The sequence below is a fragment of the Geodermatophilus telluris genome, from assembly GCF_900102745.1.
Classification (GTDB): Bacteria; Actinomycetota; Actinomycetes; order Mycobacteriales; family Geodermatophilaceae; genus Geodermatophilus; species Geodermatophilus telluris.
In genome coordinates, this window is record NZ_FMZF01000002.1 from 1013960 (window position 1) to 1070437 (window position 56478).

Below are 56478 nucleotides of genomic sequence, written 5' to 3' on the forward strand. Positions count from 1 at the left end.
GCGTCGCCGGTGAGACGGACGACCACCTGGTCGGGAGCAGGGACGACGGCGACGGAGAGGTGCACGGGGCCTCCGGAGGAGGTGCGGCGTCGCGGGTTCGGGCGCCGCCCACGACGCTAACCCCGATACCGCCGGCTCACAACGGGGAGTGGTCGGCCGGTCGCGCAACGCTCCGGTTCCTGGTGGGTGGACCCGGCCGCCCCGGACGCTGCGGCAGGCGTCACCATGGGCGCGTGGACGCCGAGGACTTCGCCCAGATCCGGGACGCCGTTCGCCAGCTGGTGCGGGAGGTGGTCGTCCCGCGCGAGGAGGAGATCGACCTCGACGACCGCATCCCCGAGGAGCTGCGCGGCGCGGCCGCCGACATGGGGCTGTTCGGCTACGCGCTGCCCGAGGAGTACGGCGGCCTGGGCGTCGACATGCGCGAGGACGTCGAGCTGGCCTTCGAGTTCGGCTACACGACGCCGGCGTTCCGCTCCCTGTTCGGCACCAACAACGGGATCGCCGGGCAGGTGATCGCCCGCTTCGGCAGCGAGGAGCAGAGGAAGGCCTACCTGCCGCGGCTGGCGGCCGGTGAGCTGATCGGATCCTTCGCGCTCACCGAGGCCGAGGCCGGCTCGGACCCGGCGGGGCTGCGCACCAGCGCGCGCCGCGACGGCGACGGGTGGGTGGTCAACGGCGCCAAGCGCTACATCACCAACGCGCCGCTGGCCGACCTGTTCGTCGTCTTCGCCCGCACTGACCCCGCCGAGAAGGGCGGGCGCGGGATCTCCAGCTTCGTCGTCGACGCGAAGGCGCCCGGCGTCTCGCTCGGCGCCAAGGACAAGAAGATGGGGCAGTCGGGCGCATGGACGTCGGAGGTGTTCTTCGACGACGTGCACGTGCCGGCCGACGCGCTGGTCGGCGAGGAGGGGCGCGGCTACGCGAAGGCGCTCACGGTGCTCTCCCGCGGGCGGCTGCACATCGCCGCGCTGTGCGTGGGGATGGCGCAGCGGGTGCTCGACGAGTCGGTGGCCTACGCCGCGACCGCCAAGCAGGGCGGCGCCCCGATCGGCCGGTTCCAGCTGGTGCAGGCCCTCATCGCCGACATGCACGCCGAGCTGCTGGCGGGGAGGGCCATGGTGCGCGAGGTGGCGGCCCGCTACGACTCCGGTGAGGACACCTCGATCGGCCCGTCGTCGGCCAAGCTGTGGTGCAGCGAGATGGTCGGCCGGGCCACCGACCGCGCCGTGCAGGTGCACGGCGGGCTGGGCTACCTGCGCACGACACCGGTCGAGCGCTTCTACCGCGACGCGCGGCTGTACCGGCTCTACGAGGGGACCAGCGAGGTGCAGCGGGTGATCGTCGGCGGCGGGCTGCTGCGCGCGGCCGGCATGCCGCGTGGTTAGCGAAGGACCCTCCTGCCCCCCGCCCCTCGCCGGCGCTCGCGGTGGGGCCCTGCAGGAGGGCCGTTCCATCCTGTCGCCAGAGGAGCGAGCAGCCCGCCGGGTGCCGGTCGGAGAGCTGGGCGAGGCACTGCGCGACCTGGTCGACGCCGCCGTCCGCACCGAGGTGGACGACGACGAGCTGCGCGCGGTCGCTGCCGCGGCTCGGGAGCTGACCGCCCGGCTGCGCGCGCACGGCCGGGAGATCACCGAGGTCGCCCGCGTGGACGACCCCGACACCGGCGAGCGCTGGTACAGCCCGGTCTACGGCCCCGGCAGCCCGGTCGCGCCGCCGCTGGTCGCCTCCGACAGCCCCGACGGCAGGGCCACCGGGCGGGTCACCGTGGGCAAGCCGCACGAGGGTCCGCCGGGTCTGGTGCACGGGGGCGTGGTGGCCACGCTGCTCGACCACGTGCTGGCCCGGGCCGTCCGGGCCGCCGGCCGCGGTGGGCTGACCTCGACGCTGACCGTGCGCTACCGCCGTCCCGTACGGCTCGGTGTGCCGCTGGTGCTGTCGGCCGAGATCGGGGAGTCCTCCGGCCGGCGCACCACGGCCACCGCCCGGCTCGTGGCCGAGGACGACCCCGACACCGTGCTGGCGGAGGCCGAGGGCCTGTTCGTGTCGCTGCGTCCGGAGCGGGCGGCCAGCGTCTTCGCGCACATGGACCGGCCGGCCGGCGCCTGGACGGCGTCCTCGGACGCCTGAGCCCGGTTCGCTGCGGCCGGGACGCCCCGGTCCTCCGGGCCCGAGCCGGGTTGCCTGGTCCTCGGGCTCGAGCCGGGCCGCCGTCCGGTGACCGGCACACGTCCTGCCGGACCGTCCGCTGGTCCGCGGGCGCTCCGGCAGGCGTGCTGATGGGTCAGGCGGCGGGTCGCAGCAGCGGTGGTGGGACGCCGATCTCGGTGCCGTCGGGTCGCCAGGTTCGCCACCGGCCGTCGGGTTGTCGCTCGACGCGGAAGCCGTGGTGGACCTTCGTGTGGTGCCGTTCGCAGAGAAGTGCGCTGTTGGCGAGGTTGGTCTCGCCGCCGTCGAGCCAGTGCACCAGGTGGTGCACCTCCGCCCACCACGTCGGGGCGTGGCAGCCGGCGAAGACGCAGCCGCCGTCGCGGAGTTCCACCGCGCGGCGCAGGTGGCGGTCGGCCAGGCGCTGCTCGCGGCCGAGGTCGACCGGTGCGCCGTCGGGGCCGAAGACGACGCGGGTGACGGTGCTGTCGCAGGCCAGCCAGCGGGCTCTCGCGGCGGAGATGACCGCGCCGAACCCCATCCGCGCGGCCTCGGGACCGGTGGCGGTGCCGGCGAGGTCGTCGAGGTCGATGACGACGGCCAGGTGCGGCTTGACGGTGCGCAGCACCGGCAGCGAGCCAAGGGCGAGGGTGGTGTCGCACAGCTGGACCAGCGCATCGCCGAGCCGCTGCGCGCGGGTGCGCTCGTGCCCGGCGGGGCGGTCGGCCTGCACGAAGGACTCCAGCGCGGCTTGCAGCTTCTCCCCACCCACCGCGTCGAGCTCGAAGCGGCCGCTGAGCGTGCCGTCGGCGTGCTTGGCCAGCGTGAGCCGCCGCCCCTCGGTCGGATCGGGCTCGGGGCCGTCGGGGTCGAGCCGGCTCAGGTAGTGCCGCACCGCGTGCACGAAGTCGGTGTGCGCATGCTCGACGGCCAGGCCGGTGAGCACGGCGTCGACCTCGCCGAGCTCCACGCCCTGCTCGGCGGCGGCCTGCAGGCGCTCCGGCGTCAGCGCAGTGGCGGCGACCGCGACCTGCTCGGCCGACACGAGCCCGGCGTCGTGCGCCTCGGCCAGCGCTGGCAGGTGCGCCAGCACCCGCCCGTTGCCCACGATGCGGGCGGCCGCCGCGGGCGAGAGTCGGCAGTGCCCGGCCAGCCAGGACCGCATGCTCTTCAGCCCGTCGCGCTCTGCTGCCTGGGCGAGCTCTGCGGCTTGGACCCGGCGGGCCAGGGCGGCGTCGATCCGGTTGCGCTCGGCGACCAGCGCGGCGACGTCCTCCAGCACGTCACCGGTCGACCAGCCACCCGAACACATGTACGAAGCCTAGCTGAGCGAGCGACCTGTCGCATCCCGTCTCCGCAGGTCAGGCGCCTGTCCACAGGTATCGCAAGCGCCTTGACAGGGGTGGCGAGGCCGTCTCACCAGTCGCCGCTCCGGTGGGCAGGGCGGCCGTCGGCACCTCAGTCGGGGCGGCGGTTCGGCACGTTGGCCGGGTCGCCGGCCGGGTCGTGCTCCCGGCCGCCGGTGGGCGAGAGCAGCGGGCCGGGGCCGCCGTCGCCCCGTCCGAGTGCAGCGACGAACTGGCGCAGCACGTCGTCCCCGCGGTGCGCGGGCTGCCAGTCGAGCTGGGTGCGGGCACGGGTCGTGTCGAGCACCGGCGACCGCAGGCCGAGGTCGAACCAGCCGGGCTCGGTGGGGACCACGTGCGCGTGGAAGGCGGCCGACAGCCCGGTGCGCACCGCCACCGCGGGCACCGGGATCCGGCGGGTGCCGAGGGCGCGGGCGATGCCGTCGGCGTCGAGCGCCGGGTCGGCGGCGAGGTTGAACGGGCCGGGCGCGCGGCGGTCGAGCATCCGGGTGATGGCGTCGGCGACGTCGTCGGCGTGCACGAAGCCCACCTGCAGCGAGGGCAGCGGCAGGGGCAGCAGCGAGGCCACCTGGCCGGGCACCAGTCGGGCGGCGCCGAACAGCAGCGGTCCCAGGAAGTACCGGCCGATCTCGCTGGCCGCCTCGGGCTGCAGCACCAGCGTCGGCCGGACGACGGTCAGCGTGACGTCCTGCCTGCGGCCCACGACCTCGCGCACCACGCGCTCGGCCTCGGACTTCTGCCGGCTGTACTGCGACGACGGGATGCCGGTGGTCGGCCAGTCCTCCGTCACCGGCCGGCTGCCGCCCCCCGCCGCGTAGGCGCCCAGCGACGACATGTGCACGACGTGCTGCACACCCGCGGCGACCGCCGCCCGCACGACCCGGCGGGTGCCGTCGACGTTGGCCTTGCGCAGCTCGTCGGGCTTGCGCCCCGGCTGCAGCGCCCAGGCCAGGTGGACGACGGCGTCGACGTCCTCGAGCAGGTTGGTCAGCGCCTGCTCGCTGGCGGTCTCCCCGAGGTCGGCGTGGTACCAGGTCACCGCGTCGTAGGGGGCGGTGTCCGGCGGCTGCCGGCGGGCCAGCCCGCGGACCTCGGCGACACCGCTGCCCGGGGCGGTCAGCCGCCGCAGCAGCGCGGTCCCGACGTTGCCGCTGGCGCCGGTGACGGCGACCGTGAGGCCCTTGAGGTGGTCGCGGGGGAGATCAGCCATGTCAGGCGGCTACCCGCAGCGCCCGGCGGCAACCGGCGAGCCCGGTCACGGGGCCGGGACGGCGCCGGGCTCGGGCTGGGCCGGTGCGGCCGACCGGTCGCCGGAGCGCAGGCCGAGGGAGACCACCGCGACCAGCAGGAGCGCGCCGGCCACCGCGAGGAAGCCCGCGCCGGTGCCCGCCGCCTCGGCCAGCCGGGCCAGGCCGAGGGTGCCGCCCAGTGCGCCCACCTGCAGTGCCAGCGAGGACGCCGACAGCGCCGTGGCGCGCTGTCCGGCACCCACCCGCCCGTGCAGCACCGCCTTCCACAGCGGCCAGCAGGCGGCGTTGGCGGTGTAGAAGACGGCGAACAGGGCGCCGAGGACCAGCGGCCCGCCGAGCGGGACGGCGGCCACCGCCAGCGCGCCGACCAGCGCGAGCACCGCGCCGCCGACCGCCGCCGAGCCGCGCGCCGCCCGACGCGCGGCCGGCGCCAGGAGGGCACCGACCCCGGCCGCCGCGAAGGACGCCGCCATCACGACGCCGAAGACCGCCGACCCCTCCGTGAGGCTGCCGGTGAGCCCGGCGGCGTGCAGCGGGCCGAGCAGCTCGAGCGTGCTCAGCACCGTCCCGACCAGGGCCGAGACGGCCAGCACGCGCCGCAGCAGCCGGTCGCGCGTCACCAGCCGGGCGGTGTCGCGGACGACGGCCGGCGCCGCGCGCACCCCGGCGCGCAGCGCCGCCGTCCCCGATCCCGGGCGGTCGCCGAGGGGGGCGACGAGCAGTGCCACGGCGACGACCGAGACCACCGACAGGGCCGCGGCGAGCAGGATCGGCAGCACCAGCACCGCGTCGCCGGACCCCGCCGCCAGCAGCGGCAGCAGGCCGCCCAGCACCGCGCCCAGGCACAGGCCCGCGCCGTCGGCCGCGCCCGCCCGGGACAGCCCGGGGGCCACGTCGGCGTCCGGGTCGGCGGCCCGGACGGCGTCGACGTACCAGGCCTCCAGCGGACCGGAGCTCAGCGCGCGCCCGACCGCCCGCAGCGCCTCGGCGAGCGCGAAGGCGGCCACGTCGTCGGCCACGGTGACGGCCAGCAGGCCGGCCGTGGACAGCAGCCCGGACAGGACCAGGACCGGCCGGGTGCCCAGCGCGTCGGCCAGGCCGCCGGTGGGCAGCTCGAGCAGGAGCACCACCGTGGAGTAGACGGCGAACACGACGCCGATGTCGGCGGGGGACAGCCCGCGCGAGGAGGCCAGCAGCACCGTGACCGGGGCGCTCAGGCCCACCGGCAGCCAGTGCAGCGCGGTCAGTCCGACGAACCGGCGGGTGACGGAGCGGACGCCGGTCACGCCGGGGGCCCCGGCAGCCGGAACAGGTCCACCAGGACCTGCACCAGCGGCTGGCCGGGCTCCTCGCGCTCGGCGCGCCACCGCGCCACCACGGCGTTGAGCTCCTCGACGAGCTCGCCGGCCGCGACGGGGGAGAGGTGCAGGGCCCAGTCGTTGAGCGAGGTCGCGTCCCGCCAGGCCTCGTCGAGCCCTTCGCGCTGCTCCGCGTGGGCCGCCAGCACCCGCCGCTGGATCGCCAGGGCCTGGTGGGTCATCTCCTCGACCACCTCCCGGCCGCCGGGCTGGGCGACGAGCTCCTCGGTGGACCAGCGGGTGCTGCGGTGCCGCGCCCGCCACCACCGCTCGCGCCCGGTGCCCTCGCCCGGGACCTCCTCGACCAGGCCGAAGCCGGCGAGCTGGCGCAGGTGGTAGCTGGTGCTGCCGCTGCTCTCGCCCAGCTGCTGGCCGAGCCGGGAGGCGGTCGAGGGCCCCCCGGCGCGGAGCAGGCCGAGCAGCGCCGCGCGCAGCGGGTGGGCGAGCGCGCGGAGCACCCGCGGGTCGTTGACGTCGACCGCCTCGACGGGCGGCGTCTCCTCGGGCACGCCGCTGAGACTAGGACTGCAAAGAAGTGTTTGCAAAGACCTCTTTGCACTAGGCGGGGTCGAGCGCCTCCCCGCGCCGCTCGGGCAGCGCCCACGCCCCGGCCGCCGCGACGACGAACGCCGCGGCGAAGACCCCGAACACGAGCCCGCTGCCGCCGGCGGCCAGCAGCGGCGGCACGCACAGCGGCGCGGCGATCGAGGCGATCCGGCCGAAGCCGGCCGCCGCGCCGGCCCCGGTCGCCCGCAGCGCGGTCGGGTAGACCTCCGGCGTCACCGCGTACACCGCGCCCCACGCGCCGAGGTTGCAGAAGGAGAGGACCATCCCGGTGACCAGGACGGCGGTGTCGCCGGCGGCCAGCGCGAACAGCGCCGCGCCGAGCGCCGAGCCGGCCAGGAACACCACCAGCGTCGGGCGCCGTCCCCACCGCTCCACCAGCACGGCCGCCACGGCGTACCCCGGCAGCTGGGCCAGCGTGATCAGCAGCGTGTAGCCGAAGGACCTGACCAGGTCGAAGCCCGCGGCCACCAGCAGCGTGGGCAACCAGATGAAGGCGCCGTAGTAGGCGAAGTTGATGCCGAACCACACCGTCCACAGCGCCGCCGTCCGCCCGCGGGTGCCCGGCGTCCACAGCCCGCCCCGGGGTGCGGCGGCGGCCTGCCGGTGGGGCGCCGTCGGCTGCGGGGCCACCCCGGCGGCCGACTCGAAGCGGCGCACCGCCGCCTCCGCCTCGCCGTCGCGCCCGCGCAGCTCCAGGAAGCGCACGGACTCCGGCAGGCCGCGGCGCACCACCACCGCGTAGAGCGCCGGGACGGCACCCAGGGCGAGCGCCCACCGCCAGCCGGCGTCGCCCCGCGGGACGACGAGGTAGCCGATCAGCGCCGCGAGCAGCCAGCCGACCGCCCAGAACGCCTCCAGCGCCACCACGACCCGGCCGCGCAGCCGGGCCGGGGCGTACTCGCTGACCAGCGTCGAGGCCACCGGCAGCTCGGCACCCAGACCCAGGCCGATGAGCAGGCGGAAGGCCAGCAGCGAGGCCACCGACCACGACAGCGCGGCGGCGCCGGTGGCCACCCCGAAGACCAGCAGGGTCAGCGCGAACACCTGCCGCCGGCCGACGCGGTCGGCCAGCAGCCCGCCGAGCGTGGCACCCAGCGCCATCCCGACGAAGCCGATCGAGCCGATCCAGGACAGCTCGGTCGGCGTGAGCGACCACTGGACGGCGAGCGCGGCCATCACGAAGGAGATGAGCCCGACGTCCATCGCGTCCAGCGCCCAGCCCACACCGGAGCCGGCCACGAGGCGGCCGTGCTCGCGGGTGAACGGCAGCCGGTCGAGGCGTTGGGCCCGGGTCAGCGTCGGGGTCGCCGCACCGGTGCTCACGGTGGCCGGCGGTACCCGGCCGGGGCCCGCGTCAGCCGTCGGAGTCCTCGCCGTCGGTGGCGTCCTCGACCTCCTGCTCGGCGTCGTCGACGCCCTCCTCCACGTTCTGCTCCACGTCGTCGTCGACGACGTCGGAGCCGCAGGCGGCGGTGAACGGCGCGGCGGCCAGGACGAGGCCGACGGCGGCGAGGCGCCAGCGGCGGCGGGGGGTGGCGGAGGTGCTCACGACGGCTCCCGGTGCTCGGAGGGCGGGCGGGCACAGTGCCCCGGGCGGCCGCCGTCCATGCACGGCGGCGCGGAGCCGCCGGGCACGGGGGCGCGTCCTGCGGTCAGTCCGCGGGACGGCGGGGCGCGGGCAGCGTGTCGGTGAGCTCGTACACGCTGCTGATCGCGACCTCGGGCCGCGCCTGGATGCCCAGCCGTTCCAGCCCGGGCAGCACGTGGGCCTGCTGGTAGGCGGTGAACGCCTCCTCGGAGTCCCAGACGTCGGTGGTCCGCAGGTGGCCGTCGGTGAACGAGGCCACGTGCACCCGCATCCCGGCGGGGACGTCGCGGTCCCACCCGACGGCCTGGCGCAGGTCGTCGTACTGGCCGGCGGTGATCCCGCCCCACTGCTGGACGACCAGCGCGTAGGTGAGCGCCGCCGCGGTGGGCAGGGGCAGCGGGTCGGGTGAGGCGGGGCCGGCGAGCACCGGCGTGGCCAGCAGCGCCTCGGCCGCCAGCGCGCGGGCGGGAGCCGGCACGGCGGCGGGCACGGCGGGCACGGCGGGCAAGGTGGCGGGCTCCGGTCGACGCCGGCGCCACCACCGGAGGGCGGTGCCGTCGCGCCGGGCCGCGGCGCGGGCGGTGCGGGCGAACGCGCGGTCCCGGCGGCCGACGGCGGCGTCGTGCAGGAGGGACTCGTGGCGGTTGCGCATGGACTCGGCGACGAGCGCTGACTCGGTCATGGGTTCTCCTGGAGCCGTCCGTGGCTCGAGAGGGGCGGTGCCAGGGGCGCGTCCTGCGTCCCGCCGGGGCCTCCGGGTGTGTCGTGTGGTGCGCAACACATCGTGTCGACGGCGGCGACCCCGTCCCAGGGTCGTCGGACCCTGACCGTCGGTCGCGCGCCCGGCGCTACGGTCGCGGGCGTGACCGGGGCGCTGGCGGTGGTCGAGGCGTGGCTGGACGCCGTCGACCGGGCCGACGTCGAGGCGGCGACCGCGCTGAGCGCGCCCGACCTCGAGGTGGCCGGTCCCCGGGGCAGCGTGCGCGGCCGCGAGGTGCTCGGGCCGTGGACGGCGCGGGCCGGCCTCACCACCCGCCCGCTGCGCTGGTTCTGCGGTGCCGGCGGTGCCGGCGGTCCCGTCGCCGTCGTCGTCGAGCAGGACGCCACGTGGACCGACCCGGACACCGGCGCGGAACGCGGGCGCGCCGTCGTCGCCTCGCGGTTCACCGTCGACGGCGGCGTCGTCACCACCGTCGAGCGGCACGACGCGGGCCTGCCCGCCGCCCTGGCCGCCGCCGGGCTCGGCCCGGCCGACGAGGTCGCCGTCCGGCGCTGACCTCAGCCGCGGGCGAGCCGCGCGGCCACGACCTCCTCGGGCAGCACGGCCTGCCCCGTGGTCCCGCGACCGAGCAGCCGGCCGGCGGTGTCGACGGCGGTGAGCGTGCAGATCAGCCGCCCGCCGTCCAGCGCGGTGCAGCGGGCGGTCACCCGGACGCGGTCGCCGACCCAGGCAGGCGCGAGGTGCTCGACGGAGACCGACGTCCCGATGCCGGCCTCGCCGGGCTCGAGGTGGGCGAGCAGCAGCTTGCGGCCGGCCTCCTCGAAGTGCTTGGCCATCGTGTAGGTGGCGTACACCGGGTGCACGCGGCCGAGCTCGTCGAAGTCGACGGTCATCGCCTCGGTGACCACGACGTCGAGGACGGCGGTCTCCCCGTCGGCGATCGGGGTCACGCGTCGAAGTCGACGGTCACCGCGTCCGACAGCGGCAGGGTCTGGCAGGTGAGCACGTAGCCCGCCTCGACCTCACCGGCCTCGAGCGCGTAGTTGCGGCGCATCTCGACCTCGCCGTCGGTGACCCGCGCGCGGCAGGTGCCGCAGACGCCGCCCTTGCAGGCGAAGGGCAGGTCGGAGCGCACCCGCTGGGCCGAGTCGAGCACCGGCTCGTCGCGGGGGAGGGCCAGGGTGGTCGACCGCCCGTCGAGGACGACGGTCACCTGGCTGCTGGGCCCCTCGACGGTCTGGTCGTCGCCGCGGACCGGCTGCGGGGGGACGTCGTCGACGTAGAACAGCTCCTGGTGCACCCGCTCGGCGGGGACACCCAGCTCGGCGAGCAGCGCGCGGGCGTCGCCGACCATCCCGTGCGGGCCGCACAGCCACCAGTGGTCGACGTGCTCGGCGTCGACGAAGGCGCCGACCAGCGTGCGCAGCCGGTCGCCGTCGAGCCGGCCGGTGGTCAGCTCGGCGTCGCGCGGCTCGCGGGAGAGCACGTGCACCAGCTGCAGCCGGGTGCCGTGCCGGTCCTTCAGGTCGGCGAGCTCGTCGGCGAACATCACGGTGTTGGTGCGCCGGTTGCCGTAGAAGACGGTGACGGTCGACTCCCCGTCGCCCAGCACGGTGCCGGCCAGCGACAGCGCGGGGGTGATCCCGGAGCCCGCGACGACGAAGACGTGGTCGGCCGGCTGCGACAGGTCGGCGGTGAAGGTGCCCGACGGCGGCAGCACCTCGATCGCATCGCCCGGCCGCACCTCGTGCACCAGGTAGGAGGAGAAGAAGCCGCCGGGGACCTCGCGGACGCCGACGCGCGGCGGGGCGCCCACCGGCGCGCAGATGGAGTAGGAGCGCCGCTCGTCGCGGTCGCCGTCGACCCGCCGGAGGGTGAGCGCCTGCCCGGGCCGGAACGCGTAGTCCTCGGCCAGTTCGGGCGGGACGTCGAAGGTCACCGCGACCGCGTCGTCGGTGAGCCGCTCGACGTCGGCGACCCGGAGCGGGTGGAACCGCGGGCGGCGGCGGGCGGGAGCGCTCATCAGATCTCCTTGACGTGCTCGAACGGCTCGCGGCAGCTGCGGCAGCGGCGCAGGGCCTTGCACGCCGTGGCGCCGAACTCGCTGACCTCCTCGGTGTCGGCCGAGCCGCACAGCGGGCAGGACGCGGTCCGCCGGCTGGGGCCCAGCTGCAGCGGGACCGGCCCGGCGGGGCGGACCGGCGCCCGCCCGGGCGGGGCGATGCCGGCGGCGGCGAGCTTGCGGCGGCCCGCCTCGCTGATCCAGTCGGTGGACCAGGCGGGGGAGAGCACGGTGCGCACCTCGACGTCGTCGAAGCCCGCCGAGTGCAGCGCGTGCAGCAGGTCGGCGCGCATGACGCCCATGGCCGGGCAGCCGCTGTAGGTGGGGGTGATGTCGACGACGACCGTGCCGTCGTGCACGCGGACGTCCCGCAGGACGCCGAGGTCGGCGAGGGTGAGCGCGGGCAGCTCGGGGTCGGTGACGGTCTCGGCGACCGCGCGGGGGTCGGTGAGCACGCCGGTCACCAGGTCGCCGCCGGGTGCCGGCGGGCCAGGCCCTGCAGCGTCTCCAGCAGCGCGGCCAGCTCCGGCCCGTGCTCGCCGGCCCGGCCCCGCGGCGGGGTGTCGGCCGGCCAGGCGGGCACCCGCAGGGTGGCCCGCTCCAGCACGGTGGTGAGCACGTCGTGCACCTCCTCGCGGACGTCGGCCGGGTCGACGGCGACGCCGGCGGCGACCAGCCGCCGCTCGACGTCGGTGGCGGTGAGGACGTCGGCCAGCAGCGGCCACACCGCGTCGGCGCCGGCCTGCGCCCGCCGGTGCGACTCCTCGGTGCCGTCCCCCAGCCGCAGCACCCACCGCGCGGCGTGGTCGCGGTGGTAGGCCAGCTCGTTGACGCCCTTGGCGGCGATGGCGGCGAGCACCGGGTCGCGCGACTCCCGCAGCCGGGCGAACACCGCGAGCCGGACGGTCGAGGCCACCAGCAGGCGGACCACCGTCTGCCCGAAGTCGCCGTTCTGCGCCGCGACCAGGCCGGTGCTGCGGAACTCGTCGGCGTCGCGGAAGTAGGCCAGCGCGTCCTCGTCGGGGATGCTCGCGGTGGCCGTCTCGCGGGAGCGGCCGAGGACGCCGACCGAGCCGGCGCGGGCGAGCAGCAGCCGCGCCTGGCCGAGCAGGTCCAGCGCGGTGTTGCCGATCGCGACCTCCTCCTCCAGCTCCGGCGCGGCGGTGATCCACTGGGTCAGCCGCTGGGCGAGGACGAGGGCGTCGTCGCCGAGCATCAGGCAGTAGGCGCCCAGGTCGGCGGGGTCGACGCCGTCGGGCACCGTGGTGTCGACGCCGGCCAGCGGCTCGTCGAAGCCGGTGCCGAACGCCCAGTGCCCCTCGCCCCCGTGCGCGTGGTCCAGCGCGTCGTAGACGGTCTCCTCGTGCGGCATGCCTCTCCCTCGTGACGTGCTGGAACGGCCCCCCTGCCCCCCCACCGCCCGAGGAACGAGGGTGGTGGGGGGGCAGGGGGGTCCTTCACATGTGGGGGACGTCCTCGGGGATCTCGTAGAACGTCGGGTGGCGGTAGACCTTGTCGCCGCTCGGGGCGAACATCGGGTCCTTCTCGTCGGGGCTCGAGGCGGTGATGTCGGCCGCCTTGACCACCCAGATGCTCACGCCCTCGTTGCGCCGGGTGTAGACGTCGCGGGCGGCGTGCACCGCCATCTCGTCGTCGGGCGCGTGCAGCGAGCCGACGTGCACGTGGTTGAGCCCGCGCTTGCCGCGGACGAACACCTCGTACAGCGGCCAGTCCCGCCGGGTGGCGGCCGGCTTCGGCGCCACCGGCACCTCCGGCCCGGTCGGGATCGCGCCGTGCCCGCCCTCGGCGGTGACGTCGGTGCTCACGCGGCGCCCTCCGTCACGGCCCCGGCGTGCTTGCGGGCGTAGGCGGTGGCCGCCTCGGTCACCCAGGCGTTGTCGTCGCGCGCGGCCCGGCGCCGGCGGATGCGCTCGGCGTTGGCCGGGCCGTTGCCGGAGACGACCTGCTTGAACTCGGCCCAGTCGATCGGGCCGAAGCGCCAGTGCCCGGTCTCCTCGTCCCAGTGCAGGTCGGGGTCGGGCAGCGTGACGCCGAGGAACTGCGCCTGCGGGACGGACATGTCCACGTAGCGCTGCCGCAGCTCGTCGTTGCTGTGCCGCTTGATGCCCCACGCCATCGACTGCGCCGAGTTGGGGCTGTCGTCGTCGGGCGGGCCGAACATCATCAGCGAGGGCCACCACCAGCGGTCGACGGCGTCCTGCACCATCGCCCGCTGCTCCTCGGTGCCGCCCATCATCGTCATCAGCAGCTCGTAGCCCTGCCGCTGGTGGAACGACTCCTCCTTGCAGATGCGGATCATCGCCCGGGCGTAGGGCCCGTAGGAGGAGCGGCACAGCGGCACCTGGTTGCAGATCGCCGCGCCGTCGACCAGCCAGCCGATGACGCCGACGTCGGCGTAGGTGAGCGTGGGGTAGTTGAAGATCGAGCTGTACTTCTGCTTCTGCTCGATGAGCTTGTCGGTGAGGTCGGCGCGGTCGGCACCGAGGGTCTCGGCCGCCGAGTACAGGTACATGCCGTGGCCGGCCTCGTCCTGCACCTTGGCCAGCAGGATCGCCTTGCGGCGCAGGCTCGGGGCGGCGAGCAGCCAGTCGCCCTCGGGCTGCATCCCGATGATCTCCGAGTGCGCGTGCTGGGCGATCTGGCGGACCAGCGTCTTCCGGTAGCCGTCGGGCATCCAGTCGCGCGGCTCGATCCGCCGGTCGGCGGCGATGGTGGCGTCGAACCGCTGCTGCAGTGCGGCCTCGTCGGTCGGCCGGTCGAGCGTCGGCGCGGACATCGGGGCTCCCCTCGGCTATTTACTGACCAGGCGGTCGGTAATAGTGTGCCCCAGTGTGGAGCGCGGCACAAGCAGCGCAGCCGACCTGGAGGCACCGATGACGACGGCGACCGGCGAGACCACCCGGCGACTGGGGACGGCGCCCGACCCCGGCACCCTCGACGCGGCCGAGCGGATGGGGGTCGACGAGCTGCGGGCGCTGCAGCTGGAGCGGCTGCAGTGGTCGCTGCGGCACGCCTACGACCACGTGCCGCACTACCGGCGGGCCTTCGACGAGGCCGGCGTGCACCCCGACGACTGCCGGGAGCTGGCCGACCTGGCGCGGTTCCCCACCACCAGCAAGGCCGACCTGCGCGACAACTACCCGTTCGGCATGTTCGCCGTCCCGCAGGAGCAGGTGCGGCGCATCCACGCCTCCTCCGGCACCACCGGCCGGCCCACCGTCGTCGGCTACACCGAGCGCGACATCGACACCTGGGCCACCGTCATGGCCCGCTCCATCCGGGCGGCGGGCGGCCGGCCCGGCGACCGGCTGCACAACGCCTACGGCTACGGCCTGTTCACCGGCGGGCTGGGCGCGCACTACGGCGCGGAGAAGCTGGGCTGCACCGTCGTCCCGGTCTCGGGCGGCATGACGCCGCGCCAGGTGCAGCTGATCACCGACTTCACGCCGCGGGTGATCATGGTGACGCCGTCCTACATGCTCACCGTGCTCGACGAGTTCGAGAAGCAGGGGCTCGACCCGCGGGCCTCCAGCCTGGAGATCGGCGTCTTCGGCGCCGAGCCCTGGACCGAGCAGATGCGCCGCGAGATGGAGGAGCGCGCCGGCATCCAGGCCGTCGACATCTACGGGCTCTCCGAGGTGATGGGTCCCGGCGTCGCGCAGGAGTGCGTGGAGACCAAGGACGGCCTGCACGTGTGGGAGGACCACTTCTACCCGGAGGTCATCGACCCGATCACCGGCGAGGTGCTGCCCGAGGGGGAGGTCGGCGAGCTGGTGTTCACCTCGCTGACCAAGGAGGCCATGCCGGTCGTCCGCTACCGCACCCGCGACCTCACCCGGCTGCTGCCCGGGACGGCGCGGCCGGGGATGCGGCGGATGGAGAAGGTCACCGGTCGCACCGACGACATGATCATCCTGCGCGGGGTGAACCTGTTCCCGACCCAGATCGAGGAGGTCGTGCTGCGCACCCCGGGCCTGGCGCCGCACTTCGCGCTCGAGCTGACCACCCGCGGCCGGATGGACCACCTCGTCGTCCGCGTCGAGGCCCGTCCCGACTGCCCGGCCGGCCGGCGCACCGAGGCCGCCGCCGAGGTCACCAAGGGCGTCAAGGACACCGTGGGCACCAGCATCGAGGTGCTCGTCGTCGACCCGGAGACGCTGCCCCGCTCGATGGGCAAGCTGCAGCGCCTCACCGACCGGCGGGAGCGCGCGTGACGCAGGCGCGGGTCCGCCGCGGGCGCCCGGGGCACTCGCTCGACAGCCTGCTCGACGTCGCCGTCGAGGTGTTCAACGAGCGCGGCTTCGACGCCACGAGCATGGAGGAGCTCGCCGCGCGGCTCGGCGTCACCAAGTCGGCGATCTACCACCACGTGCCGAGCAAGGTGGAGCTGCTGCGGCTGGCGCTGGACCGGGCGCTGGACGCCCTGTTCGCCGTCACCGAGGAGCCGCAGGCCGTCACCGGGCGGGCGATCGACCGGCTCGAGCACGTCGTCCGCGGCTCGGTGCGGGTGCTCGCCGCCGAGCTGCCCGTCGTCACCCTGCTGCTGCGGGTGCGCGGCAACTCCCCGGTGGAGGAGGCGGCCCTCGCCCGGCGGCGCGGGTTCGACCGCATCGTCACCGACCTGGTGCGCGCCGCGGAGGAGGAGGGCGACGTGCGGCCCGACGTCGACCCCGCCGTGACCAGCCGGCTGCTGTTCGGCACCGTCAACTCGCTGACCGAGTGGTACCGCCCCGGCGGCAGCCTCTCGGCCGACGCGCTGGCCGACGCGCTGGTCGCCACCACGTTCGAGGGGCTGCGCGCCCGCGCCTGACCCGGTCTCAGGCAGCGGTCCAGCGGACGGGCAGCCGCTTGACGCCCCGCTGGAAGTTCGAGCGCAGCAGCGTCGGCGGCCCGTCGGGCTCGACGGTTGCCGTGCGGCGCAGCAGCGCGGCGAACAGCGCGCGCAGCTGCACCCGGGCCAGCTGGGCGCCGAGGCAGAAGTGCGGCCCGTGCCCGAAGGACAGGTGCGGGTTGGGCGCGCGGCGGACGTCGAACCGGTCGGGGTCGTCGAACACCGCCTCGTCCCGGTTGGCCGAGGTGAACGAGACGACCACCTTGTCGCCGGCCCGCACGCGGACGCCGGCGAGGTCGGTGTCGCGGGTGGCGGTGCGGCGGAACACCATGACCGGCGTCCACCAGCGCAGCAGCTCCTCCACCGCGCCGGGCAGCAGGGCCGGGTCGGCGCGCAGCGCGGCCAGCTGGTCGGGGTGCTGCAGCAGCGCGATCAGCCCGCCGGGCAGGCCGTTGCGCAGCGTCTCGTTGCCGGCGACGGCGAACAGCCAGAACAGGTTCTCGAACTCCTCGGGGCTCACCTGCCCGCCGTCCTCGTCGACCTGGGCCAGCAGGATCGACACGACGTCGCCCGTCGGGGCCCGCCGCTTCTCCTCGGCCAGCAGCCGGGCGTAGGCGTAGAGGTCGGGCATGCCGGCGCGGGTGCGCGGGTCGGGCATCCGGCCGTCGGGGCCCGGGGCCGGCCGCAGCGCCAGGGCCTCGCGCGCCATCGCCGTCCCCCCGGTGCCGTCGAAGGCCGCCGAGGTGGCGTAGTCGGGGTCCTGCCAGCCGATGACCCGGTTGGACCAGTCGAACAGCAGCCAGCGGTCCTCGGCCGGCACGCCCAGGACGTCGGCCAGGGTGAGCAGCGGCAGGTCGGCGGCGAGGTCCTTGGCGAAGTCGCAGCGGCCCTCGGCGGCACCGTCCACCACCCGCTCGACCAGCCGGTCGGCCGTCGCCTCGACGGACGCGGTCAGCGCGGCCACCGCGCGCGGGGTGAACGACCGCGACAGCAGCCGGCGCAGCCGGGAGTGGTCGGGCGGGTCGGTGTTGAGCATCATCCGGCGCACCCAGTCCAGGTCGGCGGCGTCGCGCACCTGGGTGGCGCCCAGCCAGGAGGAGAAGGTCGCCGGGTCGCGCAGCACCCGCTCGACGTCGGCGTGCCGCAGCACCAGCCAGAACCCGGGCCCGCCGGGCTGGCCGTGCAGCGCGGGCTCCTCGACCCAGGTCACCGGTGCCTCCGCCCGCAGCCGGGCCAGCAGGGCGAACGGCGGCCCGTCCTCGTAGGTCGCCGGGTCGACCAGCGCCAGGGTGTCGGCGGGCGTCAGCCGGGGGCCGGCCGCCGCGGGGTCGGTGCGCACCCGCGGAGTCTGCGGCCGGCCCGGCGGCCCCGACAAGCGCCGGCTCAGGCCGGCGCGTGCACCGACGGCAGGAGCCCCCGCCGGTGCCTCGCCCGGCGGTCGCCGGCGAGTGCGACCGCGCCGGCCGCGAGGGAGCCGGCGACGAGGGCGAGCCCCGTCCACGCCGGCGCGCCGGGGGCGGCGCCGTGGTGCGCGGCGTGCGCCGCCCCGCCCGCGGCCGGCTCGCCGAGCAGCTGGGCGTGCAGCAGGAGCATCGTGACGTCGGCGAGCACCGTCGTCCGCCACGCGGACCGGGTCGGCCGCCGCCACAGCTGCCAGGCGCACGGCAGGCAGACCGCCGCGGTCGCCGCCATCGCCAGCGAGGCCAGCGACGTGGCGTCGAGCAGCAGCAGGTGCAGCAGCGACCCCGCCACGGCCAGGCCGGCGGCCGCCCGGCCGAGGGCGCGTGCCCCCGGCCGGGCGGCTCCGTCGGCGGTCGTCACGACCCGTGCGACGCGCAGTGCGACGAGGTGGACCGCGGCAGGCCGAGCGCGGGGTTGCGGTCGAAGAAGCCGACCGGCTTGAGCGTGAAGCCGGTGTAGTCGGTCGGCATGACCGGCCAGTCCTCCGGGCGCGGGAAGTGCGTGAGCCCGAAGGTGTGCCAGAGGACGACGTCGGTGTCCTCGAGCGGCGCGTCGCCGGCGACGAAGGACGGCAGCCCGCCGGAGCCGGGGTGCTGGTTGACGAAGTCGCCGGCGGGATAGCGCTCGGCGGGGTCGTACTCGGTCACCCACAGGGTCCGGGTCGAGAACGCCGCCCGCTGGGCGATCGAGGACTCCTCGTCGGCGAGCAGCACGGGCGAGGCCTGCGGGTGCAGCGCGTACCCGACGGGCTGGCCGAGACGGTTGGTCTTCGACGGGTTGACCACGTGCCAGGTCCGCCCGACCGTCGCGTCGCTGACCCGCTGCGCCTCCGACTCGCGGGTGAGCGGGGTGAGCCGGCGGGCGAAGGCGTTGCCGTACGGGTTGGTGTCGCTCACCGGCAGCCGGACGGCGTCCACCTCGTGGACGGTGTTGCCGGTGCCGTCGACGGCCATGTCCAGCCGCGCGGAGAACAGGTGCTGGTGGAACGGCGCGCCCAGCCCCGGGGCGACCTCGGTGGCGTAGGGGTGCTCGTCGCCGCGGTAGGACGAGGTGAAGACGATGCCGGTGGCCTTGGACTCCAGCTGGATCGTGCCGTCGGTGTAGAGGTACCAGTAGAAGCCGTAGTCGTAGTTGCCGATGGTGGTGAAGAAGCTGATCACCAGCCGGCGGGAGCGGCGCGTCTCGGCCATCCCGTTGAACAGGTCGGTGTGCTTCCAGGCGACGCCGTAGTCCTCCTCATGCAGGCAGACGGCGTTGCGGATGGTGCGCGGGGCGCCGTCCTCGTCGGCCAGCGTGGCGTCGAAGTAGTGGATCTCGCCGAGGCAGTCGCAGCCCAGCTCCAGGGAGTTGGTGTAGCGGGCGAAGAGGTACTCGCCGACGTCGAAGTAGTTCTGCCAGAACCGCACCGGGGAGGGGTCGGCGTAGGGCACGACCATCTCGGCGATCGAGGCGCGGTGCACCACCGACCGCCCGTCGATCGACAGCTGGTTGAGCACCAGGCCCTCGCGGGCGTCGAAGCCCACGCGGAACTCCCAGCCGGCCCAGCGCACGACGTCGTCCTCGACGGTGAAGCTCGGCCCCTCGGGCTGGGTGATCTCGATGGGCTTGAGGTCGCGGGCGGCGTGCGGGTGGGTGTCCTGGTCGAGGTCGGCGCGCTCGGCCGGCACCGGCAGGTCGAAGTGGTCGTGCACGGCGGTGGTGACGCCCCGGGTGATGTCGACGTACGCGACGACGCCGTCGACCGGGTGCGCCCACGGCAGGTCGGCCTCGTCGGCCTGGTGGAACCCGAGGACCCGGACGATCCGGTGGCCGGACTCGTCGGGGAAGTAGGAGCCGGCCGACAGCGGCACGGCCCGCACGTCGGCGACGGCGAGCCCGCGCTTGGCCATCGCGCCGACCCAGCGCTCGTCGGCGGCGAGGATCGGCTCGATCGCCTCGAACTCCGCGTCGAGGATCGGCACCTGGCCGTCGGCCGCGCCGTCGATCTCGACGTCGGTGACGACGGTGCCCCCGGTGATCGACACGGTCAGGTCGCGGCCGTTGCCGGTGGCGCGGTCGAGCAGCAGCACCCGCACCCGCCGCTCGACCGGCTCACCCGGGGTCCAGGCGAGCACGTCGCGCTTGTGCGGCTCCTCCAGGCCGACGTAGACGAACTTCGAGTCCTCGTGCGCCAGGCCGGCATCGCGGACGATCGCGGTGGCGGCGGTGATCTCCTCGGTGGTGAGCCGGGACAGCGGGTGGGTGGCGGTGGATCGGGGGGTGGTCAGGGTCATCGGGTCCTCCTCAGATCTGCGGGGCGGAGTCGGCGGGGGTGGCGGTGGTGAGGTCGCGGGCGGCGTTCGGGCGGGCCCGGGCGAGCAGCCAGCCGGCGGCGAGGGCGGCGGCGAGCAGGACGCCGGCGCCGACGCCGAGGGGGGTCGAGCCGCCCATGAGCAGCGGCAGGTTCCGGACGAGCAGGACGAGGATCAGCGCCAGGCCCACCGCGCCCAGGCCGGGGGCGACGAGGCCGTGCCACGGCCGCCGGTCGAGCCCGGTGCGCCGGAAGAAGACGACGACGGCGACGCAGGCCAGCAGCATCAGCACGACGATCCCGACGCTGGCGATGCCGGCCAGCCAGGTGAAGATCTCCAGCACCGGGTCGAGCCCGGCGACGGCGCACACGGCCATCAGCAGGCCACCGATCGCGGTGGTGACCAGCGAGGCCACGTGCGGTGAGGCGTGCCGGGCGTGGCTGCGTCCGCAGGCGACGGGCAGGACGCCGGTGTTGCCGAGGGAGAAGACGTAGCGCGACAGGACGTTGTGGAAGGACAGGATCGCGGCGAAGAGGCTGGTCACGAACAGCACCTGCATCACGTCGGCCGCGGCCGTGCCGACGAACTGCGCCGCCGTCGTCACCACGATGCCGCCCGGGTCGGCGGTCGCCGCCTCGACGACCGAGCCGTCGCCCCACGCGCTGACGATGGCCCAGGCCGACAGCGTGTAGAAGACGCCGATGATGGCCAGCGCCAGGTAGGTCGCGCGGGGGATGGTGCGCTCGGGGTCGCGGGCCTCGTCGCGGAAGATCGCGGTCGCCTCGAAGCCGATGAACCCGGCGATGGCGAACATCAGGCCGATGCCCGGGGCGCCGGAGAGCACCGCGTCGGGCCGGACGAGAGCCGAGGACAGTCCCTCGCCGCCGCCGCCCCGGCCGATCACCGCGGCGTCCAGCACCAGGACGATGCCCACCTCGGCGACGAGCAGGACGCCGAGCACCTTGCTGGAGAGCTCGATGTGCCGGTAGCCGAGCACGCCGGTGACGGCCAGGAAGACGGCGGTCCAGAGCCACCACGGCAGCGAGGGCCCGCCGTAGCCGGTCACCAGGTCGTCGACGAGGAAGCCGACGTAGCCGTACACCGCCCCCTGCACGGTGACGTAGCTGATGAGCGCGACCAGCGCGCTGCCCAGCCCGGCGCCGCGGCCGAGCCCGGTGCCGACGTAGGAGTAGAACGCGCCGGCGTTCGGCACGTGCCGCGTCATGGCGGTGAAGCCGACGGCGAAGAAGAGCAGGACGACGGCCGCGACCACGTACATGGCCGGGTAGCCGGCGCCGTTCCCGGCGGCGATCCCGATGGGGACCGAGCCGGCGACGACCGTCAGCGGCGCGGCCGCGGCCACGACCATGAAGACGATGGCACCCGGGCCGAGGCGCCCGCTGAGGCGGTGGCGCTCCCCGGGACGGGTGTCCGGTGTGGCCGGCGGTGGGTCGGAGACGGTGGCCATGGGCGACCTCCGGTGCAGCGGCAGTCGGGCTGCCGGGCGGACGGCGATGGCTGAGGAGCCTGGACGCCGCGCGGACGTGCGCGGTTACACGGCCGTCATGAACCGGAAACGTTCTCGTTACCTCGAACGGGAGACGGGGGTCACGTCTTTCTCATTCGAGAGGGGCGCCGCGGACACGCGACCTGGCTACCCTCGCGCAGCAGTCGAGAGGAGCGGCATGTCCCAGCGGAGCACCGCCGTCCGACTGCCCCGCCGGTCGCCGGTCGACGGGCTGCGCCGGCGGCGGCTGAGCTTCGCCGAGGTGCTCGCCCAGTCTGTGTCGGCGCTCGCACCGACGGCGGCGATGGTCGTCGTGCCCTCGATCGTGCTGGTCGAGGCGGGAGCGGGCACGCTGCCCGCGTTCGTCGCGGCCACCGCCCTCGTGCTGCTCATCGGCTGGTGCCTCACGCAGTTCGGCCGCCGCATGGCCGCGGTCGGCGGCACGTACAGCTACACCGCCAAGGGCCTCGGGCCGGTCGGCGCCCTGGTCGGTGGCTGGGCGCTGCTCGTCGGCTACGCCACGGTCGCGATGGCGGCCCTGGTCGGCGCGGCGCTCTACCTCGCCGGGCTGCTCGGGCTCGAGCCGACGCCGCCGGTCGTCGCCCTGCTGGGCGGCGCGGTCGGCCTGCTCGCGACCGCCTTCGCGGTGCGGGGCATCCGTCTCTCGGCCCGGGTCGCGCTGGTCCTCGAGGTCGTCTCCGTCGCCCTGGTCGTCGCGGTGCTCGGGGCGCTGCTGGTGCTCGCCCCCCGCACGCCGGGCAGCGCGGCGCCGGTGGTGGACGCCCCGCTGCACTGGGGTGGGCTCGCCGTGGGGACGGTGCTGGGCGTCACCGCGTTCATGGGCTTCGAGAGCGCCGCCGTCCTCGGTGTGGAGGCGCGCCGCCCGCTCGTGGCCGTGCCGCGGGCGGTGCTGTGGACCCCGGCGGTGGCGGGGGTGCTGGTCTTCGGGGCGGCGGTGGCCCAGGTCGTGCTCCTGCGCGCGGCGCCGATCGACGTGCTGACCAGCCCGGTGCCGGTGGCCGAGCTCGCCGACCGCAACGGCCTCGTGCCGCTGCGGCGGCTGCTGGACCTCGGCATCGCCGCGTCGTTCTTCGCCTGCGTCACGGGCTCGACGAACGCGCTGGGCCGGGTGCTGTTCTCGATGGCCCGCGAGGAGGTGCTGCCCCGGACGCTGGGCCGCACGCACCGGCGCTTCGACACCCCGCACCGCGCGCTGGCGGCGGTGCTGCCGGCGGTGGTCGGCGTCCCGGTGCTCGCCCTGGCCCTCGGTGCCCGGCCGCGGGGGGTGCTGGTCGGTGCGCTCACCGTCTCGGCCGCCGGGTACGTGGTCGCCTACGTCCTGGCGTGCCTGGCCGTGCCGCTGTTCCTGCGCCGCATCGGCGAGCTCACCCCGCTGCCGCTGGCCGGCGGCCTGGTGGCCGGGGCGGCGGGGCTGGCCGTGCTGACGGCCGCGGTGGCCGGCGCCGCCCGCGGTGACGGGGCCGTGACCGCGGCCGTCACCGTCGCCGCCCTGGCGCCGGGGGTGGCCTGGGCGCTGTGGCTGAGGTGGCGGGCCCCGGAGCGGCTGCGGTCGGTCGGCGTGTACGACCAGGCGACGGTGAGCAGCGTGCTCCCGGGCACCGTCCCGGCCGAGCCGCCGCGATGACCCCCGCCATCGACCGGGGGCTCACCGGGCGCCAGCCCAAGGCGGTGCAGAGCGCGCTGGCGATCCTCGAGACGGTGGCCCGGGTCGGGGCCGGCGTGACCGCCAAGGAGGTCGCCGAGGAGCTCGGGCTGCCGCCGGCGACCACCTACCGGCTGCTGAACCTGCTCGTGGGCGAGGAGTACCTGGTCCGCCTCCCCGACCTGCACGGGTTCGCCCTCGGCCGGAAGGCCGCCCGCCTCACCGGGGCCACCGGTGCCGCGCCGGTGTGCACGGCGGCCCGCGAGGTCGTCGCCGACCTGCGGGGCCGGGTGCGCTGCGGCGTGCACCTCGTCCTGTGCACGCCGTCGACGCTGCACTGCGCCGACGTCGACCCGGACCACCCGCTGCAGGCGCCCGAGCTGGTCGAGCGCCACCTGCACGCCTCCGCGCCCGGCAAGCTGCTGCTGGCCGAGCAGGACGACTGGCAGGACGTCCTCGGCCCCACCCGGCTGCACCGGCTGACCGACCGCACGGTGGTGCGTCCCGCCGACCTCGACGGGGAGCTCGGCGAGACACGCCGCCGCGGCTGGGCCGTGCAGGGCGGGCAGGTGCACGCGGACCTGTCGTGCGCGGCGGTCCCCGTGCGGTCCCCCGCGGGGGCGCTGGTGGCCGCCCTGGTGTTCACCGTCCGCGGGGTCGACCCCGCGGCGCCGGCCGCGCACGCCGTGCCCGCCGCGGACTTCGCCCGCCGGCTGGGCCCGCTGCTGGGCTGACCCGGCGGGTCGGCCGTTGACGACCACCCGCGGATCACGCGACCTCGACTGTCCCCCGACCCTGGCGCGGGTCGTCGAGCTCGACCGTGGCGGTCTCGTACGTGCGGGGGCCCGGCGGACCAGCGGCACCTCGGCCGTCAGGAGCACGAGGGCTACTCCCCGAGCGGGGAACGGGGTGCATCCCGGGACGACCCGTGCACATCCGCGGAAGTGCGCCGAAACGTCCGGACACTTCCGCGGATGTGCCCAGGTCAGCCGTTGACGACCTGGGGGACGGCGACCGCCTTGAGGCCCTCGACGCCGAACTCCAGGCCGTAGCCGGACTTCTTCACCCCGCCGAAGGGGACCATCGGGTGCACGCCGCCGTGGGAGTTGATCCACACGGTGCCTGCCTCCAGGCGCGCGGCCACGGTGCGGGCGGCGTCGCGGTCGCTGGACCAGACCGAGGCGCCGAGACCCACGTCGAGCCGGTTGGCCATGGCGACGGCCTGCTCGACGTCGTCGTAGCGGACGATCGGCAGGGCGGGGCCGAACTGCTCCTGGGCGACGAGCGGGTTGGTGTCGTCGACGTCGGCCACCAGCGTGGTCGGGTAGAAGTGCCCCGGGGCGTCGGGATCGGGGTCGCCGCCCAGCAGGATCGTCGCGCCGGCGTCGCGGGCGGCGTCGACCAGGCGGGCGACGATCTCGTACTGGGCACGGTTCTGCAGCGGGCCGAGCACGTTGGCCTCGTCCAGCCCGCGGCCCATCGGCATCGTCTTCGCCACCTCGACCAGCGCCGCGCAGACCTCGTCGTGGACGTCGGTGTGCACGTAGAGGCGCTTGAGGGCGGCGCAGGTCTGGCCGGTGTTGATGAACGCGCCCCAGAACAGGCCCTCGGCGATGGCGGTCGGGTCGACGTCGGGCAGCACGATGCCGGCGTCGTTGCCGCCGAGCTCCAGCGTCAGCCGCTTCACCGTGTCGGCGGAGCTGCGGATGATGGCCTGGCCGGTGGCGGTGGAGCCGGTGAACACGAGCTTGTCGATGTCGGGGTGGGCCGACAGCCGGGCGCCGACCTCGCGGCCGCCGGCGACGGCGGTGAGCACGTCGGCGGGCAGCACACCGTTGAGCACGTGCACCAGGGCCAGGACGCTCAGCGGGGTGTACTCGGAGGGCTTGACCACCACGGTGTTGCCCATCCGCAGGGCGGGGGCGACCTGCCAGATCGTGATCATCATCGGCCAGTTCCACGGGCCGATGGCGCCGACGACACCGACGGGGCGGTAGTGCAGCTCGGCGCGGGTCTCGCCGTCGTCGAGCACGGTGCCGCCGGGGAGCTCGGTGGCGGCGGTGGCGCGCAGCCAGGCGGCGCAGGCGCCGACCTCGAAGCGGGCGTTGGGGCCGTTGAGCGGCTTGCCCTGCTCGCGGGAGAGCAGTTCGGCCAGCGGCTCGGCGGCGGCCTCGACCGCCTCGGCGGCGCGCAGCAGCAGCTCGACGCGCTCGGCGTCGGGACGCGCGGCCCAGGCGCGCTGCACGGCGCGGGCGGCGGCGACGGCGGCGTCGAGGTCGTCGGCCGAGCGGTCGGCGGCGCGGCCGACCACCTCGCCGGTGGCCGGGTCGAGGACCTCCCGGCCGCCGGGGTCGGTCACGGCGGCCAGCAGGGTCTCGTAGGTCGGGGTCTGCGCCGTGGTGGTCACGGGCTCGGTCACGGTGGGGGTGGTCATCGCGGTCCTTCGCGGTGGGAGGGCTCGACGCGGCCGGTGACCTCGCCGAGGGAGATGCGGCCGCCGCCGGTGCCGGGTGCGGTGGCGGTGAGGGTGACGACGTCGCCGTCCTCGAGGAACGTGCGGGTGGACCCGTCGGACAGGGTCAGCGGCTCCTGGCCGCCCCAGGACAGCTCGATGAACGAGCCGCGCTGGTCCTTCGCCGGGCCGGAGACGGTGCCCGAGGCGAACAGGTCGCCGGTGCGCAGGCTCGCGCCGTTGACGGTCGTGTGCGCCAGCTGCTGTGCCGGGGTCCAGTACACGAGGCCGAACGGCGGGCAGGAGACCAGCTCGCCGTTGAGCCGCACCTCGATCGCGATGTCGAGCCCCCACGGGTCGGCACCGGCGTCGTCGAGGTAGGGCAGCAGCGGCACGTCGCGGGCCGGCGGGGCGACGCGGGCGGCCTGCAGCGCGGCCAGCGGCACCACCCACGGGGAGACCGAGGTGAGGAAGGACTTGCCGAGGAAGGGGCCCAGCGGCACGTACTCCCAGGACTGCAGGTCGCGCGCCGACCAGTCGTTGACCAGGCAGACGCCGAAGACGTGGTCGGCGAACCCGCCCAGGGGCACGGGGGTGCCCAGGTCCGACGGCGTGCCGACGACGAAGCCGACCTCGGCCTCGATGTCCAGCCGCTGGGACGGCCCGAACGTGGGCGCGTCGTCGGTGGGCGCCTTGCGCTGGCCCGACGGGCGCACGACCGGGGTGCCCGAGACCCGCACCGTCCCCGACCGGCCGTGGTAGCCGATGGGCAGGTGCTGCCAGTTCGGGGTCAGGGGAGGGGAGTCGGGGCGGAACATCCGGCCGAGGTTCTCGGCGTGGTGCCGGGAGCTGTAGAAGTCGACGTAGTCGGCGACCTCGACGGGCAGGTGCAGCGTGACCCCGTCCCGCGGGAGCAGGTGCGGCTCGACCCGGCCGCGGTGCTCCTCGTCGGTGAGCCAGGTGGTCAGCTGCTCGCGGAGGTCCCGCCACGCCTGCGGCCCGCGGGCGAGGAAGGCGTTGAGGGTGCCGGTGGCGTGCACGTCGTCGCCGGTGACGGCGGCGAGGTCGAGCACGGCGTCGCCGACCGCGACGCCGGTGCGTCGGCGGCCGGAGGCGTCGGAGAACACGCCGTGGGGGAGGTTGTCCAGGCCGAAGCCGGTGTCGTCGGGGAGGGGCAGCCAGCTCATGCGGGGATCCGATCGGGGGCGGGCAGCAGGCCGAGGGTGACGAGGTCGTCGACGGGCTCGAGCACGCTGCAGGTGCCGAAGGAGGTGAAGACCGCGCGGGCCCGGGCGGCGCGGTCGGCCGGCCAGGTGCGCAGCGCGGCGACGAGGGGCCCGGCGTCGGTCTCGCGCAGCTCCTCGGCGGCGGTGGTCGCGGGCGCGCCCGCGGCGAGGGCCGAGACGGCGACCAGCACGTTGAGGAAGCCGTGGTGGGCGAACCCGGTCGCCGGGTCGGTGTGCGCGACGGCGGAGTGCAGGCCGGCGGTGCACTTGAGCGCCACGCCGCGCCCGACGCAGGCGGCCAGGGTCCCGGCGAGCTCGTCGGCCGACGGGAACAGGTCGGCGCGCAGGCCGCCGGTGCGCAGCTTGGCGCGGACCCCCGTGCCGGCCAGGACGTCGAGGACGGCGTCGCGGGCGCCGGTGCGGGGCAGCTCGACGGCGGCCGGCACGCCGGCGGGCAGGACGTCGCCGAGCACCCGGACCGCGTGCCCGGCCGCCGCGGCGTCGGCCACGACCGGCACCTCGACGGCCGCCAGCCGCAGCCGCGGGTCGGCCTCGACCCGGGCCGCGGCGGCCGGCAGGTCGCCGGCCGCCGCGATGAGCGAGACGCCGAACGCGTCCCCGTGGGTCGGGTCGCCGAGGTGCGCCGCCAGCTCGTCGAGCCGGGCGGCGGGGACCACGAACGGCCCCACCAGGTCGCCCAGTCGCGCCCGCAGCTCGCGGTGCGCCGGGACGGCGGCGGCCATCGGGGCGTCGCCGGGCGGGAACAGGGCGGCGTCGTCGAAGAGGCCCCCGAACAGGTCAGGGCACAGCTCCCTCATGCCGAGGGACCCCGGCCCGACCAGGTCCAGGCGTACTTCCCGTCGTCGACGGCGATGCCCGCCTCGCCGAGGTCGAGCGGCCGGAAGGTGTCGACCATGACGGCGAGCTCGTCGAAGTACTCCGCACCGAGGGAGCGCTCGACCGCGCCGGGCTGCGGGCCGTGGCTGTGCCCGCCGGGATGCACCGAGATCGAGCCCTTGCCGATGCCCGAGCCCTTGCGGGCCTCGTAGTCGCCGTCGACGTAGAACATGATCTCGTCGCTGTCGACGTTGGAGTGGTAGTAGGGCACCGGCACCGCGAGCGGGTGGTAGTCGACCTTCCGCGGGACGAAGTTGCAGATCACGAAGTTGTTGCCCTCGAAGACCTGGTGCACCGGCGGCGGCTGGTGCACCCGGCCGGTGATCGGCTCGTAGTCGGCGATGTTGAAGACGTACGGGTAGAGGCAGCCGTCCCACCCGACCACGTCGAAGGGGTGCTCCGGGACGACGTGGATCGTGCCCGTGAGTCCTCCCGGACCCCTTCCGCGGTGCTTGACGTAGACCTCGACGTCGGTGCCCTCGGCCAGCAGCGGCTCCGTGGGGGTGCGCAGATCGCGTTCGCAGAACGGGGCGTGCTCCAGGAACTGCCCGTACTTCGACAGGTACCGCTTCGGCGGGGCGATGTGGCTGGTGGCCTCGATGGCGTAGGTCCGCAGCGGCTCGCTGCCGGTCGGGACCCAGCGGTGCGTGGTGGTCCGCGGGATGACCACGTAGTCGCCCTGCCCCACCTGCAGCGCACCGAAGACGGTCTCCACCGTGGCGCTGCCGCGCTCGACGTAGACGCACTCGTCGCCGGTGGCGTTGCGGTAGTACGGGCTCGGCAGCGAGGAGACGGCGTAGGAGATCCGCACGTCGCCGTTGCCGAGCACCAGCCGGCGGCCGGTCACCGCGTCGACGGCCTTGTGCTCCTCGCCGGGGAACAGGTCGTGCAGCTTGAGGTGCCGGGGCACCAGCGGCGCGTTGGGCGTCAGGGTCTGGTCGGGCAGCTCCCACGGGCGGGCGTCGACGATCGCCGACGGGATGCCGCGGTGGTAGAGCAGCGAGGAGTCGCTGGAGAAGCCCTCCTCGCCCATCAGCTCCTCGGAGTAGAGGCCGCCGTCGGGAGCGCGGAACTGGGTGTGCCGCTTCGGCGGGACGCTGCCCACCTGCCTGTAGAACGCCATGGGAGTGCCTCCAGAAGGGTCAGGCCAGGACGGGGCTGGGAACGGAGCGGTCGAGCAGCCGGGCCACCGCGGGGGCGACGTCGGCGGAGCGTGTGAGGACGGCGGCCACGTGACCGTCGGGGCGCAGCACCCAGATCTCGTCCGGGCGGGCGCCGAGCGCGTCGCGCAGCGTGGGGCCGGCGTCGAGGTCGCTGATGCGGTGCACGGCGACGGGCAGGTCCGCAGGCAGGGTCTCCGGCAGGGAAGGCAGCGCGGCGTCGTCCCCGACCAGCACGGTCACCCCGGAGCGGGCCAGCTGCCGCAGCCGCACCAGCTCGGGCCGGCCGGGCACGCTGATCGGGCAGTCGGGCACGAGGACACCCGGTGCCGGCACGGGGACGTCCCCGCGGGCCGGCCGGCCGGGGAACGGCCGCCGCTCGTCGGGGGTCGTCAGCGGCGAGTCGACGTACCAGAACGGCTCGGCGAGCCGGCCCGAGTCCACCTGGGCCCGTGCGGAGGGATCGGTCGCAGCCCGCTCCAGGACGTCCAGGCGGTGGGCTGCCTCCTCGTCGGTGCCCGGGACGAGGAACCGCATGGTGTCGCCGGTGACCGCGATGTTCTCCAGCGCCGCGGCGTGCCGCTCGTCGTGGTAGCTGTCGAGGAGCGACTCCGGGGCCCAACCACGGAGGACGAAGGCGATCTTCCAGGCGGCGTTCTCGGCGTCCAGCACACCGGAGTTCAGGCCCCGGGCACCGAAGGGGGAGACGAGGTGCGCAGCGTCGCCGGCGACGAGCACCCCGCCGACCCGCATCCGGTCGACGACCCGGGAGTGGAAGCGGTAGACCGACTTCCACGCGATCTCGTAGGGCCGGTCGCCGATCACCTGCCGGATCCGCCGGTCGAGACCGCCGGAGGCCTCCTCGGCCGCGAGGTCGAAGTCCGGGGGAACCTGCCAGTCGATGCGGAACGTGGAGTCGGGGCACGGGTGGATCAGCACCTGCCGACCGGGGTTCCACTCCGGGTCGAAGTAGAACCGCCGCTCGGTCTCCCAGCCCGGCATGTCCGTGCGGATGTCGCAGATGAGGAAGTGGTCGTCGAACGTCTCGCCCTCGAAGGTGAGGCCGAGGGCCGCGCGGATCTCGTCGCTGCGCGGGCCGGCACACGCGACGACGTAGGAGCCCTGGACGGACGTCTCGCCGCCCTCGGTGGCGCAGACGGCGGTGACGCCGGACTCGTCCTGCTGGATGCCGGTGACCCGGTGGCCCCAGCGGACCTCGATCAGCGGTTCGGCGGAGATGCGCTCGTCGAGCAGCTGCTCGGTCTCGCACTGCGAGATGTTGACGAACGGGGGGAAGGGGGACTTCCCGCGGTCGGCGAACTGGAAGCTGAAGAGCTCCTGGTCGCGGTGGAACGTCCGGGCGGTCGTCCACGTGACGCCGCGGCGGGCCACTTCGGCGCCGACGCCGACGGCGTCCCAGACATCGAGGACGTCGCGCTGTTGGCAGATGGCCTTGCTGCCGATGACGTCGCGCTCGGAGCGCCCGTCGAGGACGACGACGGGCAGTCCCCAGCGGGCCAGCAGCAGGGCGGTGGTCTGGCCGACCGGGCCGCAGCCGAGCACCAGGACCGGTGCGCTGGTGGTGGGAGTGGTCATCGCCGTCGTCAGCCCTGCAGCTCGTCCCACACCTGGCGGTCCCGCTCCGCCGTCCAGATCACGGGGCGCTCGATGCCGTCCATCTCGTCCCAGATGCGTTGGACGTCGAAGGGCAGGCAGTGCTCGAAGATCGGCCACTTGCCGTACTTCGGGGCCAGGGCGGTGTGGGTGGCCTCGAAGGCCTCCTTGAGGGTGCCACCGGCCCGGTGCACGTCGCCGACGGTGCGCTGCATGGTGAGGAGGAAGTCGCGCGTCTGCTCGATCGCGGCGTCGACCTGGTCCCGGCCGCGGGCGATCTTCCCGCGACCGCCGATGAGCTGCTGGGCGCCGAGGGCCTTGACCCGGTCGAGGGTGTCGGAGGCCCAGTCGAAGTGGAACGCGTCGCCGGTGTAGAGCGCGGCCTGGGACTCGACGAGGTCGCCGGCGAAGAGGATCTCGTGCTTGGGGATCCAGGCGACGATGTCGCCCTCGGTGTGGCCGCGACCGAGGAACTCCAGAACCAGCTCGCCGCGGTCGCCGCCCAGTTCGATGGTCAGCTTGTCGCGGAACGTCATCGTGGGCCAGGTCAGGCCCGGGATGGACTCCGGCTCCTCGAACAGCCGCGGCATCCGGCCGAACTCGCTCTCCCAGTCCTGCTGCCCGCGCTCGGCGATCAGGCCCTTGGTCTGCTCGGAGCTGACGATGATCTCGGCGTCGAAGGCGCTGGCGCCCAGCACGCGGACGGCGTGGTAGTGGCTGAGCACCAGGTAACGGACCGGCTTGTCGGTGTGCTCGCGCAGCCTGGTCAGCCAGCGGCGGGCGGCAACGGGGGTGGCCAGGGCCTCGAAGCAGACGAGGAAGTCCTCGCCCTCGATGGCACCGAGGTTGGGGTCGCCCTCGGCGGTCAGGGCGTACACGCCGTCGGCGAGCACCTCGAGGGTCTGCTCCTTGACGCCCAAGTCGGCGGAAGAAGCGAAGGGCTTGGTTGCCATGAGGGGATCTCCTGATCCGCTGTTGTTCGATAAAAGAACGATGCGTTCTTCTACCGGTCCGACGGTACGGGGGCGTGGTCTGCAACACAAGGGCTGGTGAGCTTTCGATGTCGCTGAAACGGCGGCGCCCGGGCGCCCGACGGAGGTCGCGGGAGCCCGGGCGCCGGAGGGCATGGGTCAGGGGACGGGCATCCACGCCATGTCGATGGACACGACCTCGCTGACCGCAGCCATCCGCCCGAACTCGGGCATGTCGGCGGCCTTGGCGTTGGCCGCCTCCGCCTGCTCGACGCTGTCGTAGATCCAGACGTCGGTCCACAGGCCGTCCTCGCCCTTGGCGATGACCGGCGCGGCCACGAAGCCCGGGATGGCGGCCTGGACGGCTGCGACGGCGCCCGGGCGGCTGGCCAGGAACTCCTCCTCCTGTCCCTCCTGGACGCGGATGTGGACGAACTCGACGAGGTGCTGGGGCACGGGGTCTCCCTGGGGTGGTGGTGGGCTGGTGGTGGTCAGGACCGGGTGAGGGCGGTGGGGGCGGGGAGCTCCTCGACGGAGGTCAGGAGCTCGTGCACGACGCGGCCGGCCCGCAGGCCGCTCTCGATGGCGCCGTCGATGAACCCGGCCCAGCCGTCGGCGTAGTCCGAGCCCGCGAGGACCACCCGGCCCTCCGGGCGCTGCAGCTCGGCCAGTGCGCCGGTGAGCTGCCCGGCACGCTGCATGGGCCAGGTCTCGCCGGAGAGCTCGTCGGCGACCCAGTCGTGGCTGGCCACCTCGAGCACCTCGACGTCGGGCAGCCAGGCGCGCAGCGCCTCCTGCACGGCGGCGCGGTCGGTGCCGTCGAGGCGCTCGCTGACCGGGCCGAAGGCGACGACGAGCGTCTCGCCGTCCCCCACGTGCTCGACCTGGCACAGCGTCAGGGGCGCCGAGCCGGGGGCGAGGGCCACGAAGGGCTCGTGCTCGCCGCGCAGCCGGGCCCACACCTTGACGCCCTGGGACGCCTGGCCCTGGTGCGCGGCCCGGCGCTTGCCCTCCGACAGCGGCGGGTCGAACGTCACGGAGTCCAGCACGTCCAGCGGCAGGGTGACGACGACCGAGGCGGCGGTGAGCGCCGTGCCGTCGGTGAGCGTGACCGTGGCGCCGCCGTCGTCCTGGGCGACCGCCGTCACCCGGGCGTCCAGGCGGACCTCCACCCCGGCGTCGGCGGCCATGGCCTCGATCAGCCCGCGCGTGCCCCCGACGACCTTGTACGTGGCGCAGGCCTCGAACATCAGCTGCCAGCTGCCTCCGGCCAGCGCGCACCAGCGCAGACCCTGGGCGTAGCCGCCGTCCTCGGTGCGGCCGCTGAAGTTCGTCGCCCACATGCCCTCGACGGCGTCGAACTCCTCGGGGCCGAGGTCGAGCTGCTCCAGCTTTTCGCGCACGGTCAGGCCGTCGACCTCGGGGAGCCGGTCGCCGGCGAGCAGGGGCCGGTACGGCTGCGGGAAGTACTCGAGCGCCTCGGCGGTGCTGCCGGCCATGCCCCGGTCGATGAGGCCGAGCAGGTCCTCGGCGGTGCCGGTGTGCCGTGTGCCGCCGCTGATCCAGTGGCCCCGGACCGGCGTGGGGGAGGGGGTGACGCCGATGCCGTAGCGGGTCAGCTCGGCCCAGGTGTGCGGCTGGACCCAGTGCACCCAGGTGCCGCCCATCTCCAGGTCGCGGCCCAGTCGGGTGTCGGTCCAGGTGCGGCCGCCGATGCGGTCCCGCGCCTCCAGGACCAGGACCCGGTGGCCCTGGCGGTGCAGCTCGCGGGCCGCGGTGACGCCGGCGAAGCCGGCGCCGACGACGATCACGTCGGTGTCGTGGGGAGTGGACACGTCGCTCCTCGGGTGTGGACGAGTGGTGGTCAGCGGGTGGGGGAGAGCCGGGCGGCCGGTGCGGGGGCGGTCGCCACCTCGGTGGCCGGGCGCCGCCGGACCGACTCCAGGGCGATGCCGAGGAGCAGGACCAGCGGGACGGACGCGACCAGGGGCACCGCGGTGCCCAGGGAGCCCCCGATCAGCAGGGTGAAGTTGGTCAGCACGAGCGCGCCGAGCGCGGCGATCAGCAGCGCGGCCAGGACCGGCGCGACGAGCGTCTGCCACGGCCGGGTGTCCAGCCGGGTGCGCCGGAAGAAGACGACCACCGAGACCGAGGTGAGGAGGTACAGGACCACCAGGCCGAGGACCGCCACACCGCTGAACCAGGCGAACAGCGTGAGCACCGGGTCCAGGCCGAGCACCGCGAAGGGCATGACGAGCAGCAGGGCGAGCACCGTCTGCAGCCCGCTGGCGACGAACGGCGCGCCCTGCCGGGTGGTGCGGGAGACGACCGCCGGCAGCGCCCCGCTCTCGCCCAGCGAGTGCACGTAGCGGTTCGAGGCGTTGTGGAAGGCGAGGATGCCGGCCAGCAGGGACGTCGCGAGCAGCACGCCGCCCACCTCGGCCGCCCACGGGCCCAGCGCGTCGGAGATGGCCGCGAACAGCAGCACCGTGCCGTCCCCGGACTCCAGGGCGCCACCGGCCGCGGCGACGACCTGGTCGGCGCCGTAGGAGCTGACCACCATCCAGGAGACGAAGGCGAAGAACAGCGCGATGGTGCCCACGGCCAGGTAGGTCGCCCGCGGCACGGTGCGGGCCGGGTCCTTGGCCTCGGCGGAGTAGATGGCGGTGGACTCGAAGCCGAACATCGACGCGATGCCGAAGGTCAGGGCGATCCCGGGCGCGCCGGCCAGCAGGGCCGTGGGGGAGAAGCTGGCGGCCGGGTCGAGACCCTGGGGTCCGCCCCCGGTGAGCAGCGTGACCAGCGCGAAGGCCAGCAGGATCCCCATCTCGCCGGCGACGAGCAGGGCCAGGAAGCGGGCGCCCAGCTCGATGTTGAGCGACCCGAGCACCTGGACGAGGGCCATCGTCACCAGTGCGCAGGCCCACCACGGCGGCGCGACGCCGAGGTGGGTGTCGGCCAGGGAGGACACGATCACGCCGTAGAGCCCGTACATGCAGGCCTGCACCGTGTTGTACGACCACAGGGCGAGCAGGGCCGACCCGGTGCCCAGCCGCCGACCCAGACCTCGGGTGACGTAGGCGTAGAAGGCGCCCTCGGCGGTGACGTGCCGGCTCATGGCGATGAAGCCCACCGCGAACAGCACGATGACCAGGCCGACGACCAGGTAGGCGGCCGGTGCGCCGGCGCCGTTGCCCAGGGCCACGGCCAGGGGCAGGGCGCCGCCGATGCCGGTGAGCGGTGCCTGTGCCGACAGGACGAAGAACAGGATGCCGACGACGCCGATGGCGCCGCGCTTGAGCTGGTGGTGCTCGCCCCGCTCGGGCGCGGGCGGGGCGGGCGGGGAGGAGTGGGACATCGTCGCTCCGGGGAGGGCGGGGACCGGCAACGGGTCGAGGACCTCGGCGCCGGGGAGGCGGCGTCGTCCGCGCTCGGGACGACGTGGTGCAGGTGCCGTGGTGGCGCACAACTGGTCATCTGGACAGTTGTGAGCGACAGCACAGAGGATGCATGCCGATGGCAAACTGGTCAAGTGGTCAGTTCGACGCGGACGGCCGGGACCGGACCGGTGCGTACCGTCGGCTCATCGAGGATCGGGGGGACATGACAGGGACCCAGACGGCGGCCGTGACCGCGCGGTCGGCACCGGGGTACGGCGAGGGGCGGCAGGCGCTGCTGGCCGCCGCCGTCCACGTGGTGGCCACCCGCGGGCTGCGGCACCTGACCTACCGGTCGGTGGCCCAGCAGGCCAACGTGGCCCACGGGCTGGTGGCGCACCACTTCGGCACCCGGGACGCCCTGCTGGCGGCCGCGCTGGAGTTCTCGCTGGCCAACAGCGTCGGTTCCATCAGCACCGAGCCGGGGAGCGGGGACCTCGACGCGCTGTTCGCCGGCGTCGTCGACATGGTCCGGGCCAACCCCGACGACCAGGCGTTCCAGTACGAGCTCATCCTCGAGGCCAGGCGGCGCCCGGAGCTCCGCCCGCAGGTCGAGCAGGTCTACGCCACCTACCGGGAGGCCCTGCGGTCGGAGCTGCAGGCCGCGGGCGTCGAGGCGGACGACGCGCTGGTGCACCTCGTGTTCGCCGCCGTCGACGGCCTGGTGTTCCAGCAGGTCTGCCTCGACGAGCCGGCCCTGACCCTGCCCTCCCTGGAGCGCCTGCGCGACCTGCTGCGCCCGCTGTCCGGACGGTCCGTCCGCGCGGACTGAGCGCGGCGTCGCCGGCTGGACACCGGGGACCGCACCTGCCCGGTGCGGACCCCGGGGCGGGCGGCTACCGGAGGGCCGCGGTCACCCTCGCGGCCGCCTCGACGACCGAGCGGCCGATGCGGTCGGTGTCCGCCGACTCGTCGACGTAGACGACCGCGACCGCGGCACGGGCGCCCCCGTCGGGCCCGAGGACCGGCGCGGCGACCGAGCGCAGGCCGGCGACGACCTCGCCGTGCGAGCCGGCCCAGCCGACCCGGCGGGCCTCCTGCAGCTCGGGGCGGTCCGCCGGCGTGGGCGGCTCGGGCATGAGCAGGGCCAGCCCCGGTCCGCCGCGGCCGACCGGGTGGCGGGTGCCGGGGCGGTAGGACACGTGCGCGGCCGTGTCGTGCGGCTCCACGCTGGCGACGGTCACGGCCTCGTCCCCGGCGCGGACGACCAGGAAGGCCGTCATCCCCAGCTCGGCGGCGAGCGCGTCCAGTCGCGGCAGCGCGGCCGCCTGAAGGTCGGTCCGCACGCCCCGGGCCAGGGCGGCCATGCCCAGGCCCAGGCGGTAGTGGCCCGCGCCGTCGCGCTCGACGAGCTGGTGGTCCTCCAGCGTGCGCAGCAGGCGGTAGGCGATCGAGCGGTGCAGGCCGACGGCGGCGGCGACCTCCGCGACGGGCTGGGGGGCGGCGAGGGTCGCCAGGTGCTCGAGGATCCGGAGACCGCGGTCGAGGGTCTGCGACTGGGGCGCGCTGGCGCCGTCGTCAGCCAATCGGGACCTCCTCCGTCCGGTGTCCCCAGCCTACGGTCGCCGTCCGGCGGGAGGCCCCGGCCGCCCGTGCGCCCTCACCCGGCGGTGCGGACGTGCGCGGTGACCAGCTCGGCGGTGCGCTCGGCGGCCAGCTCGGGGATCCAGTGCGGCACGCCCTCGAGCACCTCGAGCCGGTAGGGCGCCGCGACGTGGTCGCGGGTGCGCTCGGTGGCGGTGCGGCCGAGGAAGGCGTCGCCGGTGCTCCACACGTGCAGCGTCGGCACGGTCACCCGGCCGACGGTGTCGCGGGCGGCGAGGGGGACGGCGCGGTACCAGCCCAGGGCGGCCGACAGCGCGCCCGGCTCCCGCATCCGGCCGACGTAGCGGTCGACGGCGTCCCCGGGCAGGCCGCCGTTCTCCAGCACGCCGCGCAGCGCCGCGCCGCCGCGGGCCAGCAGCAGCCGCTCGGGCAGCACGGGCAGCTGGAAGAACGCCATGTAGGACGACCGCAGCCCCTGGTCGCTGGTGAGCACCGCGCGGCCCACCGCGGCCGGGTGCGGGGTGGACAGCGCGGTCAGCGTCCGCAGCCGCCCGGGGTGCCAGGCGCCCAGCGCCCAGGCGACGGCGCCGCCCCAGTCGTGCCCGACGACGTGCGCGCGGTCCAGCCCGGCGGCGTCGAGCAGGGCCAGGACGTCGGCGGCGGCCTCGCGCAGGCGGTAGGCCGACCGCCCGGGCGGGCGGGCGCCGGGGGAGTAGCCGCGCTGGTCGGGCGCGAGGGTGCGCAGGCCGGCGCCGTGCAGCAGCGGCGCCAGCCGGTCGAAGGCGGAGGAGTCCTGCGGGAAGCCGTGCAGCAGCACCACCGGCTCGCCGTCCGGAGGCCCGCCGTCACGGACGTCGAAGACCAGGCCGTCGCGCTCGAACCGCTCCACGCCCACCCCTTGCCCGGACGGGCGCGTGCCCGAACCCCGGGCGTCGGGGAGGATGGGCCGTGTGACGGTGACCGCGGCAGAGCTGATCGTGCTGGTCGACGACGACGGGACGGCGATCGGCACCCTCCCCAAGCCGCTGGTGCACCACGGCGAGACCCCGCTGCACCGCGCCTTCTCCGCCTACCTGTTCGCCGACGACGGCCGGCTGCTGGTCACCCGCCGCGCCGCGGACAAGCAGACCTTCCCCGGCATGTGGACCAACACCGTCTGCGGGCACCCCGGCCCCGGCGAGGACGACGCGGACGCGATCGCCCGCCGCGCCTCCTTCGAGCTCGGCGTCGAGGTGGCCGACCTGCGCCCGGCGCTGCCCGGCTACCGCTACCGCGCCGAGTTCCGCGGCGTCGTGGAGAACGAGGTCTGCCCGGTCTACCTGGGTCGCTTCGCCGGCACGCCGGGCCCCGACCCGAGCGAGGTCGGCGAGTGGGAGCTGCTGGAGTGGGCCGCGTTCCGCCGTCGCCAGGAGGACGAGGAGCGCGACGCCTGGTCGCCCTGGTGTCGCGAGCAGGCGCGCCTCATCGAGCAGGCCGGCCTCGTCCCGCCGTCCCCGGGCCGGTAGCGCGACGGAGGCGGTAGCCGGGAGGACACGCAGCGTGCTGGGCGCGCGCCCCACGTGGTGTCGCTGCCCGGGACCCGCCGAGGGCGCGTCCTAGCTTCGCCGGCGTGGACCGCCGGCGCTTCCTCCTCCTGCTCGCCGCCGGCCTGACGGGCGCCGCGGTGGGGCGCGGCGCGGGCGAGCTCGGCGGCCCGGACACCGCCCTGGCGGCGGTCGAGCCGGTGCCGGCCGAGCCGGTGCGCACCGGGCCACCCGGCGTGGTCGCCGTCCCCGCGCCCGCCGGCGTCGTCGACACGCTGCCCGGGCCGGCCGCCACCCTGGCGCTGACCATCGACGACGGGGTCGACGGCGAGGTCGTCGCGGCCCTCGTCACCCTCGCCGAGGAGACCGGCACCCGGCTGACCTTCTTCCCCAACGGCCGGTACTCCTCGTGGGAGGAGAACGCGCGGCGGCTGCGGCCGCTGATCGAGTCGGGGCAGGTCGCCGTCGGCAACCACACGTGGTCGCACCCCGACCTGGTCACCGTGCCCGACGACGTCGTCGCCGACGAGCTGGTCCGCAACCGCGACTTCATGCGCCGCACGCTGGGTGTGGAGTCGACGCCGTTCTGGCGGCCGCCGTTCGGCTCGCACGACGAGCGCACCGACCGGATCGCCGCCGACGTCGGCCACCCCACCACCGTGCTGTGGAACGGCACCTTCGACGACGGCCGGGTGGTCAGCGCGGCCGACCTGGTGGCGGCCGCGCAGCGGTGGTTCGCGGCGCAGGCCATCGTCGTCGGGCACGCCAACCAGCCGCCGCTGGCGACCGTCCTCGACCAGCTCGTCGCGCTCGTCGAGACCCGGCAGCTGCAGACGGTCACCCTCGCCGACGTCTGGTCCTCCCCGGCCTGAGCGGCTCCGGTCGCGGGGACGGCTCCCGACCTGCGGGCGCGCGCGGTCTCGGCGAAGGTGGGGGCACGGAACGTGATCACGGCCCGGGGACGGGCCGGCGGACGGAGGTACGGGTGGCAGGGGAGCTCAAGGGCCGCGTGGCGCTGGTCACCGGCGGGGCCAGCGGGCTGGGCCGGGCGACGTGCGTGTCACTGGCCGAGGCGGGCGCGCACGTCGTGGTCGCCGACATCGACGCCGACGGCAGCGCGCGGACCCGCGACCTGGTCGCCGAGGCGGGCGGCAGCGCCGACGTCGTCGCCCTGGACGTCACCGACGACGCGAGCCGGCGGGCGGTGGTCGCGCAGCTGTTCGAGCAGCACGGCGACGCCTTCGACGTGCTGGTCAACGTGGCCGGCATCGACCGGCCGGGCTACGTCACCGACATCGACCTGGAGGACTACCGCCGGGTCATGGCGGTGAACTGCGAGGGCCCCGTCTTCCTGACCAGCGAGTTCATGAAGCGGGTGCAGCACCTGCCCGAGGGCCGCAGCGCCGACGTCGTGCACATCGTGTCGCTGTCGGCGATCACCTCCGGCAGCGGCGCGATCGCCTACAACGGCTCCAAGGCCGGCTTCCTCAACGCCACCCGCTGCATCCAGCGCGAGCTGCGGGAGAAGGCCGTGACGGCCGACGACGGCACCGAGCGGCCCTTCCCGGCACGGGTCATGAGCGTCATCCCGGCGGCCATGGACACCCCGATGATGGAGCAGTGGGGCATCCCCGGGCACCTCATGATGCCGCCGTCGGCCGTGGCCGACGCGGTGCGCACGCTGATCACGATGCACCCGGCGGCGTACGTGCCGGAGATGCAGATCGTGCCGCGCCTCGAGCCCAACTTCCCGCGGTGACCGGGCCCGAGCTGCCCGACAGCGGCATGGCCTCCGGCTCCGACGCCGGCGAGCCGGGGGACCACCTCGGCGACGGCGACCTGCGCCCCGACGAGGAGCGCCTGCTCGGCGAGCTCACCCGCGGTGCGGGCGGCGCGCCCGAGGCCGGCGACGCGGAGCTGCGGGCCGCCGAGGACGAGGCGCCGCTGCCGGCCGACGGCGGATCCCAGGACGACGGCCTGGACGCGGAGTTCAGCGACCCCGCCTAGCACCCCCGGTGCACGTCCGCGGACGTGCACCGGGCGACTCCGCGGAGGTGCACCGGTCAGGGGCGCAGGCGGACGGCGACCAGCGCGACGTCGTCCTCGGCGCCGTCGGGCACCAGCCGGGCCAGCAGCGCGTCGCAGGCCTGCTCGACCGGCCGGTCCCGCAGCTCCACCAGCGCCCGCCCGAGCAGGCCGACGCCGTCGTCGAAGCCGGTGTCGCGGCGCTCGACCAGGCCGTCGGTGTAGAGCAGCACCGTCGAGCCGGGCTCCAGGTGCACCACCTGGTCGGTGCGCACCGCGTGTGGGTCGACGCCCAGCAGCAGCCCCGGCCGCGGGGCGGTGAGCGCCTCCGCCGCGCCGTGGGGGCCGGCGACCAGCGGCGGCAGGTGCCCGGCGCTGGCCCACCGCAGCCGGGCGGTGCCGCCGGGACCGGGCTCGAGGCGGCCGACGAGCACGGTGGCCATGGCGCCCAGCCCCAGCCCCTCGATGGCGGCGTCCAGGCGGGCCAGCACGGTCGCCGGGCTCCCGGCGCGGTCGTAGGCGATGCCGCGCAGCAGCCCGCGCAGCTGCGCCATGCAGGCGGCCGCCGCGGTGTCGTGGCCGACGACGTCGCCGATGACCAGCATCGTGGCGCCGTCGGGCTGGACGAAGACGTCGTACCAGTCGCCGCCCACCTGGGCCTCGCGGGTGGCCGGCACGTAGCGCACGCCGACCTCGAGGTGGTCGGCCGGCGGCGGCTCGGACAGCAGGCTGCGCTGCAGCGTCTCGGCGGCCCGCACGATGCTGCGCGAGCGGGCGTAGAGCGCCTCGACGAGGTGGTTGCGCAGCTGCGCGACCTCGACCTGCTCCTGCGCCGTCCACGGCTGCGAGCGCTCCCGGACGGTCTCCCGCCAGCGGTCGAAGCTCTTGCGGGGGCTCAGCCGGACCGAGTCGCCCTCCCGTTCGGCGATGGCCTTGTTGTGCGGGTCGCCGCCCCAGTCCACCGAGTGCACGGCCTCCCGGCGGTGCCAGAGCACGTACTGCCCCTCGGCCAGGGGGAGCACCAGCACGCCGCAGGCGACGTCGGCCGGCACGCCCAGCTCCGGGGCGTCGCGCGGCAGCGAGTCGGTGGCGACGACGTCCTCGCCCCGCGCCGCGGCCCAGGCCACCACCCGCTCGACCAGCGCCGGGTCCAGCCGCTCCCCGCGGGTGCCGCCGTCGCCCTGCAGGCAGAGGGTGACGCCGTCGGCGGGCAGCACGTCGAGCAGGTTCGGGCTGCCGAGCAGGGTCTCGGCCAGCGGGCGGTCCTCGTCGAGGGTGGCGGCGGTCAGCCAGGCCAGGGTGGAGCGCACCTGCAGGGCGCGGTGCACCTCGTCCTCCGCCGTGCGGTCGACCAGGCGCAGCGACAGCGTGGAGCCGAGGAACTCCGCGGCGGCCCGCGTGGCGTACGGCGGCTGGTGGGGGCCGGCGTAGTGGTGGCAGGCGATGAGGCCCCACAGCCGGTCGCCCTGCAGCAGCGAGATCGACATCGACGCGCGCACGCCCATGTTGTGCAGGTACTCGACGTGCACCGGCGAGACGCTGCGCAGGGTGGAGTAGGTGAGGTCCAGCGGGGCGCCGGTGACCGGGTGGGCCGTGGGCCGGATGGGGCTCGGGACGTAGCCGACGTCGGAGATGAGCCGGATCCAGTTCTTCTCGTACAGCGCCCGCGCCTGCGCCGGGATGTCCGAGGCCGGGTAGTGCAGGCCGAGGAAGGGGTTGAGGCCCGCGACCTTGGCCTCGGCGACGACCTCGCCGTTGTAGTCGGCGTCGTAGCGGTAGACCATCACGCGGTCGAAGCCGGTGAGGTCGCGCACCGCCCGGGCGGTGGTGTCGAAGAGCTCCTGCAGGCTCGAGGCGCGGTTGAGCGCGCCCACCGTCCCGCGCACCGCCTGGTAGGTGTTCGGGAAGGAGAACGGCCGCGGGCCGAGGGCGGGCTCGAGCTCCACCACGAGGTTGGTCTGCGGCGGGTCGCCGTCGGTGGGCTGGTCGTGCTCGTCGCGGGCGCCGCCGAGCACCGCGCGGTGCAGGATCGCGTCCACCGGCACCGGGTCCCCGCCGACGTCGAGGGTCAGCTCCACCGGGTTGCGCTCGCGCAGGTCGCCGAAGGCGCTCGCGGAGCGCACGACGGCCCCGGCCTGCGCCACGCCGACCACCTCGGACAGCGGCCGGCCCAGCGCGTCGGACCAGGCGACACCGGTGAGCCCGGCCAGGTTCTCCGACGCCTGGACGACGACCAGGTCGGGCTCGCTCACGGACAGCAGCACCCCGCGCGGCTGGATGCTGCCGGGGACGTGGATCGGCTCGCGGGCGCAGTTGTCGAGGTCGACCGGGGTGTCGGGCGCGAGCCAGGCGACGTCACGGCCGACGTCACGGTCGGCGTCACGGCCGACGTCACGGTCGACCTCGGTCACGCCGTCGTCCCCTGGGCCGCCGGTGCGCACCAGTCGGCGAGGGCGCCGAAGGTGGCCCGGGCGGCAGTGACCACCCGGCCGGCGTCGCCGTCGGCGGCCACGTGCTCGCGGGTGACCCGGCGGAAGGCGTGCCACATCGCGCCGGTGTCGGCGCCGTAGGGGCTGAAGCAGCGCAGCCGCGGGCCGCCGGCCAGGCCGGGCAGCGTGGCCAGGTGGCGGTCGATGAACGTGCCGCCCAGCGTGGAGCCCTCCAGCACGTAGAGCCGGCCGAGCGCCTCGTCGGTGTCGCGCACCTCGGGCAGCCCGGGGCGGCCCGTGCCACCCGAGGTGCCGGCCTCCGGGTCGGCGCCGAGCGCGCGCAGGTCGGCGGCGTAGAGCCCGGCGCGGCGGCGGCGCGCCCAGTCGAGGGCGGCGGCGTCGTCGGGGCGGCGGCGCGCCCAGGCGTCCAGGCCCGCCTCGGCCGCCACCCAGAAGGCGTGCAGGCGCCCCAGCACCCCGACCAGCCGGTCCCGGTCGAGGTGGGGGTCCATCAGGTCGAGGGTGGACTCGACCCGGTCGTGCTCCTCGGCGGTGGCCGTGCGCAGGTCCCGGAGGACGTCGCCGGCACCGCCCGCGTCTCGAGGCAACGCCTCTCCTCCCGCAGCCATCAGCACCGTCGAGGGTAGGTCACCCCGGGGACGGCGTCGCGCGCGAGCGGTACCCGCCCGTTCCGTACGGCCGGGGACCCGCCTCGCGCCCGGGAGGAGGTCAGGGGAGACGGGCGCGGCGCAACGAGGCGTGCACCAGCAGCCGGGTGTCGCCGTCGGCGAGGTCCAGCCCGGTCAGCGCGGTGATCCGGCCCAGCCGGTAGTACAGCGTCTGCCGGTGCAGGCCCAGCGCCGCCGACGTGCGGGCCACGCTGCCGGCGGCGTCGAGGTAGGCCTCGGCGGTGGCGGCCAGCGCCGGCTCGGCCAGCAGCGGGGCCACCGCCGGGTCGGGCGCGGGCAGCGCGGCGGCCGCCCGCCACCCGCCGAGCTCGGCCCACTGCGCCACCGGCGCCAGCCGGGGCACGATCGCGGCGACGGCGGCCGCGGTCCGCGCCTCCGCCCAGCGGGCGGACAGGTCGGTGGCGGCGGGGCCGGCCGCCGACACCCCGGCGCTGGTGCCCGCGGGCAGCCGGGCGAGCGCGGCCGACGCCGCGGCCGCCGCCGGGCGCAGGTCGGCGGGGGAGGGCAGTCGCACGAGGACGGCGACCTCCCCGCCGGGCAGCACCGCCGCGCCGGGCGCCGGGCGGCGGGCGGGCGCGCCGCGTGGCGGCCGCAGCGCGACCAGCGCGGCGGGGCCGGGCCGGGCGGCCAGCGCGGCGGCGGCGCGGTCGCGGTCGGGCCCGGTGCCGGTCAGGACGGCGGCCAGCGCGGCGCCGGGGTCGTCGTCGGTCTCCCGCTCGGCGAGCAGCCGGCCGGCGCGGGCGGCGAGGGCGACGGCCGCGGCCAGCGCCGGGTCGCCGGCGTCGTCGGGGTCGGTGCGGCCGCCGTCGAGCAGCCACAGGTAGCCCAGCAGCCGGCCGTCGGCGCGCACCGGCAGCAGCAGCCGGGTGAGCACGCCGGCCGCGGGGTCGGCGGGGGTGCGCACCGGCCCCTGCGCTCGGGCGACGCCGAGGTCCTCGAACCAGCGGCGGGTGGCCGGCGTCGAGCCGCGACCGAGGATCGAGCGCGCGCGGACGGCGTCCATCGCGGCGCCGCCGTCGCCGTCGTCGTCGGTGGGGTGGGCGCAGAAGGCGACCAGGGTGAAGTCGACGTCCTCCAGCGTCGCCGGGGCCTGCAGCACCCGGGCGACCTCGTCGACCACGTCCTGCAGGTCGGAGCGCACCTGGACGAGTGTATGAAGCAGCTCCGTACACCTGTCCCTGGCCGGTGCCGCCGCGCGGTCCTAGCGTCGGTGTCCCCGAGGACGGAGGTGGCACGTGCTCTCGCAGAAGGCCCTGCTCCTGGGCGCCGCCCGCCGACCCGCGCTGCGCCGCGCGCTGGTCGGCACGCCGGTCACCCGCCAGGTCGTCGACCGCTTCGTCGCCGGCGAGACGCTGCCCGAGGCGCTCGACGTCGTCCGGCGGCTCACCGGCGAGGGCCTCGCGGTGACCCTCGACCACCTGGGCGAGGACGTCACCGACCGCGCCGAGGCGCAGCGCTCCCGCGACGCCTACCTGGCCGCCCTCGACGGGCTGGCCCCGCTGGGCCTGGGCCGGCGCGCCGAGGTGTCGGTGAAGCTGTCGGCCTTCGGCCAGGCGCTGCCCGGCGGTCACGACGTGGCGCTGGATCTGGTCCGGCCGGTGGTCGAGGCGGCCGCCGCCATCGGCACCACGGTCACCCTCGACATGGAGGACTCCTCCACCGTCGACTCCACCCTGGGCGTGCTCGCCGAGCTGCGCCGCGACCACCCCGAGACCGGCGCGGTGCTCCAGGCGGCGCTGCACCGCACGGAGGAGGACGTGCAGGCGCTGGCGACCCCGGGCTCGCGGGTGCGGCTGGTCAAGGGCGCCTACGACGAGCCGCCGTCGGTCGCCTTCCAGGGCCGCGACGACGTCGACGCCGCCTACGCCCGCTGCCTCGGCGTGCTCATGCGCGGGCCGGGGTACCCCATGGTCGGCAGCCACGACCCGCGGCTGGTCTCGGTGGCCCAGCGCCTCGCGACCGAGTACGGGCGGACGCCGGACTCGTGGGAGGTGCAGATGCTCTACGGCATCCGCCCCGACGAGCAGCGCCGGCTGACCGCCGAGGGCGTGTGCGTGCGCGCCTACGTCCCCTACGGCGCCGACTGGTACGGCTACTTCGTCCGCCGGCTGGCCGAGCGCCCCGCGAACCTGCGCTTCTTCCTGCGCTCCCTCGTCACCACGTCCTGATCCGGAGGTCCCCGTGGACGCCGTCACCACCGTCCCCCCGCCGGCCAACGAGCCGGTGCACGGCTACGCGCCGGGCTCGCCGGAGCGCGCGGCCCTGCAGCAGCGGCTGGCCGAGCTGGCCGCCGAGCCGCTCGAGCTGACCATGACCATCGGCGACAAGCAGCGGATGGGCAGCGGCGAGCGCTTCGACGTCGTCCAGCCGCACCGGCACGCCGCCGTCCTCGGCACCGCCGCGCACGCCACGCACGCCGACGCCGAGGAGGCCGTGGCCGCGGCCAAGTCCGCCGCGCCGGCGTGGCGGGACCTGTCCTTCGACGACCGTGCCGCGGTGTTCCTCAAGGCCGCCGACCTGCTGGCCGGCCCGTGGCGGCAGACGCTGAACGCCGCCACGATGCTCGGGCAGTCCAAGACCGCCCACCAGGCCGAGATCGACTCGGCGTGCGAGCTGGTCGACTTCTGGCGCTGGAACGTGCACTTCGCCCGCGAGCTCGTCGCCGCCCAGCCGGTGTCCTCGCCCGGCGTGTGGAACCGCAGCGACCACCGGCCGCTCGAGGGGTTCGTCTACGCGGTCACGCCGTTCAACTTCACCGCGATCGCCGGCAACCTGCCCACCGCGCCGGCGCTCATGGGCAACACCGTCGTGTGGAAGCCCGCCCCCACCCAGCAGTTCGCCGCGCACTTCCTCATGCGGCTGCTCGAGGAGGCCGGGCTGCCGCCGGGCGTCGTCTCGATGGTCACCGGCGACGGGATCGCCGTCTCCGACGTCGCCCTGGCCGACCGCGACCTCGCCGGCATCCACTTCACCGGGTCCACCGCGGTCTTCCAGCACCTGTGGCGGACGGTCGGCGAGAACATCTCCTCCTACCGCGGCTACCCGCGGATCGTCGGGGAGACCGGCGGCAAGGACTTCGTCGTGGCGCACGCCTCGGCCGACGTCGACGTGCTGCGGACCGCACTCGTGCGCGGCGCCTTCGAGTACCAGGGGCAGAAGTGCTCGGCGGCCTCGCGCGCGTACGTGCCGCGGTCGGTGTGGGCGCGGCTGCGCGACGACCTGGTCGCGACCACCGAGTCGCTGTCGATGGGCGACGTCACCGACTTCTCGAACTTCATGGGCGCGGTGATCGACCGGAAGTCGTTCTCCAAGCTGTCCGGCGTCATCGACCGGGTGGACGACGACCCCGCGCTGTCGATCCTGGCGGGTGGCCAGAAGGACGACTCCGAGGGCTTCTTCGTGCGGCCGACGGTCATCGAGGGCACCGACCCCGGCCACGAGGTGTTCACCACCGAGTACTTCGGCCCGGTGCTGGCGGTGCACGTCTACGACGACGCCGACTACGAGGCGGTGCTCACCCAGATGGAGTCAGCGGCGCCGTACGCGCTGACCGGGGCGGTCATCGCCCAGGACCGCGCGGCCATCGCGCACGCGCAGCACTTCCTGCGGTTTGCGGCGGGCAACTTCTACGTCAACGACAAGCCCACCGGCGCCGTCGTCGGCCAGCAGCCCTTCGGCGGCGGGCGCGCGAGCGGCACCAACGACAAGGCCGGCGCGGCGCAGAACCTGCAGCGCTGGACGTCGACCCGCTCGATCAAGGAGACGTTCGTCCCGCCGACCGACCACACCTACCCGCACATGGCGTGAGCCCGGCGATGACCAGGTGACCTGATCGTGGCGCGTCCCACCTGACCGTGGGACGTCAGGTGGGACGCGCTGCGGTGAGGGAGGACCCCGTCACCGCGCCGGCCAGCGCACCTGCCCGTCGCCGCCCAGGACGGCGCCCTCGGACGGGCGGTGGTCGGCCGGCCGGCCGTCGGGCATGAGGTGGCGCACCGGCACGCCGCGGGCGAGGACGGCGACGTCGGCGACCAGCCGCCGGTGACAGCGCCACCACACGCTCTCGCTGCACATCACCGCCACGGTCGCCGTCGCGGCCGCGGCCAGCACCTCGTCCAGCCCGGCGGCGAACTCCGGCGTCCGGGTGTGCGCGGCGTAGGCGGCGAACTGGGCGACGGTCCACCAGCCGTCGGCCACCGGCCGGTCGGGAGGCAGCCGCCTCCGGCCGCCGAGCCGGGCGTCCCACCGGTAGCCGATCCCGGCCGCGGGGAGCCACTCCTCGAGCGCGTCCCGCCGGACGTCGGGGTTGGTCCGGCTGCCCGGGAACCGGCGGACGTCGACGAGCAGCTCGACCCCGGCGGCGGTCAGCCGGGCGCGGAGCCGGTCGCGGTCGTCGGGCCCGTGGCCCACGGTCAGCAGCGGCACGGCAGGGCCCTACCCGCGACCGGGACCGCCCGCCCGTCCCCGGCGGGCGGCGGTCATGCTGGTCACCGGCAGCGGGCGAGGGGAGCGGCGTGGCGCGGGGGACGACCGGACGGCGGACGTCGCTGTGGCGGCTGCCCGCGATGCGCGCCCTGGTCGGGGCGACCGCCCTCGGCTTCGCCAGCTACTGCCTGACGCTGGCCTCGCTGCCGGCGTACGCGGTGCAGGGCGGCGCGTCCGCGGACACCGCCGGCGTCGTCACCGCGGTGTTCCTGCTGGTCACCGTGGCCGGGCAGGGTCTGGTGCCGGGGCTGACCGCCCGCTTCGGCCCGGCGCCGGTGCTGGCCGCGGGCCTGCTCGCCCTCGGCGCCCCGGCCCCGCTCTACGCCCTCGGCGACTCGGTGCCGTGGCTCTCGGCGGTGTCCGCGGTGCGCGGCGCGGGCTTCGCGGTGCTCACCGTGCTGGGCGCCACGTTGGCCGCGCAGGTGGCCCCGGCCGAGCGCCGTGGCGAGTCGATCGGCATCTACGGCCTGGCCATCGCGGTGCCCAACCTCGTCGCCGTCCCGGCCGGGGTGGCGCTGGTGCTCGGCGACCACCCGGTGCTGCTGGCCTGGCTGTCCGCGTGCCCGGTCCTGGCGCTGCCACTGCTGCCGGTGCTGGCCCGCCGGGTGGCCCGGGAACCGGTCGCGACGACGTCCTCGCGCGCCGCCGTGCGCGCCGCGCTGGCGCCGTCGGCGGTGCTGCTGGTGGTCACGCTGGCCGGCGGCGGGCTGGTCACCTTCCTGCCGATCGAGCGGCCCGACGGCGTCCTGGCGACGGCGGCGCTGCTCCTCTTCGGCGTCACCGGCGCGCTCACCCGGTGGCAGGCGGGCCTGGTGGCCGACCGGGTGGGCACCGGCCGGCTGCTGCCCGTGGCGCTGCTCGGCGGGGCCGCCGGGATGGCCGTGGTGGCCGCCGGGCTCGGCGGCGGCGACGGCTGGGTGCTGGCCGGCGCCGCGCTCTTCGGCGCCGGCTACGGCGCGGTGCAGAACCTGACGCTGGTGAGCGCCTTCAGCCGCGCCGGCGAGGGCGGGTCGACGGCGGCGAGCGCCATGTGGAACGCCTCCTTCGACGCCGGCACGGCGCTGGGCGCGCTGGCCCTCGGCGTCGTCGCAGCCGGGGTGGGCCTGCCGTGGTCCTACGTCCTGGTCGCGGCCCTCCTGGCGGCCACGCTGCCGCTGGCCCGGACGGCGACCCGGCCTGCCTGAGGTCGGCGTCGGCCCGAGGTCAGCGCAGCACGGAGGTCAGCAGCAGGCTGGTCTGGCTGTTGATCACGCCGGGGACGGCGCGGATGCGGTTGAGCAGCCGGTCGAACTCGACGAGGTCGGCGGTGCGGGTCTCGGCCACGAGGTCCCAGGCGCCGTTGGTCGAGTGCATCGACTCGATCTCGGGGAAGCCGCGCAGCCGCCGGATGACGTCGTCGGTGGAGCGGCCCTCCACCTCGATGAGCGACACCGCGCGCACCCCGCCGGCCGCCGCCTCGTCCCGCACGCGCACGGTGAACCCGACGACGACGTCCTCGGCCACCAGCCGGTCGAGGTGGCTGGTCACCGTGGCGCGGGTGACGCCGAGCCGGCGGGCGAGCTCGGCCACCGGCGCCCGGCCGTCCTCGCGCAGGGCCGCGAGCAGCCGCCGGTCGAGGTCGCTGAGCTCCGCCATGCGCACAACGTACGGCCGACCGCGACGATCTGCCCAGGTCCTGCGCAGGATGCACTCGTTCTGCTCATTGCCCGTGCAGATCGTCCATCCCTAGCGTTCTCCTCGTCGAGAGGAGACCGTCGTCATGACGCTGTTCGTGGACGTCCGCAACATGGTCCGCTGGGTGGTGGAAACCGGTCCCGAGCGCGTGATCGCCGGGATCGCCGAGTACGTGGAGGACGACTTCCGCCGCTGGGAGTCCTTCGACAAGATCCCCCGGGTCGGCAGCCACACGCCCTTCGGCGTCATCGAGCTCATGCCGACCAGCGACGGCGAGACCTACGCGTTCAAGTACGTCAACGGCCACCCGAGCAACCCCGCCCGCGGCTACCAGACGGTGAGCGCCTTCGGTGCGCTGGCCGACGTGCACAACGGCTACCCGGTCTTCCTCGCCGAGATGACCCTGCTCACCGCGCTGCGCACCGCGGCGACCTCGGCCGTGGTCGCCCGGCTGCTGGCCCGGCCCGACTCCCGCCGCCTGGCGCTGATCGGCGCGGGCAGCCAGTCGGAGTTCCAGGCGCTCGGCATGCGGGCGCTGCTGGGCATCCGCGAGGTCGCGGTGTGGGACACCGACCCCGACGCCATGGCCAAGCTCGCCCGCAACCTGACCCCACTGGGCTTCGACGTCACCGTGGCCGCCTCCGCCCAGGAGGCGGTCCGCGGCGCCGACGTCGTCACCACCTGCACCGCGGACAAGGCCCGCGCGGTCGTGCTCCGGCCGGAGTGGGTCGAGCCGGGCGTGCACCTCAACGCCATCGGCGGCGACTGCCCCGGCAAGACCGAGCTCGACCCCTCGATCCTGCTGCGCGACGACGTCACCGTCTTCGTCGAGTTCCCGCCGCAGACCCGCATCGAGGGCGAGATCCAGGCGATGCCGGCCGACTTCCCGGTGACCGAGCTGTGGGAGGTGTTCACCGGCCGCGCCCCGGGCCGCACGTCTGCCGCGCAGGTGACGCTGTTCGACTCCGTCGGCTTCGCGATCGAGGACCACTCCGCGCTGCGCTACGTGCGCGACCAGGTGCGCGGCACGCCGTGGGTGGACGACGTCGACCTGGTGGCCGAGCCCGAGGACCCGAAGGACCTCTTCGGCATGCTCGGCGCGCTCACCCCGATCGGCTCCTGAGCGCCCGGCCGGGACCGGTGAGCAGACCCCGGTCCCGGCCGGCTCGGCCGGCTCTGCGGCTCAGCCGACCAGCCGGTCGGCCGCCGCGCGCAGGGAGCGCAGGAGCAGCAGCTCCTCGGCCGAGCGGCGCAGCCAGGTGCGCAGCCCGGCCGGGTCGTCGCGGGCGGCGTCGCGGACGGTGCCCAGGGCGAGCTGGCGGGTGTTGGCCTGGGCCCGCTGGGCCGGGGGCAGGCCGCGGGCCTCGGCGCGGGACAGCGCGGTGAGCGCGGCGCCGACGTAGACGAGGTCGCGCACCTCGTCGACGCCGGCCAGCACCGCGTCGGCACCGGCGGCGTCCCCGGCCTCGATGCGGCCGAGCAGCGCGCCGGCGCGCTCGCGGCCGAGGGCGGTGGGATCGGGGGAGGTCACCCCTCCACGGTGCCAGCCGGCTGCCGCGGCCCTGAGGGGGGACCTCCGGTGTCCACCCCGCGCGGGTCGTGCTCTGCCCACGGGGACGGGGCAGAGCACGAGGGACGACGGGGGAGGTGTTCCGGGCGCGGTCGTGCTCTGCCCACGGGGACGGGGCAGAGCACGACCCGGCTGCGACCTCCCTCAGGCGTCCCGGCGGGCGAAGGCCACCGCGGCCAGCCCCAGCAGGACGGCGACCTCGGCGGCGAACACCGCGAACCCGGTCCACGGTCCGAGCAGCAGCGGGTTGAACGACTCGACCGCCGTGATCCGCCCGCCGGCGTTGCCCGGCATCAGCTTGGTCAGCCACTCGCCCCAGGCGCCGGGCAGCAGCACCACGAGGTTGCCGACGACGAAGACCAGCGCCAGCACCACCGAGACCGTGGCCGCGGTCGAGCGCAGCAGCAGCCCGACGGCCATCGCGAACAGCCCCAGCCCGGCCATGTACAGCCCGCTGCCGACCAGCGCCCGCAGCAGCCCGTCGTCGCCGAGGGACAGCCCCAGGCCCTCCGCGTCCAGGAACGGGTTGCCCCCGAGCCAGCCGAGCACCGCGGTGACCACGCCGGTGACGAACAGCGTCCCGGCCAGGACGACGGACTTCGCCGCCAGCACCGTGCCGCGGCGGGGCGTCGCGGACAGCGTGGCGCGGATCATCCCGGTGCCGTACTCGCTGGTCACCGTGAGCGCGCCGAGCACCACCGCGGTGACCTGCGCGAACAGCAGGCCCCAGGTGACGAAGGCGCCGACCGGTTCCCCGGTCTCCCCGGTCGACAGCTCGTCGGCCACCAGCGCGCAGATCAGCGTCGTGAGCCCGGCGCCGACCACCACCATGGCGGCCAGCGACCAGCCGGTGGAGCGCACCGACCAGAGCTTGAGCCACTCGGCGTGCACCGCGCGGCCGAGGCCGGCGCGGGGTGCGGCGGCGGTGCGCGGGGCGGTCGGGACCGGTGCGGTCGGGGTGGGAGCGGTCACCGGGTCACCTCGGCGGGACGGGCGGCGTACTCGACGTCGCCGGCGGTCAGGGTCATGAAGGCGTCCTCCAGCGAGGAGCGGACGAGGCCGAGCTCGTGCAGCACCAGCCCCGCGCCGGCGGCCAGCTCGCCGACCGCGACGGTGTCGGCGCCCTGCACCCGCAGCTCGTCGCCGTCGCGGGTGACGTCGGCGCCGCGGGCGCGCAGCAGACCGGCGAGGACGCCCGGCTCCGGCGTGCGCACCCGGACGAAGGAGGCGGCGTGCGCGGCGATGAAGTCCGCGGTCGGGCAGTCGGCGAGCACCCGGCCCCGGCCGACGACGACGAGGTGGTCGGCGGTGAGCGCCATCTCGGCCATGAGGTGGCTGGAGACGAGCACGGTGCGGCCCTCGGCGGCCAGGTCGCGGGCCAGCGAGCGCACCCAGCGGATGCCCTCGGGGTCCAGGCCGTTGACCGGCTCGTCGAGGACGACGACCGGTGGGTCGCCGAGCAGCGCGGCCGCGATGCCCAGCCGCTGGCCCATGCCGAGGGAGAAGCGGCCGACCCGCTGGCCGGCCACCGCCTCCAGCCCGACCAGGCCGAGCACCTCCTCGACGCGGGCGGCCGGGATGCCGTTGGACGCGGCCAGCCAGCGCAGGTGCGCCCGGGCGGTGCGGCCGGGGTGCAGGGCGCGGGCCTCGAGCAGCGCGCCGACCGCGCGCAGCGGCGCGGGGGCGTCGGCGTAGCGGGCGCCGTCGACGGTGACCGTGCCGGCGGTGGGCCGGTCCAGGCCGACGACCATCCGCATGGTCGTGGACTTGCCGGCGCCGTTGGGGCCGAGGAAGCCGGTGACCCGGCCGGGGCGGACGGCGAAGGAGACGGCGTCGACGGCGACCCGGTCGCCGTAGCGCTTGGTCAGGCCGGAGGCGACGATCACGGCGTCACCGCCGGGCTGCGGGGGAGGAGGTCATGGCCGCGAGGCTCCCGCCGGGCGGGGAGCCGGCACATCCGGGCCGGGCCCCCATCCGTCCCTGATCCCCCGTCGGGGAGGACCCTGGTCAGGCGCTCCGGGGCAGCGCGGCGTCCTCGACCGTGCCGGCGTCCAGCAGCCGGCGCAGGGCCACCGCCGCCGTCCGCCCGGCCCGGTTGGCGCCGATGGTGCTCGCGCTCGGGCCGTAGCCGACCAGCTGCAGCCGCGGCTCCTCCACCGCGGTCGTGCCGACCACCGGGACGACCCCGTCGCGGGTGCGCAGCCGCAGCGGCGCGAGGTGGCCGACGGCGGCGCGGAAGCCGGTGGCCCACAGGATGACGTCGGCCGGCACGGACCGGCCGTCGTCCCAGGCGACGCCCTCGGGCGTGACCCGGTCGAACACCGGCAGCCGGGTGAGCACGCCGGCGTCGAGCGCCCGGCGCACCCACGGCGTCACCACCAGGCCGGTGGCCCCGACGACGCTGCCGGGCATCCGGCCGGCGCGCACGGCCTCGGCGACCCGGGCGACCGCGGCCCGGCCCTGCTCCTCGCCGAAGGGACCCTCCCGCCAGACCGGTGGCCGGCGGGTCACCCAGGTGGTCCGGGCGACGGCGGCCAGCTCGCCGAGCAGCTGCACCGCGGAGGCGCCGCCGCCGACCACGACCACCGACCGTCCGGCGAACTCCGCCGCCCCGCGGTAGCCGACGGTGTGCAGCTGGCGGCCGCGGAAGGTCTCCTGGCCCGGGTAGTGCGGCACGAACGGCCGGGTCCAGGTGCCGGTGGCGTTGACCACGCCGCGCGCCCGCCACGCGCCCCGGTCGGACTCGACGCGGAACCGCCCGTCGTCCTCGCGGCGGACCGCCGACACCCGCACCGGCCGCTGCACCGGCAGCGCGAAGTGCCGCTCGTACTCGGCGAAGTACGCCGGCACCGCCTCGGCGGCGGGCAGGTCCTCCGAGGCCGGCGCGAACGGCAGCCCGGGCAGCTCGTGCACCCGGTGCGTGGTGGCCACGGTCAGCGAGGGCCAGCGGTGCTGCCAGGCCCCGCCGGGCGCGGCGTCGGCGTCCAGCACGACGAAGCCCGGCCCGGCCGCGAAGCCCAGCCGCGCCAGGTGGTGCGCGGTCGCCAGCCCGGCCTGCCCCGCCCCGACCACCACGACGTCGACGTCACGCTCGCTGCCCACGTCCGGGCAACGCCGCCCGGACCGCCGCGCTTCCGCCGGTCAGGGCAGGGTGAGCCGCTCCAGGTCCGCGCCGCGCAGCGGCACCGACGCCGGGTCGTGGCCGAACCGGACGACGACCGCGCCGGGCCGGGCCTCCACCAGCCAGGCGGTGCGCGGCTCGCCGCCGTCGGCCGGGCGGTACTGCCACCGCTCGGCGAGCAGGGCCAGCCCGCGGGCGCGCAGGAACGCCGCGGCCTCCGCGCGGGTGGGCAGGGTCCGCAGGGGGGCGCCGAAGACGGCGTGCGCCGTCCACCCGTCGCGGTCGGCGGCCGCGGCCAGGTGGCCGACGAGCTCGCCGTCCTCCGGGCGGTGCACCGGCTCGAGCACGGGAGGGGTCACGTCCCCGACGCTACGGAGCCGGGCAACCGGGTTCCGCGGCTCAGCCCATGGCGAGGACGACGAGCAGGTACACCACCAGCAGCAGGGCCAGCACCACGACGCCGAAGCCGAGGGTGACCCAGCGGTGGATGGACGTGAGCAGCTCCGTCTGCCGCTCGAGCTGGCTCAGCTGCGCCCGGCGGAAGGTGTCGGTTCGCTCCTGCTCGGACGTCGGACGCGTGTCCATCTCGGCGGCTCCCCCTGGTCGGTGCTCAGCCCGACCGTAGGGCCGCCGTCGGCCGCCGGCCGTGAGCGACGCCCGCGGCGCGGTCTCGAGTGGCCCCCGGACCTCCGGCACCGCAAGGTCGGGGACGGACCGGTGAGCCACGCCGGCGACCCGGCCGTCCGACGGAGGACGCCGGGGTCCCGCTCGAGGAGGGCAGCCCCCGCATGCGCGCCATGGTCTACCGCGGGCCGTACAAGGTCCGGGTCGAGGACAAGGACGTCCCGGCGATCGAGCACCCCAACGACGCGATCGTGCGGGTCACGCTGGCCGCCATCTGCGGCTCGGACCTGCACCTCTACCACGGCCTCATGCCGGACACCCGGGTCGGGCACACCTTCGGCCACGAGTTCATCGGCGTCGTCGAGCAGGTCGGCCCGTCGGTGCAGAACCTGGCCGTCGGGGACCGGGTGATGGTGCCGTTCAACGTGTTCTGCGGCTCGTGCTGGTTCTGCGCCCGCGGCCTGTACTCCAACTGCCACAACGTCAACCCCAACGCGACGGCGGTCGGCGGCATCTACGGCTACTCGCACACCACCGGCGGCTACGACGGCGGCCAGGCGCAGTACGTCCGGGTGCCCTTCGCCGACGTCGGCCCCACGCGGATCCCCGACTGGATGCACGACGAGGACGCCGTCTGCCTGACCGACGCCGCCGCGACCGGCTACTTCGGCGCCCAGCTCGGCGAGATCGCCGAGGGGGACACCGTCGTCGTCCTGGGCGCGGGCCCGGTGGGGCTGGTCGCCGCGCAGTCCGCGTGGCTCATGGGCGCCGGGCGGGTGATCGTCGTCGACCACCTGGCCGAGCGCCTGGAGAAGGCCCGCACGATGGCCTACGCCGAGACGCTGGACTACGACGAGGTCGACGACGTCGTCGTCGAGCTGAAGAAGCAGACCGACTTCCTCGGCGCCGACGTCGTCATCGAGGCGGTGGGCGCGGAGGCCGACGGGAACCTCCTGCAGCAGGTGACCGGGACCAAGCTCAAGCTGCAGGGCGGCTCACCGGTCGCGCTGAACTGGGCCATCGACGGGGTGCGCAAGGGCGGCACGGTCTCCGTCGTCGGCGCCTACGGGCCGATCCCCAACGCGGTGAAGTTCGGCGACGCGCTGAACAAGGGGCTGACCCTGCGGATGAACCAGACGCCGGTGAAGCGGCAGTGGCCGCGGATGTTCGAGCACGTCCGCAACGGCCACCTGACGCCGCGGGAGGTGGTCACGCACCGGTTCCCCCTGGAGCACATCGCCGAGGCCTACCACGTGTTCTCGAACAAGCTCGACGGCTGCATCAAGCCGGTCATCGTGCCCGACGCGGCCTGAGGAGCGCCCCGTGACCGACCCCGAGACCCCGAGCGCCATCCCGAGCGCCATCCCGAGCGCCTACGTCCGCGACAAGCGCACGCCGCCGCCGAGCCGGGAGGAGCTGCGCGCGCGCATCCCCGGCTGGGGCGCCGACCTCGACCCGGCCGACCGGCCCTCGTACCCGAAGCTGCAGTACCCCGCCGACACCGGCGCGCACTGGGACTTCCCCGACCGCCAGCCGGGCGGCGAGGGCCGGGAGCGCTCGATCGAGCACGCCTTCGTCACCCCCGTCTTCGGCACCGCGCAGCCGCTGCGGGGGGTGTCCGGAGCGATCCGGCGGCTGGCCTACGCCCGCTTCAGCGAGGGGCGGCTGGCGCACTGGGTGCTGCTCGTCGTCGGCGACCGCGTCGACGCCTGGGGGCACCGCCTGCGCTCGTTCGCGTCCCGCCGTCCCGACGTGCCGGCCACGGGCGTGCGCACCGAGCTCACCCACGGTGGGGTGCGGTCGCGCCACGGGCGCTCCGACGTCCGGCACCAGCTCCTCGACCCGGTCGTGGTCGTGGGGCCCTGGGTGGCCGGCGCGGGTGCCGCGGTGCTCGGCCTCCGGCGGCTGGTGCGCGCCGTCCGCGGCTGACGGCCCGCCTCGGAGCCGGCCACGCTGCACGGCACGGGTCCGGAAGCACTGCGGGTCCTGGAGGGGGCTCTGGCCGAGCACGGGTCGCGGCTGGGCTGAGCCCGGGCGGGACCCGTGGGGAGCGGGACACCGGGGGACCGGACGTCCGAGGTCGTCCCCCGGGGTGCCGACCGCTGGGACTCAGCTCAGGGGGTCGCCGTCCCGGTGGCGGTGACTTCGGTGGCGGTGGCTTCGGTCGTGGTGGTGGGTGCCGCGGTCGTGGTGGTGGGTGC

The 56478-nt window shown here is 75.7% G+C and carries 58 protein-coding genes (1 of these 58 running past the window's edge); 18 read left to right on the forward strand and 40 right to left on the reverse strand.

Features of this window, described 5'->3' with window-relative positions:
- A protein-coding gene (locus BLQ97_RS10230; protein ID WP_091365642.1) for an STAS domain-containing protein crosses the window boundary here: on the reverse strand, positions 1–65 show its 5' end (the start). It extends 436 nt beyond the left edge of the window; the window shows 65 of its 501 coding nt (coding positions 1–65); it begins with the start codon at positions 63–65; the stop codon falls past the left edge of the window.
- A 168-nt stretch (positions 66–233) separates the two neighbouring features.
- On the opposite strand from BLQ97_RS10230, the gene BLQ97_RS10235 reads away from it, so the two are divergent.
- Positions 234–1388 (forward strand): acyl-CoA dehydrogenase family protein, encoded by a 1155-nt coding sequence (locus tag BLQ97_RS10235; protein WP_091365643.1) that lies wholly within the window; start codon positions 234–236, stop codon positions 1386–1388.
- A gap of 100 nt (positions 1389–1488) precedes the next feature.
- Positions 1489–2130, forward strand: coding sequence for a PaaI family thioesterase (locus BLQ97_RS10240; RefSeq protein WP_175471659.1), 642 nt, complete (start codon positions 1489–1491; stop codon positions 2128–2130).
- Between the two features lie 154 nt (positions 2131–2284).
- Here the strand turns inward: BLQ97_RS10240 and BLQ97_RS10245 are convergent, their stop codons facing one another.
- The 7 genes from BLQ97_RS10245 to BLQ97_RS10275 form a co-directional block, all read right to left on the reverse strand.
- On the reverse strand, positions 2285–3460 hold the full coding sequence (locus BLQ97_RS10245; protein ID WP_091365645.1) for an HNH endonuclease signature motif containing protein: 1176 nt from the start codon (positions 3458–3460) through the stop codon (positions 2285–2287).
- A 146-nt stretch (positions 3461–3606) separates the two neighbouring features.
- Positions 3607–4725 (reverse strand): NAD-dependent epimerase/dehydratase family protein, encoded by a 1119-nt coding sequence (locus BLQ97_RS10250; RefSeq protein ID WP_091365646.1) that lies wholly within the window; start codon positions 4723–4725, stop codon positions 3607–3609.
- 45 nt (positions 4726–4770) lie between these two features.
- Positions 4771–6051: an MFS transporter gene (locus BLQ97_RS10255; RefSeq protein ID WP_175471660.1), complete on the reverse strand. Its 1281-nt coding sequence runs from the start codon at positions 6049–6051 to the stop codon at positions 4771–4773.
- A complete protein-coding gene (locus BLQ97_RS10260; protein ID WP_217637126.1) occupies positions 6048–6632 on the reverse strand; it encodes a helix-turn-helix domain-containing protein in 585 nt (194 codons plus the stop codon). Before BLQ97_RS10260 ends, BLQ97_RS10255 begins: the two co-directional genes overlap by 4 nt.
- A gap of 49 nt (positions 6633–6681) precedes the next feature.
- Positions 6682–8013, reverse strand: coding sequence for an MFS transporter (locus tag BLQ97_RS10265; protein ID WP_091365649.1), 1332 nt, complete (start codon positions 8011–8013; stop codon positions 6682–6684).
- 31 nt (positions 8014–8044) lie between these two features.
- Entirely contained in the window at positions 8045–8239 is a 195-nt protein-coding gene (locus BLQ97_RS10270; RefSeq protein WP_091365650.1) for a hypothetical protein, read from the reverse strand.
- A gap of 103 nt (positions 8240–8342) precedes the next feature.
- The gene (locus tag BLQ97_RS10275) at positions 8343–8960 is read right to left on the reverse strand and encodes a hypothetical protein (RefSeq protein ID WP_091365651.1); all 618 of its coding nucleotides are present in this window, start codon (positions 8958–8960) and stop codon (positions 8343–8345) included.
- A gap of 180 nt (positions 8961–9140) precedes the next feature.
- Here BLQ97_RS10275 and BLQ97_RS10280 point away from each other — a divergent pair, with 180 nt between their 5' ends.
- On the forward strand, positions 9141–9554 hold the full coding sequence (locus BLQ97_RS10280) for a nuclear transport factor 2 family protein (protein ID WP_091365652.1): 414 nt from the start codon (positions 9141–9143) through the stop codon (positions 9552–9554).
- Positions 9555–9556: 2 nt separating this feature from the next.
- Here BLQ97_RS10280 and BLQ97_RS10285 read toward each other — a convergent pair whose 3' ends face one another.
- The 6 genes from BLQ97_RS10285 to paaA form a co-directional block, all read right to left on the reverse strand.
- Positions 9557–9949, reverse strand: coding sequence for a thioesterase family protein (locus BLQ97_RS10285; protein ID WP_175471661.1), 393 nt, complete (start codon positions 9947–9949; stop codon positions 9557–9559).
- Positions 9946–11022, reverse strand: coding sequence for a 1,2-phenylacetyl-CoA epoxidase subunit PaaE (gene paaE, locus BLQ97_RS10290; protein WP_091365653.1), 1077 nt, complete (start codon positions 11020–11022; stop codon positions 9946–9948). Before paaE ends, BLQ97_RS10285 begins: the two co-directional genes overlap by 4 nt.
- Positions 11022–11516 carry a 1,2-phenylacetyl-CoA epoxidase subunit PaaD gene (gene paaD, locus BLQ97_RS10295; protein ID WP_245692030.1) on the reverse strand — a complete coding sequence of 165 codons (495 nt, stop codon included), beginning with the start codon at positions 11514–11516 and terminating at the stop codon, positions 11022–11024. The genes paaE and paaD overlap by 1 nt, the downstream gene beginning before the upstream one ends.
- A 5-nt stretch (positions 11517–11521) precedes the next feature.
- Positions 11522–12433, reverse strand: coding sequence for a 1,2-phenylacetyl-CoA epoxidase subunit PaaC (gene paaC / locus BLQ97_RS10300; protein ID WP_091365655.1), 912 nt, complete (start codon positions 12431–12433; stop codon positions 11522–11524).
- Between the two features lie 85 nt (positions 12434–12518).
- The gene (gene paaB, locus BLQ97_RS10305; protein WP_342670502.1) at positions 12519–12887 is read right to left on the reverse strand and encodes a 1,2-phenylacetyl-CoA epoxidase subunit PaaB; all 369 of its coding nucleotides are present in this window, start codon (positions 12885–12887) and stop codon (positions 12519–12521) included.
- Positions 12884–13858, reverse strand: a complete 975-nt coding sequence (gene paaA / locus BLQ97_RS10310) for a 1,2-phenylacetyl-CoA epoxidase subunit PaaA (protein WP_091365656.1) — start codon at positions 13856–13858, stop codon at positions 12884–12886. The genes paaB and paaA overlap by 4 nt, the downstream gene beginning before the upstream one ends.
- A 97-nt stretch (positions 13859–13955) precedes the next feature.
- Here paaA and paaK point away from each other — a divergent pair, with 97 nt between their 5' ends.
- Both paaK and BLQ97_RS10320 read left to right on the forward strand, forming a co-directional pair.
- A complete protein-coding gene (paaK, locus tag BLQ97_RS10315) occupies positions 13956–15296 on the forward strand; it encodes a phenylacetate--CoA ligase PaaK (RefSeq protein ID WP_091365657.1) in 1341 nt (446 codons plus the stop codon).
- Positions 15293–15892, forward strand: coding sequence for a TetR/AcrR family transcriptional regulator (locus tag BLQ97_RS10320; RefSeq protein WP_091365658.1), 600 nt, complete (start codon positions 15293–15295; stop codon positions 15890–15892). Before paaK ends, BLQ97_RS10320 begins: the two co-directional genes overlap by 4 nt.
- A gap of 7 nt (positions 15893–15899) precedes the next feature.
- Here the strand turns inward: BLQ97_RS10320 and BLQ97_RS10325 are convergent, their stop codons facing one another.
- Genes BLQ97_RS10325 through BLQ97_RS10340 form a run of 4 tightly spaced genes read right to left on the reverse strand, consistent with a single transcriptional unit; the run spans position 15900 to position 21133 of the window.
- A complete protein-coding gene (locus BLQ97_RS10325) occupies positions 15900–17252 on the reverse strand; it encodes a cytochrome P450 (protein WP_245692031.1) in 1353 nt (450 codons plus the stop codon).
- 44 nt (positions 17253–17296) lie between these two features.
- Positions 17297–17734, reverse strand: a complete 438-nt coding sequence (locus BLQ97_RS10330; RefSeq protein ID WP_091365659.1) for a hypothetical protein — start codon at positions 17732–17734, stop codon at positions 17297–17299.
- Entirely contained in the window at positions 17731–19647 is a 1917-nt protein-coding gene (locus BLQ97_RS10335; RefSeq protein WP_091365660.1) for a primary-amine oxidase, read from the reverse strand. Before BLQ97_RS10335 ends, BLQ97_RS10330 begins: the two co-directional genes overlap by 4 nt.
- Before the next feature lie 10 nt (positions 19648–19657).
- On the reverse strand, positions 19658–21133 hold the full coding sequence (locus BLQ97_RS10340; protein ID WP_091365661.1) for an APC family permease: 1476 nt from the start codon (positions 21131–21133) through the stop codon (positions 19658–19660).
- A 217-nt stretch (positions 21134–21350) separates the two neighbouring features.
- Between BLQ97_RS10340 and BLQ97_RS10345 the strand changes: the two genes are divergently transcribed.
- Positions 21351–22817 carry an APC family permease gene (locus tag BLQ97_RS10345; protein ID WP_175471662.1) on the forward strand — a complete coding sequence of 489 codons (1467 nt, stop codon included), beginning with the start codon at positions 21351–21353 and terminating at the stop codon, positions 22815–22817.
- Positions 22814–23569 carry an IclR family transcriptional regulator gene (locus tag BLQ97_RS23300; protein WP_175471663.1) on the forward strand — a complete coding sequence of 252 codons (756 nt, stop codon included), beginning with the start codon at positions 22814–22816 and terminating at the stop codon, positions 23567–23569. The genes BLQ97_RS10345 and BLQ97_RS23300 overlap by 4 nt, the downstream gene beginning before the upstream one ends.
- A 251-nt stretch (positions 23570–23820) precedes the next feature.
- Here BLQ97_RS23300 and BLQ97_RS10355 read toward each other — a convergent pair whose 3' ends face one another.
- From BLQ97_RS10355 to BLQ97_RS10395, 9 genes are all read right to left on the reverse strand, one after another.
- Positions 23821–25269, reverse strand: a complete 1449-nt coding sequence (locus BLQ97_RS10355) for an aldehyde dehydrogenase family protein (protein WP_091365663.1) — start codon at positions 25267–25269, stop codon at positions 23821–23823.
- Entirely contained in the window at positions 25266–26474 is a 1209-nt protein-coding gene (gene fahA, locus BLQ97_RS10360; protein ID WP_091365664.1) for a fumarylacetoacetase, read from the reverse strand. The genes BLQ97_RS10355 and fahA overlap by 4 nt, the downstream gene beginning before the upstream one ends.
- Positions 26471–27331 (reverse strand): hypothetical protein, encoded by an 861-nt coding sequence (locus tag BLQ97_RS10365; protein WP_091365665.1) that lies wholly within the window; start codon positions 27329–27331, stop codon positions 26471–26473. Before BLQ97_RS10365 ends, fahA begins: the two co-directional genes overlap by 4 nt.
- A complete protein-coding gene (locus BLQ97_RS10370) occupies positions 27328–28533 on the reverse strand; it encodes a homogentisate 1,2-dioxygenase (RefSeq protein ID WP_091365666.1) in 1206 nt (401 codons plus the stop codon). Before BLQ97_RS10370 ends, BLQ97_RS10365 begins: the two co-directional genes overlap by 4 nt.
- A 19-nt stretch (positions 28534–28552) precedes the next feature.
- Positions 28553–30166, reverse strand: a complete 1614-nt coding sequence (locus BLQ97_RS10375; RefSeq protein ID WP_091365667.1) for an FAD-dependent monooxygenase — start codon at positions 30164–30166, stop codon at positions 28553–28555.
- Between the two features lie 8 nt (positions 30167–30174).
- A complete protein-coding gene (locus BLQ97_RS10380; RefSeq protein WP_091365668.1) occupies positions 30175–31137 on the reverse strand; it encodes an MBL fold metallo-hydrolase in 963 nt (320 codons plus the stop codon).
- A 177-nt stretch (positions 31138–31314) separates the two neighbouring features.
- A complete protein-coding gene (locus tag BLQ97_RS10385; protein WP_091365669.1) occupies positions 31315–31611 on the reverse strand; it encodes a hypothetical protein in 297 nt (98 codons plus the stop codon).
- A gap of 35 nt (positions 31612–31646) precedes the next feature.
- Positions 31647–32990: a flavin monoamine oxidase family protein gene (locus tag BLQ97_RS10390; RefSeq protein WP_091365670.1), complete on the reverse strand. Its 1344-nt coding sequence runs from the start codon at positions 32988–32990 to the stop codon at positions 31647–31649.
- Positions 32991–33019: 29 nt separating this feature from the next.
- Positions 33020–34513: an APC family permease gene (locus BLQ97_RS10395; protein ID WP_091365671.1), complete on the reverse strand. Its 1494-nt coding sequence runs from the start codon at positions 34511–34513 to the stop codon at positions 33020–33022.
- 245 nt (positions 34514–34758) lie between these two features.
- On the opposite strand from BLQ97_RS10395, the gene BLQ97_RS10400 reads away from it, so the two are divergent.
- Positions 34759–35364, forward strand: a complete 606-nt coding sequence (locus tag BLQ97_RS10400; protein ID WP_091365672.1) for a TetR/AcrR family transcriptional regulator — start codon at positions 34759–34761, stop codon at positions 35362–35364.
- Between the two features lie 64 nt (positions 35365–35428).
- Here BLQ97_RS10400 and BLQ97_RS10405 read toward each other — a convergent pair whose 3' ends face one another.
- Both BLQ97_RS10405 and BLQ97_RS10410 read right to left on the reverse strand, forming a co-directional pair.
- Positions 35429–36118: an IclR family transcriptional regulator gene (locus tag BLQ97_RS10405; RefSeq protein ID WP_091365673.1), complete on the reverse strand. Its 690-nt coding sequence runs from the start codon at positions 36116–36118 to the stop codon at positions 35429–35431.
- Positions 36119–36192: 74 nt separating this feature from the next.
- Entirely contained in the window at positions 36193–37026 is an 834-nt protein-coding gene (locus BLQ97_RS10410) for an alpha/beta fold hydrolase (RefSeq protein ID WP_091365674.1), read from the reverse strand.
- A gap of 67 nt (positions 37027–37093) precedes the next feature.
- On the opposite strand from BLQ97_RS10410, the gene idi reads away from it, so the two are divergent.
- From idi to BLQ97_RS10430, 4 genes are all read left to right on the forward strand, one after another.
- On the forward strand, positions 37094–37642 hold the full coding sequence (gene idi, locus BLQ97_RS10415; protein ID WP_245692032.1) for an isopentenyl-diphosphate Delta-isomerase: 549 nt from the start codon (positions 37094–37096) through the stop codon (positions 37640–37642).
- Between the two features lie 104 nt (positions 37643–37746).
- Positions 37747–38532 carry a polysaccharide deacetylase family protein gene (locus BLQ97_RS10420; RefSeq protein ID WP_091365676.1) on the forward strand — a complete coding sequence of 262 codons (786 nt, stop codon included), beginning with the start codon at positions 37747–37749 and terminating at the stop codon, positions 38530–38532.
- 113 nt (positions 38533–38645) lie between these two features.
- Positions 38646–39419 carry an SDR family NAD(P)-dependent oxidoreductase gene (locus BLQ97_RS10425; protein ID WP_091365677.1) on the forward strand — a complete coding sequence of 258 codons (774 nt, stop codon included), beginning with the start codon at positions 38646–38648 and terminating at the stop codon, positions 39417–39419.
- Positions 39416–39667, forward strand: coding sequence for a hypothetical protein (locus BLQ97_RS10430; RefSeq protein WP_091365678.1), 252 nt, complete (start codon positions 39416–39418; stop codon positions 39665–39667). Before BLQ97_RS10425 ends, BLQ97_RS10430 begins: the two co-directional genes overlap by 4 nt.
- A 56-nt stretch (positions 39668–39723) precedes the next feature.
- Here the strand turns inward: BLQ97_RS10430 and BLQ97_RS10435 are convergent, their stop codons facing one another.
- From BLQ97_RS10435 to BLQ97_RS10445, 3 genes are all read right to left on the reverse strand, one after another.
- Entirely contained in the window at positions 39724–42096 is a 2373-nt protein-coding gene (locus BLQ97_RS10435; protein WP_091365847.1) for a SpoIIE family protein phosphatase, read from the reverse strand.
- Positions 42093–42722, reverse strand: coding sequence for a biliverdin-producing heme oxygenase (locus tag BLQ97_RS10440; protein ID WP_217637127.1), 630 nt, complete (start codon positions 42720–42722; stop codon positions 42093–42095). The genes BLQ97_RS10435 and BLQ97_RS10440 overlap by 4 nt, the downstream gene beginning before the upstream one ends.
- A 121-nt stretch (positions 42723–42843) precedes the next feature.
- Complete coding sequence (locus BLQ97_RS10445) at positions 42844–43944, reverse strand: helix-turn-helix domain-containing protein (RefSeq protein WP_091365679.1); 1101 nt, start codon at positions 43942–43944, stop codon at positions 42844–42846.
- Positions 43945–44038: 94 nt separating this feature from the next.
- Between BLQ97_RS10445 and BLQ97_RS10450 the strand changes: the two genes are divergently transcribed.
- Both BLQ97_RS10450 and pruA read left to right on the forward strand, forming a co-directional pair.
- The gene (locus BLQ97_RS10450) at positions 44039–44971 is read left to right on the forward strand and encodes a proline dehydrogenase family protein (protein WP_091365680.1); all 933 of its coding nucleotides are present in this window, start codon (positions 44039–44041) and stop codon (positions 44969–44971) included.
- A gap of 13 nt (positions 44972–44984) precedes the next feature.
- Positions 44985–46610 (forward strand): L-glutamate gamma-semialdehyde dehydrogenase, encoded by a 1626-nt coding sequence (pruA, locus tag BLQ97_RS10455; protein WP_091365681.1) that lies wholly within the window; start codon positions 44985–44987, stop codon positions 46608–46610.
- A gap of 90 nt (positions 46611–46700) precedes the next feature.
- On the opposite strand, the gene BLQ97_RS10460 is transcribed toward pruA, so the two are convergent.
- A complete protein-coding gene (locus BLQ97_RS10460; protein WP_091365682.1) occupies positions 46701–47228 on the reverse strand; it encodes a DUF488 domain-containing protein in 528 nt (175 codons plus the stop codon).
- 89 nt (positions 47229–47317) lie between these two features.
- Here BLQ97_RS10460 and BLQ97_RS10465 point away from each other — a divergent pair, with 89 nt between their 5' ends.
- Positions 47318–48472 (forward strand): MFS transporter, encoded by a 1155-nt coding sequence (locus tag BLQ97_RS10465; RefSeq protein ID WP_091365683.1) that lies wholly within the window; start codon positions 47318–47320, stop codon positions 48470–48472.
- Between the two features lie 19 nt (positions 48473–48491).
- On the opposite strand, the gene BLQ97_RS10470 is transcribed toward BLQ97_RS10465, so the two are convergent.
- Positions 48492–48923: an Lrp/AsnC family transcriptional regulator gene (locus BLQ97_RS10470; RefSeq protein WP_091365849.1), complete on the reverse strand. Its 432-nt coding sequence runs from the start codon at positions 48921–48923 to the stop codon at positions 48492–48494.
- Between the two features lie 124 nt (positions 48924–49047).
- Between BLQ97_RS10470 and BLQ97_RS10475 the strand changes: the two genes are divergently transcribed.
- Positions 49048–50085, forward strand: a complete 1038-nt coding sequence (locus tag BLQ97_RS10475) for an ornithine cyclodeaminase (RefSeq protein WP_091365684.1) — start codon at positions 49048–49050, stop codon at positions 50083–50085.
- 60 nt (positions 50086–50145) lie between these two features.
- Here BLQ97_RS10475 and BLQ97_RS10480 read toward each other — a convergent pair whose 3' ends face one another.
- The 6 genes from BLQ97_RS10480 to BLQ97_RS10505 all read right to left on the reverse strand — a co-directional run bounded on the left by BLQ97_RS10480 (position 50146) and on the right by BLQ97_RS10505 (position 54238).
- The gene (locus BLQ97_RS10480; protein ID WP_091365685.1) at positions 50146–50493 is read right to left on the reverse strand and encodes a hypothetical protein; all 348 of its coding nucleotides are present in this window, start codon (positions 50491–50493) and stop codon (positions 50146–50148) included.
- 183 nt (positions 50494–50676) lie between these two features.
- Positions 50677–51504: an ABC-2 transporter permease gene (locus BLQ97_RS10485; RefSeq protein ID WP_091365686.1), complete on the reverse strand. Its 828-nt coding sequence runs from the start codon at positions 51502–51504 to the stop codon at positions 50677–50679.
- Complete coding sequence (locus tag BLQ97_RS10490) at positions 51501–52418, reverse strand: ABC transporter ATP-binding protein (RefSeq protein ID WP_091365687.1); 918 nt, start codon at positions 52416–52418, stop codon at positions 51501–51503. The genes BLQ97_RS10485 and BLQ97_RS10490 overlap by 4 nt, the downstream gene beginning before the upstream one ends.
- Positions 52419–52539: 121 nt before the next feature.
- Positions 52540–53634, reverse strand: a complete 1095-nt coding sequence (locus tag BLQ97_RS10495; RefSeq protein WP_091365688.1) for an NAD(P)-binding domain-containing protein — start codon at positions 53632–53634, stop codon at positions 52540–52542.
- A 39-nt stretch (positions 53635–53673) separates the two neighbouring features.
- The gene (locus tag BLQ97_RS10500; protein ID WP_139173564.1) at positions 53674–54012 is read right to left on the reverse strand and encodes a hypothetical protein; all 339 of its coding nucleotides are present in this window, start codon (positions 54010–54012) and stop codon (positions 53674–53676) included.
- Positions 54013–54052: 40 nt separating this feature from the next.
- A complete protein-coding gene (locus BLQ97_RS10505; protein ID WP_091365690.1) occupies positions 54053–54238 on the reverse strand; it encodes a hypothetical protein in 186 nt (61 codons plus the stop codon).
- Between the two features lie 203 nt (positions 54239–54441).
- Here BLQ97_RS10505 and BLQ97_RS10510 point away from each other — a divergent pair, with 203 nt between their 5' ends.
- The gene (locus BLQ97_RS10510; RefSeq protein ID WP_091365691.1) at positions 54442–55590 is read left to right on the forward strand and encodes a zinc-dependent alcohol dehydrogenase; all 1149 of its coding nucleotides are present in this window, start codon (positions 54442–54444) and stop codon (positions 55588–55590) included.
- Between the two features lie 10 nt (positions 55591–55600).
- Positions 55601–56206: a hypothetical protein gene (locus tag BLQ97_RS10515; protein ID WP_245692033.1), complete on the forward strand. Its 606-nt coding sequence runs from the start codon at positions 55601–55603 to the stop codon at positions 56204–56206.
- The last annotated feature ends 272 nt before the right edge of the window (positions 56207–56478 follow it).

Coding starts and splice junctions, on each gene's coding strand:
- BLQ97_RS10245 (WP_091365645.1), bottom strand. CDS start 3,460: ATGTGTTCGGGTGGCTGGTCGACCGGTGACGTGCTGGAGGACGTCGCC.
- BLQ97_RS10250 (WP_091365646.1), bottom strand. CDS start 4,725: ATGGCTGATCTCCCCCGCGACCACCTCAAGGGCCTCACGGTCGCCGTC.
- BLQ97_RS10275 (WP_091365651.1), bottom strand. CDS start 8,960: ATGACCGAGTCAGCGCTCGTCGCCGAGTCCATGCGCAACCGCCACGAG.
- paaE (WP_091365653.1), bottom strand. CDS start 11,022: ATGAGCGCTCCCGCCCGCCGCCGCCCGCGGTTCCACCCGCTCCGGGTC.
- paaC (WP_091365655.1), bottom strand. CDS start 12,433: ATGCCGCACGAGGAGACCGTCTACGACGCGCTGGACCACGCGCACGGG.
- paaA (WP_091365656.1), bottom strand. CDS start 13,858: ATGTCCGCGCCGACGCTCGACCGGCCGACCGACGAGGCCGCACTGCAG.
- paaK (WP_091365657.1), top strand. CDS start 13,956: ATGACGACGGCGACCGGCGAGACCACCCGGCGACTGGGGACGGCGCCC.
- BLQ97_RS10335 (WP_091365660.1), bottom strand. CDS start 19,647: ATGACCCTGACCACCCCCCGATCCACCGCCACCCACCCGCTGTCCCGG.
- BLQ97_RS10340 (WP_091365661.1), bottom strand. CDS start 21,133: ATGGCCACCGTCTCCGACCCACCGCCGGCCACACCGGACACCCGTCCC.
- BLQ97_RS10345 (WP_175471662.1), top strand. CDS start 21,351: ATGTCCCAGCGGAGCACCGCCGTCCGACTGCCCCGCCGGTCGCCGGTC.
- BLQ97_RS23300 (WP_175471663.1), top strand. CDS start 22,814: ATGACCCCCGCCATCGACCGGGGGCTCACCGGGCGCCAGCCCAAGGCG.
- BLQ97_RS10355 (WP_091365663.1), bottom strand. CDS start 25,269: ATGACCACCCCCACCGTGACCGAGCCCGTGACCACCACGGCGCAGACC.
- fahA (WP_091365664.1), bottom strand. CDS start 26,474: ATGAGCTGGCTGCCCCTCCCCGACGACACCGGCTTCGGCCTGGACAAC.
- BLQ97_RS10365 (WP_091365665.1), bottom strand. CDS start 27,331: ATGAGGGAGCTGTGCCCTGACCTGTTCGGGGGCCTCTTCGACGACGCC.
- BLQ97_RS10370 (WP_091365666.1), bottom strand. CDS start 28,533: ATGGCGTTCTACAGGCAGGTGGGCAGCGTCCCGCCGAAGCGGCACACC.
- BLQ97_RS10375 (WP_091365667.1), bottom strand. CDS start 30,166: ATGACCACTCCCACCACCAGCGCACCGGTCCTGGTGCTCGGCTGCGGC.
- BLQ97_RS10380 (WP_091365668.1), bottom strand. CDS start 31,137: ATGGCAACCAAGCCCTTCGCTTCTTCCGCCGACTTGGGCGTCAAGGAG.
- BLQ97_RS10395 (WP_091365671.1), bottom strand. CDS start 34,513: ATGTCCCACTCCTCCCCGCCCGCCCCGCCCGCGCCCGAGCGGGGCGAG.
- BLQ97_RS10400 (WP_091365672.1), top strand. CDS start 34,759: ATGACAGGGACCCAGACGGCGGCCGTGACCGCGCGGTCGGCACCGGGG.
- BLQ97_RS10470 (WP_091365849.1), bottom strand. CDS start 48,923: ATGGCGGAGCTCAGCGACCTCGACCGGCGGCTGCTCGCGGCCCTGCGC.
- BLQ97_RS10475 (WP_091365684.1), top strand. CDS start 49,048: ATGACGCTGTTCGTGGACGTCCGCAACATGGTCCGCTGGGTGGTGGAA.
- BLQ97_RS10505 (WP_091365690.1), bottom strand. CDS start 54,238: ATGGACACGCGTCCGACGTCCGAGCAGGAGCGAACCGACACCTTCCGC.
- BLQ97_RS10510 (WP_091365691.1), top strand. CDS start 54,442: ATGCGCGCCATGGTCTACCGCGGGCCGTACAAGGTCCGGGTCGAGGAC.